Below are 57671 nucleotides of genomic sequence, written 5' to 3' on the forward strand. Positions count from 1 at the left end.
TCGAGTCCTTCAGGTCCGCGACGAAGTAGCCTTCGCGCTCGAACTGGAAACGGTCTTCCGGCTGTGCGTTGCCGAGCGATGGCTCGGCGCGACAACCGGTCAGCACTTGCAGCGAGTCAGGGTTGATATTGTCGAGGAAGCTGGCGCTGTCTTCGGCTTTTTCCGGGTTCGGCGAACGGAACAGGCGATCGTACAGGCGCACTTCGCACTCGACGCTGGCGGCGGCCGGCACCCAGTGGATCACGCCTTTGACCTTGCGCCCTTCCGGGTTCTTGCCGAGGGTGTCCGGGTCGTACGAGCAACGCAGTTCGACGATGTTGCCGTCGGCGTCCTTGATCGCTTCGTCGGCGCGGATCACGTAGCTGCCGCGCAGACGCACTTCACCGGCCGGTTCCAGGCGCTTGTAGCCCTTCGGCGGCTCTTCCATGAAGTCTTCTCGGTCGATGTAGATTTCCCGGGCGAATGGCAGCGCGCGCACGCCCATGTCTTCTTTCGGGTGCCGTGGCAGTTCGAGGTTTTCGACCTGGCCTTCCGGGTAGTTGGTGATGACCACTTTCAGCGGACGCAGCACGCACATGGCACGCGGTGCGCTGTGGTCGAGGTCGTCACGAATGCTGAATTCGAGCATGCCGAAATCGACCACGCCGTCGGAACGGTTGGTGCCGATCATTTCGCAGAAGTTGCGGATCGATTTCGGCGTGTAGCCACGGCGGCGGAAGCCCGACAGCGTGGACATCCGCGGATCGTCCCAGCCATTGACGTGCTTCTCGTCAACCAATTGCTTGAGCTTGCGCTTGCTGGTGATCGTGTAGTTCAGGTTCAGGCGGCTGAATTCGTACTGGCGCGGGTTCGCCGGCACCGGCAGGTTCTCCAGGAACCACTCGTACAGCGGACGATGGCTTTCGAATTCGAGGGTGCAGATCGAATGGGTGATGCCTTCGATGGCATCCGACTGCCCGTGGGTGAAGTCGTAGTTCGGGTAGATGCACCACTTGTCGCCGGTCTGGTGGTGATGCGCGTGGCGGATGCGATACATGATCGGGTCGCGCAGATTCATGTTCGGCGAGGCCATGTCGATCTTCGCCCGCAGCACGCGCGCGCCGTCCGGGAATTCACCGGCCTTCATGCGCGCGAACAGGTCGAGGTTCTCTTCCACGGTGCGGTCACGGAACGGGCTGTTCTTGCCCGGCTCGGTCAGGCTGCCACGGTATTCCTTGGCCTGCTCGGGGGTCAGGTCGTCGACGTAGGCCTTGCCGGCCTTGATCAGCTCGACGGCCCAGTCGTGCAATTGGTCGAAATACTGCGAGGCGTAGCGCACTTCGCCGGACCATTCGAAGCCCAGCCATTTGACGTCGCTTTCGATGGCGTCGATGTATTCCTGATCTTCCTTGGCCGGGTTGGTGTCGTCGAAACGCAGGTGCGTGACGCCGCCGAACTCCTGGGCCAGGCCGAAGTTGACGCAGATCGACTTGGCGTGGCCGATGTGCAGGTAGCCGTTGGGCTCCGGCGGGAAGCGAGTCACGATCTGGGTGTGCTTGCCCGAGTCCAGGTCTGCCTGGATGATCGGCCGCAGGAAGTTGACCGGCACGGCAGGGCCGGACTTGGCATTCGAGGTAGGGTCGACAGTGGGCTTGCTCATAGGATCCTTGACGTACAGGTGCGCGGCCGCAAAGAGGGGCCAGACAAAACAAAGCCGCTATCATAGCCGATGCTGTCAAGGGCCTGACAGAGCAGCTCTTATAAAGGCACGCATTTAATCGCCGGGAAATGAAAAACCGCCTCGAAATTCGCGCCTGTCACGCTAAACTGCGCACCTTGGCCGAAGCAGGCTGAACCGGTTGTGGGGCTCAATGTCCCAGAACCACGAATTCCCTATGAAGAGTAATGACCATGACTCAAGTCAAACTGACCACCAACCATGGCGACATCGTCATCGAACTGAACGCTGAAAAGGCGCCAATCACCGTTGCCAACTTCATCGAGTACGTCAACGCTGGTCACTACACCAACACCGTATTCCACCGCGTCATCGGCAACTTCATGATCCAGGGCGGCGGTTTCGAGCCAGGCATGAAAGAGAAGAAAGACAAGCGTCCAAGCATCCAGAACGAAGCGGACAACGGTCTCTCCAACGACAAATACACCGTCGCCATGGCCCGCACCATGGAGCCGCATTCGGCATCGGCGCAGTTCTTCATCAACGTCGCCGACAACACCTTCCTCAACCACAGCGGCAAGAACGTCCAGGGCTGGGGCTACGCGGTATTCGGTAAAGTGACCGCCGGCACCGACGTTGTCGACAAGATCAAAGGCGTGTCGACCACTTCCAAAGCCGGCCACCAGGACGTACCAGCAGACGACGTGATCATCGAGAAAGCCGAGATCATCGCAGCGTGATATTGCTGATTTCAGACTTGCATCTGGAAGAGGAGCGCCCGGACATTACCCGGGCGTTTCTGGATTTGCTCGCCGGACGCGCCCGCTCGGCGAGTGCGTTGTACATCCTCGGCGACTTCTTCGAGGCGTGGATTGGCGACGACGCCATGACGCCCTTTCAGCGTTCCATCTGCCAAGCCCTGCGCGATTTGAGCGACAGCGGCACGGCCATCTTTCTGATGCACGGCAATCGCGATTTCATGCTCGGCAAGGCCTTCTGCAAACAGGCCGGCTGCACCTTGCTGAAGGATCCGAGTGTCGTGCAGTTCTACGGCGAGCCAGTGCTGCTGATGCACGGCGACAGCCTGTGCACCCGCGACGTTGGCTACATGAAGCTGCGCCGCTACCTGCGCAACCCGATCACCCTGTTCATCCTCCGTCATCTGCCGCTGAGCAGCCGCCACAAACTGGCGCGCAAGCTACGCAGCGAAAGCCGTGCACAGACGCGGATGAAGGCCAATGACATCGTTGATGTCACCCCGGAAGAGATTCCGCGAGTGATGCAGGAATTCGGCGTGAAAACCCTGATCCACGGCCACACCCACCGCCCGGCAATTCACAAGTTGCAGCTTGGTGAACAAGCGGCGAAGCGGATTGTGCTGGGGGATTGGGATCGTCAGGGATGGGCGTTGCAGGTGGATGAGAGTGGGTATGCCTTGGCCCCGTTCGATTTCGCCCCGCCGCTGGCATTGCCGCACGGCTAAAAGCTGCACCCCCTCACCCCAGCCCTCTCCCCCAGGGGGGCGAGGGGGAAAGGGAGCCGATCTTCATGCAATCCAAACCTGAGTTCGACTGCAGTCTGGCAGGTCGATGTCTACCGAACATCCACCGCGGTCAGTCCCCTCTCCCTCCGGGAGAGGGTTAGGGTGAGGGGCTTTTGATCTTGATCTTAGTGCCCCGAAGCTGCCGGCCCGGCCTTGGCGGCAAACGGCGGTTTCGCCAGCCATACAATCAAAATCAACCCCATGAATCCCCAGCCCAGCAACGTGAAGTAATCCACGGTGGAGAGCATGTACGCCTGGCTGGTGAGGATCTGATCCATCTGCGCATACGCCGACTGGCTCGCCCCACCCAACTGATTCAGGGTCTCGCGGGTGGCAGGCTCGAACGTGCTGATGCTCTCGCTCATATACGCATGATGCTGATCGGCCCGGCGAATCCAGATCCAGGTGGTCAGCGAGGCCGCGAAGCTGCCGCCCAGTGTCCGCAGGAAAGTCGCCAGGCCTGCGCCGTCAGCGATCTGGCTCGGCGGCAAGTCCGACATCAGAATGCTCAGGGTCGGCATGAAGAACAGCGCCACGCCGATGCCCATGAACAACTGCACCAGCGCAATGTGCTGGAAGTCGACTTCGTTGGTGAACTCGGCACGCATGAAGCAGCTCAGGCCAATCGCCAGAAACGCAATGCCGGCGAGCAGACGCAGGTCGAACTTGTGCGCGTATTTGCCGACAAACGGCGACAGCAACACCGGCAGAATCCCGATCGGCGCCACGGCAAGCCCCGCCCAGGTCGCGGTGTAGCCCATTTGCGTTTGCAGCCACTGCGGCAGGATCAGGTTGATGCCGAAGAACCCGGCATAACCCAGCACCAGCACCAGCGTGCCGATGCGGAAGTTGCGATGGGCGAACAGGCGCAGGTTGACCACCGGATGGCGGTCGGTCATTTCCCAGATCACGAACACCGCCAGGGCGACCACGGAAATCGCCGCGCCGACGATGATGAAATTCGACTCGAACCAGTCCAGGTCATTGCCCTTGTCGAGGATCACCTGCAACGCGCCGACACCGATGATCAGGGTGATCAGGCCGACGTAATCCATTGGCTGGCGACTGGTCACCACTGGCCGTTTCGCCAGTTGCGAACGCACCACCATCACCGCAAAGATGCCGATCGGCACGTTGATAAAGAAGATCCACGGCCAGCTGTAACTGTCGGTGATCCAGCCGCCAAGAATCGGCCCGGCGATGGGCGCGACCACCGTGACCATCGCCAGCAGCGCCAGGGCCATCCCGCGTTTCGCCGGCGGGTACACCGCGATCAACAGGGTTTGCGTCATCGGATACAACGGCCCGGCGACCAGACCTTGCAGCACACGAAAGCCGATCAGCTCGGGCATCGAAGTCGAGATACCGCAGAGAAACGACGCCAGCACGAACAGCATCGTCGCCCACAGAAACAGCTTCACCTCGCCGAAGCGGCGGCTGAGCCAACCGGTCAGCGGCAGCGCAATCGCGTTGCTCACGGCAAACGAAGTGATGACCCAGGTGCCCTGCTCCGAACTCACCCCGAGGTTGCCGGATATCGTCGGCAGCGCCACGTTGGCGATGGTCGTGTCGAGCACTTGCATGAACGTCGCCAGCGACAGGCCGATGGTGCTGAGCAACAGGCTGGGCGGCGTGAAAGAAGCGTTATTGCTCATTGTGAATCCTATGAAACCTGATGGTCGCTGCGGTCTGATGAACACAGCCGGCCCTGTGGTAGCGGGCCCTTGTGGCGAGGGGATTTATCCCCGCTGGGTCGCGAAGCGGCCCCTCTTTTGGCTCAGGAAAAGCGGGCCTGCTGCGCAGTCCAGCGAGGATAAATCCCCTCGCCACAGATAACCCCTCACCACAGAGCCCGCTTCTGATCCGGTGTGCTCTCAGCGCTGTGCGGTCTTGCCTGCTGCTGCGCTGTTGTCGTGAATCAACTGGGCAATCATCGCGTCCGCTTCGGCCAGTTGGCGCTCGTAGACGTTGGTGCTGAACGTGGCCTTTTGCGGCGGTTGCTGGGCCAGCACCGGGCCGCTCTGGTCGTGCAGATTGACCTCGACATTGGTCGACAGACCGACACGCAGCGGGTGCTTGGCCAGCTCTTCGGCATTGATGTGGATACGCACCGGCACACGCTGGACGATCTTGATCCAGTTACCGGTGGCGTTCTGTGCCGGCAGCAGAGCAAACGCGCTGCCGGTACCGGCGCCGAGGCTGTCGACGGTGCCGCTGTATTTCACATCGCTGCCATAAATATCGGCCTCGATATCCACTGGCTGACCGATGCGCATGTCACGCAGTTGGGTTTCCTTGAAGTTGGCGTCGATCCACAGCTGATCCAGCGGAATCACCGCCATCAGCGCGGTGCCCGGCTGCACGCGCTGACCGAGCTGCACGGTGCGCTTGGCGACGTAACCGGTGACTGGCGCGATCAAGGTGCTGCGGGCATTGGTCAGGTAGGCCTGACGCAGATCGGCAGCCGCCGACATTACGTCCGGATGCGACGAGACCACGGTGTCGTCGACCAGTGCGCTGGTGGTTTTCAGTTGCTGTTTGGCGTTGGCCAGAGCGTTCTGCGCCGAGGTCAGGTCGTCGCGGGCGTGGGACAGTTCTTCCTGGGAAATCGCCCCGCCTTGGGCGAGATTTTTCCGCCGGTTGTAGTTGTCCTGGGCCTTCTGCACTTCGGCCTGCTGCGCATTGACCTGCGCTTTCATGCCGTCGACGTTGCTGTACAAACCGCGCACCTGACGCACGGTGCGCGCCAGTTTCGCCTTGGCACTTTGCAGGCCGACTTCGGCATCATTGGGGTCGAAGTTGACCAGCACCTGGCCTTCCTGGACCAGATCCCCGTCGTCGGCGCCGATGCTGACCACGGTGCCGGTGACCAGCGGCGTGATCTCCACGACGTTGCCGTTGACGTAGGCATCGTCGGTGCTTTCGTTAAAGCGCCCGATGAACTCGTGATAGGCCCAGACGCCGGCAATGGCGAGCAGGACCACCACGGCGAGGGCCAGCAGCATCACCTTGCGTTTGCGCGGGTTGCCGGTGTCCGGGGTGTTGTCTTGAGCTTGGGTGTTTTCGGCAGTGGCCATGACAAATACCTTGAATTATGGGTGCGACGAGGCGGGGCTGGCGTTGGCTGCGTTCAGGTTTTCACCCTGAAAGCCGCCGCCCAGCGCTTGCATCAGTTGAATCGACAGGTCGATTTGCTCGGCATTGAGGGTCGCCAGCTGACGCTGGGCCTGGAGCAATTGCTGCTCGATGCTGAGCACGTCCAGGTAGTTGCCGATGCCGGAACCGTAACGCTGGACGACGGTGTTGTAAGAGTCCTGAGCGATGTCGGTGGCGTGCTGCTGCGCACCGATCTGCCGACCGATATCGCGCAGCTGATTGATCGTATCGCCGACATCGCCGAGGGCTTTCACCAGGCTTTTGTTGTACTGCGCCACCGCCAGATCGTAATCGGCGTCGCGCGCATCGAGGTTGGCGCGCAAGCGTCCGCCATCGAAAATCGGCAGCGACACGGTCGGCGCGATGTTGAAGAAGCGACTGGCCGAGCCGAACATCGCATCACCCAGCAACGACTCGGCGCCGGCCGAAGCCGACAGGTTGAGGTTGGGATAGAAACGGGTTTTCGCCGCATCGATATCCTTGCTCGCCGCCTCGACACGCCAGCGCGCCGCGACCAGATCCGGGCGGCGGCCGAGCAGTTCCGCCGGCAACACCGACGGCACCGCCACGGCGCTGGCTTGGAGAACTTTCGGTCGAGCGATTTCGTTGCCACGATCCGGGCCTTTGCCGAGCAATACCGCCAAGGCGATTTTCGCGCTGTTCAGGCGTTTTTCCGCGTCGATCAGGCTGGCCTGAGAACTGGCTTCCAGACTCTGGGTTTGCTGGAACTGGTACTGGCTGTCGATCCCCGAACTCAAGCGGCGCTGGCTGAGGTCGAGCATTTGCCGGGTGCGCTTGAGGTCTTCGCTGGCGAGGTCGTAAACGATGTGCGCCTGACCGAGATCGCTGTAAGCACGGGCGACGTCAGCGGCGAGGGTCAGTTGCGCGGCCTGACGGTCGACTTCAGCAGCGCGAGCCTCGCCGAGTGCGGCTTCCCAGGCATCGCGCTGACCGCCCCACAAGTCGAAGTTGTAATTGAAGCCGGCGCTGACATTGCGCACCGTCGCATAGGCACCGCCCTGCCCCAGCGGATCCTGATCACGAGCCAGCCGCGAGCGGCTGATGCCGGCGCTGGCGTCGAGGGTCGGATAGCGCTCGGCATCGGCGGCATAGGCGGCGGCACTGGCCTGATGGGCGCGGGCTGCGGCGATCTGCATGTCCGGGCTGTCGTGCAGGGCTTCGCGGATCAGGCCGTCGAGCTGCGGATCGCCGAGGCTGCTCCACCAATCGCTCTTCGGCCACGCCGCTGGCGACAGGGTGACGCCGTCCAGAGACTGCGCTGTCTTCAGGCTCTTCGCGTCGAGGCGTTGGCCTTCAATGTCGAGGCCGCTGTAGTTGGCGCAACCGGCGAGGATCATCGCCGACAACAGCAGCGTCAGACTGCTGCGCAAAGTGTTAGCGCTCATTGTGATCACCTAGACGCTGGATGGTGATCGGGTCACCGGCGGCCAGCAGGATTTTCTTGAGGATGTATTCCAGGGTTTTCAGCTCTTCGCGGGAGATCGCGCCGGCCAGTTCATTCATCGCATCGGCACCGATGTGCGGCAGACGATCAGCCAGTTGCTGGCCCTGCTCGGTCAGCTTCAACTGCACCTGACGGCGGTCGCCTTCGCTGCGCTGACGAAGCAGAAAAGCCTTCTGCTCGAGACGATCGAGCATGCGCGTCATCGACCCGCTGTCCAGCGACAGATGCCGGCACAGCTCGGCCGGGGTGTCGACGCCGAACTGGGCCATGATGATCAACACCTTGAACTGCGCGGCGGTAATGCCGTGGGGCTCCATGTGGGTGTCGATGATCCGGTCCTTGAGCAACGCGGCACGGCCAAGCAACAAGCCAAGGTGGCAATGTTTGAATTCTTCCGGGGTGAAATGCTTCATGGGTCGACCTGATAACTGCCTAGGCAGTGAATGTATGTCGAGATGTTACTGCTTAGGCAGCGAATGTCAACGCAATAGTTAGGGGGCTTGGTAATTTGTTGACAAGTGAACTGGGTTTTATTGCGTGCGCAACCGCATTCGCGAGCAGGCTCGCTCCCACAGGGAACGCATTTGTGCATGGAAAACACATGCATTGTGGGAGCGAGCTTGCTCGCGAAGGCGTCGTCCCATTCACCATCGATGTTGCGGCTGACGGCCTCATCGCGAGCAGGCTCACTCCTACAGGGAACGCATTTGTGCAGGGAAAACACATGCTTTGTGGGAGCGAGCTTGCTCGCGAAGGCGTCGTCTCATTCACCATCGATGGTGCGGCTGATGGCCTTATCGCGAGCAGGCTCACTCCTACAGGGGAATGCATTGCAAGTGGGGAGCGTCTGCGTCTTCTAGGAATCGCCTGATATTCAGGCTTGAGTGCCGTGGCTAACGTACGCCGCTCATCGGCCGACACGAAAAGCCCTCTTCATGAAGCGTTTCCAAAACCATTGCCCGCTCCTGCTCTGTATCGCAGCCACCCTGCTTGCCTGTGCTTCGAGCGCCATGGCTGGCAGCTGCGTGGCAGTCGATTCGAAACTCGACACTCTCAACTTTGGCGCCAGCCTGGCCAGTTCGACTCTGAACATTGCTGCCGACACACCCAATGGCACCGTGGTTTATCAGGACACCGTGCAGTCGCTCGGGCACATCTGGAGCTGCTCGAAGACGTCCATGTTCGGCATTCTGATGAACCCGAAACTGGGCACCGCCAGCGGTACGGAAACTCTTTTTCCGTTAGGCAAAAGCGGGTTGTCCTACCGCGTCTGGTTCACTGCACTGGACCGCTACCAATCAGCGCCGCAGGCCATTGCACCCAACACCAGCTATGGTTTCGGTGCAAATTCGGTGCGCCTGGAAATCGTCAAGACCGGCGCGCTGGCACCGAAAGTCAACATCGATTCAGGGTATCTGGGCAGCCTGCAGGACGATGATCTGATCCTGAAAAAACTCAACCTGATGAACCCCATCGTATTGAATGCCGCCTCCTGCGAAACGCCGTCGGTACCCGTGGCGATGGGCGACGATTATCAACTTCATGAATTTCGCGAAGCCGGCGCCAAGCCGCGCACGGTGCGCTTCGACATCGCCCTGAACCAATGCCAGACCGGCATCAAAAAAGTCACCTATTCGCTCAAGGCCAACACACAGGTGATCGATGCGACCAAGGGCATCGTCGCACTGAATGCCGGCTCCACCGCCAAAGGCATCGGCCTGCAAGTGATGAATGAAGCGGGCCAGCCGATCGCTTTCGACACGACCTACCCGTTCGATGCTTTCAACACCACCGGGCTCAACTTCAAGATCCCGTTGTCAGCCGCTTATTACCGCCTGGGCAATGAAGAACTCAGCGCCGGCAGCGCCAATACCGAAGTGACTTTCATCGTCAATTACTTGTGAAGTCTTTAAGAATCGTCTGATTTTCGTCCTGCCTGGGCACCCCTACTGTGCCGGCATGCGATTGAAGAATTACCTCCACCAGATCAGCCCGGTGCTGTCCACGCCCCATGCTGCGCGACGTTTGTTGCGCATTTTTGCGTGGGTGCTGCTGTTGGGCATTCTCGGCGGTGTGTACAGCTTTCTGCTGTTCACCTTCAACAACGAAATCTCCCAGCGGCGCAGCTACATGAGTAGCGCCATCGCCGAGGCGCACACGTTTTTCACCACCCGCGAAGCGCTGCTGGAAAGCCTGAGTTTGTCGGCGACCCGCCAGACCGCGTTGAACGCGCCGCTGTCCGCAGAAGAGATTCGTCTGTTGCTCGGGCAGACGCCGGGCAAGCAATGGAGTATCTGGCTGACCGAGCGCATGCGCGACTATCTACAAGCGCGCAAATTGAATCTGCTCTACGTCAGCAGCGGCGCCGAAGCACAAGTCTGGCGCCTGTACAACACGACGCCGATGGCTGGCGATTTTCCGCAGGCGATGCTCGAACGCCTGGAAACCCTCAAGCGCGACAACAACGGCGCGCTGAAAGAAATCTGGCTGACGCACAATTCGCAAGGGCACTCGCAACTGTACATCTTCATTCGTCTGGATGAACGCGACCTTGATTCCGGCTGGCTCGGTCTGGAGATGGATGACCGCGAAGTTGCCAATGCGTTGAGCGACCACAGCGCCGGCGAGTTCACCATGTTCAACTCCCAGGGCATGCCGCTCTTCAGCAACAGCCACAAGCCGCCGCGCGGGCAGGATCTGCCGCTGTTGCGCCAGCAAGACTTTTTCGGCTTCGTCGGTGATAGCTGGCTGCCCGAGCAACTGGTGTTGCGCAAACAGCTGAAATCGTCGGACTGGCAACTGACCTACTCCATCGACTTGCTCGCCGTGCTGTGGGCGTTGTGGCCGCAGATGCTTGGCGCGCTGACGTTCTGTCTGGCCAGTATCAGTCTGGTGTGGCTGCTGATCCGACGTCTGGAACAGCGCTTCATCACGCCGACCTTGCAGCGGATTCAGGCTTTGGTCGAAAGCGAGCTGTTCAGCCGCGACGTGATCCAGACCGCGCCGGTGGCGCTCTGCGTATTGCGGCGCAGTGACGCTCGGGTGGTGCTGGAAAACACCCTCGCCCGGCAATGGCTGGGCGAATGCGGCCAGCAATTGGGGCCTGGCTGGATCCGCGCTGCGTTTGCGCAAAACACGCCGTGCCTGACTGACTATTTCGAGACCGCCGACGGTCGCCACCTGTACCTGAGCTGCGCGCCGACCCGCTACAACGGCGAAGACGTGTTGCTTTGCGCATTCAGCGACATCAGCGCGCGCCGGCAGATCGAAGCGGCGCTGGAGCAGGCGCGCCAGTCCGCCGATGCCGCCAACGAAGCGAAGACCCTGTTTCTGGCAACCATGAGCCACGAGATCCGCACACCGCTGTATGGCGTGCTCGGCACCCTCGAATTGCTCGCCCGCACGCAACTCGACACTCAGCAGAAAAGTTACCTGCGAGCGATCGAAGGTTCGTCCGCCACCCTGCTGCAATTGATCTGCGATGTGCTCGATGTATCAAAAATCGAGGCGGGACAACTGGCGCTGGAGCTGAGTGATTTTTCCGTGGTGACGCTGGCGCAGGAAGTCGTTCAGGGATATGCGGCGGCGGCGCAGAGCAAGGGCTTGCAGCTGTATGCCTGCTTTGACTCGCAACTGCCCGAAAGCCTGGTCGGCGATGTCAGTCGTCTACGGCAGATTCTTAATAATCTGTTGAGCAACGCGGTCAAATTCACCGATTCCGGGCGCGTGGTGTTACGGGCGAAAATGCTCTCCCGCGAAGGCGAGCGCGTTTGCGTGCAATGGCAAGTCTCGGACACCGGGCGCGGCATCGCGCACGCGGATCAGGATTTTATCTTCGAACCGTTCTACCAGACCCAAGGCAACAGCCACGTGGTTGCGGGGACCGGGCTGGGCCTGCCGATCTGCCTGCGCCTGACCAATTTGATGAACGGCACCCTGCGCATGGTCAGCGAACCGGGGCTGGGCAGCAGTTTTTCCCTGACGTTGCCGCTGGAGCAGCGTTCGGGCAATGCGCTGCCTGAAGTGAAGGCGAAACTCGCGGCTGAGACCGTTTACGTGGTGTCGCCAGTGCGCGAATTGGCCGAGAGTCTGGCGGGCTGGCTGCGTCGTTGGGGCGCTCTGCCGCACCTCGGCGCGCCAGCCAGCCACGAGCCTGCCGATAGCGGCGTGTTGCTTGAGTTGTACCCCGAGCCGATGGCGCAGCGTAGCGACCTGCACTGGTCTGGTCCGCGAGTGCTGGCCAGCGGCGATGCAGCCTGTGAACCGCAGGGCACCGGCGACGGCTGGATGGCGAACCTGAACGATCTGGCCGCAATCCGCCAAGCCGTGCGTCAGGCGCAGTGCGGCCCCGTCATAGAGCATCAGCAGCACTCGCCAACCGCCGCGCTGGCGCCGTTGCACCTGCACATCCTCGTCGCCGAAGACAATGCGATCAACCAACTGATCCTGCGCGACCAATTGCAGGAACTGGGCTGCACGGTGGCGCTCGCCAGCGATGGTGAAGAAGCCTTGTCGCTGTGGCAGGACGACAGCTTCGATGTCGTGCTGACTGACGTGAACATGCCGCGCCTCAACGGTTATGAGCTGGCCAAGGCTCTGCGCCACGTGGGCTGCGCCACGCCGATCATCGGCGCCACCGCCAACGCCCTGCGCGGCGAAGAGGCGTTGTGCCTGGCCGCCGGGATGAATCACTGCCTGATCAAACCTTTCACGTTGCGAGCCTTGTCGACCGTACTGGCTCCCTACCAACGAGTCGCCGATGAAGTCCTCTAGCCTGCTGATAGTCGAAGATCACCCGTTCCAGCATCTGTACTTGCAGAACCTGTTCAACGAACTGGGTGTGTTCGATCTGGAATTTGCCCGGGACGGCGAAGAAGCCTTGTGCCGTCTGAAGAACCGCGAGTTCGATCTGGTGCTCACCGATCTGCTGATGCCGGGCATGGACGGCGTGCAGTTCATTCAGGGCCTCGCCACGCAGAAATCGCGCCCGGCCCTGGCGATCATGAGCGCCGCCTCGCGGCGCATGCTGATGGGCGCAAGCCTGGTGGCGAGCAACCTGCAAGTGAAAGTCATCGGGCTGATTTCCAAACCGGTCAACAGCGCGGCATTGCGCTGCCTGATCGAACAGTTACGGGCATTGCGTCAGGATGCGCCTGTTGCCATGCATGCCGGTATCGATCGGAAAAGTCTTTTGCGTGCACTGGACAACGCTGAGCTGCAAGCATGGTTTCAACCCAAAAAGGCACTGGACAATGGCCGCATCGTTGCCGCCGAAGCGCTGGTGCGCTGGGTGCATCCCGAACACGGCACATTGTTGCCGGGGCTGTTTCTACCGGCGCTGATCGCCCACGACCTTGAAGAGCATCTGCTCTGGCGCATGCTCGAACAGTCCATCAACGCCCAAGCCATATGGCGCCAGCAAGGCTATGACATTCCGGTGTCGATCAACCTGCCCACGCACTTGCTCAACAGCCACGACCTGCCCGATCGCATCCTCGCGTTTGTCCTGCAACACGACGGGTTGCCAGCGCGGATCTGTTTCGAGCTGATGGAGTGCTCGGTGCCCGATGACATCAGCAATTTCTACGCCGGGGCCTGCCGCTTGCGGATCAAGGGCTTCGGCTTGTCCCAGGATGATTTCGGCAAAGGCTACAGCTCTTACATGAACCTGGTGTCGGCGCCTTTTACCGAACTGAAAATCGACCGCGCACTGGTCCAGGGTTGCAACAGCAGCGCCGAACTGGCGCAAGCGCTGACCAGCATCGTCACGCTGGGTCGACAACTGGGCCTGACGGTAGTGGCCGAAGGCGTGGAAACTGCGCAAGAACTTGCTCTGTTGCGTAAGATCGACTGCACTCAGGTTCAGGGTTTCCTGATTTCCCACGCGGTGTCTTCGGAGCAGTTCCAGCAGTTGCTCAGCCACGACGGCCCGGCAAATGTCTGGTGATCCGCACAACGCAGTGGACGATCACCACTTGCCATCGAGGCCATCCATGTTCACTCGCGCAATCACTTTCACTGACCGGGCGTGTTGATGCCGCATCCCAATGCCTTGCTGGAAAAACTCGCCAGCAGCTCGCTGCGCCTGAACAAGGGTTTGCTGATCCTCGGCGCGCTGGTTTTGCTGTTGCTGGGCATCAGCTATCTCGGCGTGCAGCGCATGGTCGAGGAGCAGCGCGATACGATGCAGTTCCACTTCGCCCGGTTGATGGAGAACATCCGCGAGCAGGAAGCGTTTCTCGGCGATATCTCACGGGCCAGCGATAAGGGTGAATACTTCCCTGAGACCGTCGCGCCGCCGGTGGTGCAAAAGCGTTTGCCCGAGGAAGGACCGAACATCTATGAGGGCCGTGGCCTGCCGTTCTCGCTGCCGTTCAGCGTCAAGATCGATCCCGAGCGAATCGCCCCCAGCCAATACCCCAAAGTGTTTGCGCTCGGCAGCTATCTGGCGGCGTATTACAGCGCTTTCTGGGCAGCCTCGCATTACCAGTCGCCGCAGGTGATCCTGCTCAATGGGCCGGACAATTTCGATATCGCCGTACCCGCTGCCGGTCGCTTGCGCGGCGCCGGGCAGACGCAGATCAGCACCTTCGTCGAGATCATGACCCAGAAGAACCTGCAACGGCGCGCGCAGACTTCGGCGCAAGTGCACTGGTTGCCCTACCCGTTCGCTGCGGACGACAACGTTACCCCGAGCCTGCTCGCTTATGTGCGGATCAACCTGAGCAAACCGACGCTGGCCATCGAAGGCTCGAACTCCTGGGTGGTGCTCGGTTCGCTGCTGAAACTGTCGCAGGTCAACAATATCGAGCGACTGATGGAGTGGTCGATCTATGACGACTTCACCCTGATCACGCCCAGCGGCACGGTGTTGATCGGCGAGCTCAAGCCTGATCAGGTGCTCGGTGAAGGCGCGAACCTGACCCGCGACGGTCTGGTGTTCAAGCTGAGCAGCCCCGGCGAACAGCACTGGACGGCGATCTATGTGATCAGTGTGCAGAGCTTTCTCGATTACGCGCTATGGCCATTGCTGTGCCTGTTGGGCCTGGTTCTGGCACTGCTCGGCTGCGGCCGCGCGCTGAATCGCTGGTACGCGCAACGGGTGATTCTGCCCGCCCGGATTGCCCACGCCAGCATCGCCGAAAGTGAAGCGTTCAGCCGTGCGCTCATCGATACCGCACCCACCGGTCTATGCGTGATCAGCCGTCGTGATCATAAGGTCTTGCTGGAAAACCAGCGCGCCCAGCAATGGCACGACACCGAGGAATTGATCAGCCTGCTCGACCGTCAAGGCGCGAGCGGGCATGGCCACGCCGAGCTCGAGATCGACGGTCGGTATTTGCACGTAGCCTTCATCGCCACCCGCTATCAGGGCCAGGACGCGTGGCTGTGTGCGCTGCACGATGTCACCCGCCATGTCGAAGATGCTGCGGCACTGGAAATCGCCCGTCAGGCCGCCGATTCGGCCAACCAGGCCAAGAGCCGTTTTCTGGCGACCATGAGCCATGAAATCCGCACGCCGTTGTATGGCGTGCTCGGCACCCTGGAACTGCTCGGCCTGACCGATCTCGCGCCGCGTCAGCAGGCCTATCTGGAAACCATCCAGCGCTCGTCGGCCAGCCTGTTCAAACTGATCAGCGACGTGCTGGATGTGTCGAAGATCGAGGCCGGGCAGATGAACCTCGAGCGTCAGCCGTTCTGCCCGCTGGAGCTGACCGAAGATGTGGTGCGCAGCTACGGCGCGTTTGCCCGTGGCAAAGGCTTGCAATTGTATGCCTGCATCGATGCGACGTTGCCGGACCAACTGTTTGGCGATGCGCAGCGCATCCGCCAGATCCTCAATAATCTGCTGAGCAACGCGATCAAGTTCACCGATAACGGCCGTGTGGTCGTACGCGTTCAGGTGCTGCAAAACGCTGATGGCCGCGCCGAGGTGCAGTGGCAGGTCAACGATTCCGGCGTGGGCATTTCCCAGGCGCAGCAAGAGCAATTGTTCGACCCGTTCTATCAAGTCAACGAAGCCGACAGTCATGCCGGTGCGGGTCTCGGTCTGGCCATTTGCAAGTGGCTGTGCGAGTTGATGCATGGCGAGCTGAACGTGGTCAGCGAACCGGGGCTGGGCAGCCGCTTCAATTTGCAACTGAGCCTCGATTGCGCGCCGGGCAGCCTCGCCGATTGCCCATCGTTCGCGGCCGGCAGTGCCGCCGTTTATGTGCGCGCCCCGGTCGCCGAACTGGCGCAGCATCTGCTCGGCTGGCTGAGCCGCTTCGGCCTCGATTGTCGTCTGGTAACCAACGAGCTGCCACCGTCGACGGCGCTGCTGGTGGACCTTGCGCCGCTGGCCAACGCCACGGTTTTCAATGGCCCGCGAATCGCCGCAATACCGGGCGGCCACAACCCGGCGCAAATCAGCGGCAGCGGTTGGCAGGTCGATGCCGACGATGTCCGCGCGATTGGCTGGGCGATTGCGCTGGCCCGACACGACGCCCATCAGCGCCGCGTTCCCTCGCCTCAGGAAAAGACCCGAGCGCTGAATCTGCGCGTGCTGGTGGCCGAGGACAACATGATCAACGCAGCGGTCATCAAGGAACAACTCGAGGCGCTGGGCTGCTCGGTGATCGTCGCCGCCAATGGCGAACAGGCCTTGGCGCAATGGGCACCGGGACGCTTCGATCTGTTGCTGACCGACGTCAACATGCCGGTCATGAACGGCTACCAACTGACCTCAGCGCTGCGCGAAAAGGATGCGACACTGCCGATCATCGGCGTTACCGCCAACGCGTTGCGCGAAGAAGGCGAACGCTGCGCCGCCGTTGGCATGAATGCGTGGATGGTCAAACCGCTGAACCTGGCGACATTGCGCGCGCAATTGCAAAGCCACTGCCAGACCTCCATCGCGCCGCCCACAGACACTGCGCCGACACTGTCGCCGAAGATGCGCGAGCTGTTTGCCTCGACGCTGCGCAGGGACATCCAAAACACCCTCGACGTGCTGGAAGCGGACGATGCCAACAGTGTCGCGCAGCAACTGCACAGCATGGCCGGGGCACTCGGCGCAGTACAGGTCGAAACGCTGGCCAAGGCGTTTGTGGAGCTGGAATGCCGTCTGACCGGCATGGCCATTACCCCGGCGCGGGCCCTTGAAGTTCGCCAACAATTGGCGCGCCTGACTGACCTGCTCGACGCCCTTGAATAATTTCACTCTGGATAAAGCACCCATGGAAACCTTCAACGTTGTCATCGCCGATGATCATCCCATCGTCCTGCTGGGGGTGCGCGAGCTGGTCGAGCGCGACCGGTGCTTCAACGTGGTCGGCGAAGCGGTATGTTCCAATGGTCTGATCGAGCTGCTGAAGGCTCGACCGGTGGACCTGTTGATCACCGACTTCAACATGCCCGGCGACTCGCCCTATGGTGACGGCCTGAAGCTGGTGGAGTACGTGACCCGGCACTTTCCCGAAGTACGGGTGCTGGTTCTGACAATGATTTCCAACCCGTTGATCCTGACCCGCCTGCAAGAACTCGGCGTGCTCGCAGTCATTCAGAAAAGCCAGTTGCACGTCGAAATAGAAGTGGCGCTCAAAGCCATCGCCAAGGGCAAGCGGGTGCGCGGCCATCGAACGGCGCCGACTTCGGTGCTGGACGATGGCGCCGATCTCGATGAACGCTTTTCCCGACTATCGCCCAAGGAACATGAAATTCTGCGCTTGTTTGTTCAAGGCCAGGGCGTTAACGAGATTGCCCGAAGTTTGAACCGAAGTGCGAAGACAATCAGCACGCAGAAAATCTCCGCCATGCGCAAACTGGATGTCAGCAGTGATCAGGAGTTGCTGGCTTATTGCATCGAACGCAACTTGTTCAATTAACTGACCGTTACCTCTCGCAACTTCTCGGCTTCTAGGGATCGTCTGATGTTGCCGCACCCGACCCGGCTTTATCGTGTTGTCTTTACCCCACCAATGGAAAAGCAACATGAAAAAGCTGTCTCGCACGCTTCTCGCCCTGTCGATTTTCGCTGCTGCCAATGTTCTCGCGGCCGATCCGGTTGTGCCTACCAAGGCTGGCAGCGGCACCATCAACTTCACCGGCAATATCAACAACGATGCCTGCTCGATCGAAGGCGCCGGCAAGGACAAAACCATTTCGGTGAACATGGGCGAAGTGTCGATCAAGGACATGGGCACTGCCACCGCGCCGAAAGGCACCGGCACCCTGAGCGTCGAGAACTTCGACATGCAGATCAACTGCAACGCCGGTACCAAAGTGGCGATGATCTTTGAGCCGACCAGAAAGGGTGGCTCGGGCATCGCAACCGGCACCAAAGTGCTGAATCTGATTGAAGGTACGGGTGCTGCCAAAGGTATCGGTATCGCATTGCTGGATGCCAACGGCGCCGTCATCGATCTGACTTCGCCGACCACCGCCCGCATTGAAAACACCCTGCAGGAAAGCAACACCACGCTGAAATTCTCGGCGGCCTACGTGACCACCGTCGATCCGAAACTGGCCGTTGCCGGCCGTGGCGACGCGACCCTGCCGTTCACCCTGCAATACGAATAAACCGCGAGCTTCATCGAGCACTGTGCGGGGCCGGACGGTCCCGCACTTTCTTTCACTCTGCGCGGTAATCGTTCATGTTCATACGTTCTTCCCTGTTCCTTTGCGTCGGCCTTCTGGGCCTGCTCGCCGTCAATCAGGCGATGGCTGGCATTTCCCTGAGCAGTACTCGAATGATATTCGACGGCAAACACAAAGAAGCCGGCATCACCGTGCGCAACAGCGGTGCAGACGTGTTGATTCAGTCCTGGGTCGATACCGACAGCGACGAGGCCTCTGTGCCCTTCGCCGTCACTCCACCGCTGGTGCGTGTCAGCGACGGAGAACAACAGATTCTGCGGGTCATCTACGAAGGCACCGGTATGCCCAAAGACCGCGAGTCCGTGGTGTGGCTGAACGTGCAAGAGATCCCGCAGTCAGCGAAGACCGCGAACACTCTGCAACTGGCGGTGCGCCAACGGATCAAGCTGTTCTTCCGCCCTGCCGGGCTGAAAAACAATGCCTATCAGGCACCGGCCGAATTGACCTGGCGACTGAACGAGCGCGCCGGCAAAACGATATTGGAACTGAAAAACCCAGGGCTTTATCACGTCTCGATTGCCGACATCACCGTGCAATCCGGCAATATCAGCGAGCATCCATTCGACTCTATGATGATCGCCCCCGGTGAACAAAAAGAGTTCGCTCTCAAACATCTTCAAGCGGCCAGCTCCCCGCGCCTGTCATTCAGCAGCATCAACGACTATGGCGCCCGCGACCGTTATGCCGCGCAACTTTCCAGCAGCGCCGAAGTGCGCGCAAGCCCGGATAAAGAATCGCCATAACTCGCGTGCCGCTTTTTACCAGCCGCACTTTCACTGTATTTCTCTTCGCTCCGTTAGTTCGTATCGGAGGTGATATAGGGTTCCTGCATGTTTTTACTCAAGCGCGATGGCCTGGCGCCGTTTTCGGTTGCTCTGGTATTCAGTACAACTTGCCTGGCCGACGCCGAAGAACAATTCAATACCTCGTTTCTGCAAGGCGCGACGTCCGCCATCGACCTGCAATCGCTGCTGGCCGGCAGCCGCGTTCTGCCCGGCACTTATCGGGTCGATCTGTATGGCAACGATATGCTGGTGGGCCGGCGCGATATCGACTTTCGCCGTCTCCCCGACAGTCACAAGGTCGAAGCCTGTCTGACCCTGGACATGCTCAAGCAACTGGGCGTGGATATTGGCAAGTTGCAAGCCAGCGGCAAGCTCGACGTCGCCGATGCGGATGCCTGCCTCGACCTGCCCGCGCTGATCGACCACGCCAGCGTGCGCTATGACGTGCCGCGCCTGCGCTTGCTGGTCAGCGTGCCGCAGAGCGCCATGGAGCGCGGTCGCCGTGGTTATGTCGATCCGGCACTGTGGGACGAAGGCGTACCCGCAGCGTTCATCAATTATCAAGTGAGCAGCAACCGCAACAGCACCGACGCCGAGACCACGTTTGCCAATAACGTCGGCCTGCGCAACGGCATCAATCTCGGCGGCTGGCGCTTGCGCAACGAGTCCAACTTCAACAGCAGCACCGGCCGGCCCAGCACATTCAAGAGCAACCGCAGTTATCTGCAACATGACGTCACCGCGTTGAAGGGCCAGTTCAGTGCCGGCGACATTTTCTCCGACGCCGACCTTTTCGACAGCGTGCGCTATCGCGGCCTGAAACTGGCCTCCGACGATGGCATGCGCGCCGACAGCGAGCGCGGTTATGCGCCGGTGATTCGTGGCATTGCGCAATCGAGTGCCACCGTGGAGATTCGCCAGAACAACTACATTCTGTACACGGCCAACGTGCCGCCCGGGCCGTTCGAGATCAGCGATATCTACCCCAGCGGCTCCAATGGCGATCTGGAAATCACCGTGATCGAAGCCGATGGCCGCCGCCGGGTGACCGTGCAGGCATTCTCCAGCCTGCCGATCATGGTGCGCGAAGGGCAACTGAAATACAGCGTCTCGGCGGGCCGATACAACAGCAACAGCGATGACCAGCAGACGCCAGAATTTCTCACCAGCACGGTGGCTTATGGCGTCAGCAGTAATCTGTCGGCGATCGTGGGCACCCAGGCCACCGAGAATTTCCAGGCACTGTCGATCGGCGCCGGGCGCAATACGGCGATCGGGGCAATCTCGCTCGACCTGACCCACTCCAACAGCCGCACCTTTGGCCGCACCGTCAAGGGCAACAGCCTGCGAGCGTTGTACGCCAAGACCTTCACTGGGACTGACACCAACTTCACCCTCGCTGCCTATCGCTATTCGACCGAGGGCTATCGCACCTTGAGCGAACACGTCGAGGAGCTGAGCCGCGAAGGCGAGCAGCGCACCGGTAACTCAAAAACCCGCACCGATTTGACCGTCAACCAGAGCCTGGGGCGCAATCAGCAGTTCGGCAGCATCTACCTTAACGCCAGTGATCAGCGTTATTGGGGGCGCGGCGGTTCGCAGAGCCTGTCAGCCGGCTACAGCAACTATTGGGGTGATGTCAGCTACAACCTCAGCGCCACTTACACCAAGGATGTCGGCGACTACGGCCCGGCGAACAACGACACACTGTTTAACCTCTCAGTGTCGTTTCCGCTGGGCTCCAAGCCCCGCGCGCCGCGAGCGTTCGTTTCGGCCAGCACGCAGAAAGATGACAGCAGCACCCAGCTCGGCATCAATGGCTATCTGTCCGAAGACAGCGACACCTATTACTCGGTACAGGGCGGCAACAGTCGCACTGGCGGCAATACGGGTTCGGCCAACCTCAGCACGCGAACCTCAATGGTGGACATCAGTGCCGGTTACAGCCAGGGCCGTGGCTACAATTCACAGAATCTCAACGTCGCCGGTTCGATTGTCGGCCACGCTGGCGGGATCAACCTCGGGCAAACCGTTGGTGAGACCTTTGCATTGGCCCAGGTCGAGGGCGTCGAAGGGGTGAAAATCGCCAGCTTCTCCGGGGCGAAAACCGCTGGCAATGGTTATGCGGTGGTGTCCAACGCGCAACCGTATCGGGTCAACTGGATCAGCCTCGACACCCGCGATCTGGGCGGCGACTTCGAAATTGAAAACGCCACCCAGCAAGTGGTGCCGCGCCGTGGTGCGGTGGTGCTGGCGCGCTACGCGAGCAAGACCGGGCGTCGGGTGCAGTTTTCGCTGTTCGACGCGCAGCACCAGCCGATTCCGTTCGGCGCCGAACTGGAAGACCCCGCTGGCAAGCAACTGGCAATCTCCGACCCGAGCGGCAAGGCCCTGGCCCTGGTCGAGGACGACGCCGGCACTTTGACCATCAAGTGGCAAGGCCAGCGCTGTGAAGCGCCGTATGCACTGCCCGAGCGTGACAAGGCGTTGAACTACGAACGCGCCTCACTCGTGTGCCGCCCGGATCCCTTGTAGGAGCGAGCCTGCTCGCGATGAGGCCCTTCAGTCAAAGATGTATTGGATGACCCTCCGCATTCGCGAGCAGGCTCGCTCCCACATGGAAATTCTGTCAGGCCAGAATCTTCGCCACGACCAAGGGCCAATGTGTGAGCGAGCTTGCTCGCGAAGGGTGCTACTCGATTGAAATGAGCAGGTGCGCTCTAGAAATCCCGCTTGTAGAAGATATCCAGCGAGCTCGCCACGCCACTCGCCGCTTCGACATACACCTTCTTGCTCAGCTTGTAGCGCAGGGCGATGGTGCTGGCCGGTTCGAATACGCCGACGCCGTAGCGCAGGCTGAGTTTCTCTGAGATGTTGCCGCTGGCGACGACGCTGGTGTCGTTGCCGCTGCCCTGGGTGTCGAGCTGGAAATCTTCGATGCCCAGATCCTTGGCCAGCCCACTGGTGACTCCGGCGCTGCCCATCAGGCCCAGGCCCAGCGCGGCTTGCGCGAGCATGTTGTTATCTTCGCCGCTGGTGCTCAGCGGACGGCCCAGCACCAGGTACGACAGCGCCTGTTCCTGACTCATCGCCGGTTCGGAGAAGATCTGCGTGGTCGGTTGTTCGGCGCTGCCGCTCAGGCGAATACCGGCGATGACGTCGTCGGTCTGGCGGATCGCTTCGATGTCCAGATACGGCTGGTCGATGGGACCGGCGAACAACAGACGCGCGCGACGCACCGTCAGGCGCTGGCCGTAGGCGCGATAGCGGCCGTCGTTGAGCCACAGTTCGCCACGGGTGTCCATGTTGTCGCCGATGTGCACCTGACCTTGCAGATTCGCGGTCAGGCCGAAACCGGCAAAGCTCAGCTTGTCCTGGCCGACGATCACGTCGATGTCCATTTTCATCGCGATCGGTGGTTTGCCCTCCTCGGTCTGCGCACCAACGATGATCGTGTCGTCGGAGACTTTCACGGTTGATGGCGGCAGCTCGCGCACGGTGATTTCGCCTTTCGGCACCAGCACCTTGCCGGCAACTTTCAGCTCATCGCCGGCCATGGAAATCTTCAGGTCCGGGGCCATTTCCAGTTTGGCGTAGGGTTCGACGCTGACCGGCAATTGCGTGCCCTTGAGCGCCAGATCGACCACCAGTGCCTGACCCCAGGCGACGTTGCCGTTGAGACTGCCTTTGCCAGTCTTGCCGCTGTCCCAGCCACCGTCCAGGCGCACCGATTCGCCGGCGATCGCCGCCGTCAGTTGCAGATTCTGCAGCTCCATCGGCAGTTCGGCGCCGGACACTTCGCCATCGCTGAGCTGCACAGTGCCGTTGACCAATGGCGCGAGCAGGCCACCGGAAAGAGTGCCGCTGCCGTTGAGCCGGCCAGTGAGCTTTTCCACCATCGGCACGAACGGTCGCGCCACCGACAGATCGAGGCCGGAAAGGCGGAACGAACCGCTCAGCGGTTTGTTTTTCGGTAGCGGATTGAGCTGCGCCTGGACCAGCAATTCGCCGAGTTTGCCGCCGACAAAATTGAGCTCGGTGTCGACGCGCTTGGGCGTGAGTTTGCTGCTGAGTTTGAGGGTCTGGTAGGGGAAATCCAGCCAGCGATCCTTGTCGCGCACGCGCAGGGTGCCGCCGCTGGCATCGACACTGACCACGCCGTTCGGGCCGCTCGCCGGCAAGTCCAGTTGCAGGTCGGCGTTGAGCCGGCCCTGCCAGGCGAAGTCCTTGGGCAACCACTGCGCAAGGCTTTCAATCGGGAATTGCTTGAGGTGATAACGCAGCTTCGGCTCGGGCATCAGGCGCTGGTCTTCGCCACACAGGCTGGCGTTGCCGGACAGCCAGCAATGCGCGCCGAAATTGATCTGGCCGTCCGCCAGGCGTTCCAGTCTGGCCGGGCTTTGCAGCTTCCAGTCCTGGCCACCGGCCTGAATGTCGCCACTGGCCAGGCGTCCGCGCCAGTTGCCCTTGTCGAGATTGCCGTCCAGACCCAGCGCCAGTTTCAGCTTCGGTCCGCTCAGGTCGAGGTTGAGTTTCTGACTTTTGATATCGCCCTGAGCACTGGCGGTCAGGGTGCCGAGCGAAGTATCGCCGGTCTGAATGCCGCTGCCTTTGAGATTGATCTTCGCCCGCTGCGCGCTGTCGAGCGTGGCGTCGAGGTTGAGGCTTTGCAGACGGTTGTCCTGAAAGGCCAGTTGCGAGCCCTGCAGATCGAGCTTGCCCTGCGGCGCCTTCAGCGTGCCGGCGACGTTGACCTGACCGTTGACCTGCCCGCGCAATTGCGGCCACAGCTGGGCCAGACGCGGCAGCTTGATGTCGATCTGCCCGCCGAGTTTGTCCTGCAGGCTGCCCTTGCCGTTGATGCTGTTATCGCCGAGGCGGATCTGCAGGGCATTGAGGTTCCACCGCTCGCCAGCGCCATCAGCCTTGGCCTGCAGAATCGCCGGTTGGCCGCGCAGTTTGCCTTTGAGGTCGAGGTCGGCGCTGAGGCTGAGCTGGTCATTTTTCATCTCGCCTTTGCTCCTCAACGGCCCGGCCAGCGTGCCCGGCAGTTCGGCGACCCAGTACGCCGGGTTGAGCGCCGACAGATCCAGCGCGGTATCCCAGGCGATGCCGTCGGCGAAGCGCACATTGACGTGCCCTTCGGCCTTGCCCTGCCCGGCCTGCATGACCAGTTGCGGCAAAGCGATCTGTTCCAGACTGCCGCTGAACGGACTGCTCAGGGTGAACGCCCCTGCCGGGCCATCCAGCGCGGCGTCGAAATTACCGAGGTACTGGCCGTCGGTGTAGGACACTTCGCCGGTAAAGGTGCGCAACGTCACTTGCGGCTCGTCGATTTCCGGATAGAGCCGGTGCCACGGGAAGTCTTGCCAGTTGATATTGGCCTGAGCGCTGAGGCCCTTGCTCCAGTCGACGTTGCCGGTGAGTTTGAGGCTTTGCTTGTCGTTGGCATTGAGGTCGAGCCCGGCAATCTGCGCGCCGTTGGCGTCGACCTTGCCTTTGAGCAGCAGCGCCACTGGCGATTTTTCGGCGGGCAGCGTGGCGTTGCCGAGCAGTTGATAACCGTTTTTCAGGTCGCCTTCGCCCGTGAGCACAAGCTGATTGAATTGCAGCGTGTCCGGCAGATCGGCGCTGGGCTTGAACGCGTCGCTGGTGATGCGCACCCTGGCCGGCAGGTTTTCCGCCAGCGCTTGCAGTTCACCGTTCAACTGGCCGTCGAGGTAGCCACGGCTGTCGGCGTGCAGGTTGAGGGTTTTCAGCAGATCGCCTTCAACTTTCAGCGCCAGGGTCCACGGCTCGCTGCCGGGCGCGGGCAAGGTCAGATCACCTTGAGTTTTCAGCGGCCAGTTGCCGCTCGGTTGCAGCAGGCCGGACAGGTTCAGGCTGAGTTCGTCGCGCTGCAATTTCACGCTGTCGATCTGCAGGCCCTGAGCGGTCCAGTGCGCCGCCAGTTGCAAGCCCTTGAGCTGTTCGCTGCCGTTGAACAACAGGCTGCCGACCTCAACATCGCCCAGTTCGATGGCCACAGGCAATTGCAGGTCCGGCAGTTTGATCGGACCGCTGTCGGTGGTTGCTTCGCTCGGCGGGAATTGCAGGATCACCTGCTCGGCCTTGAGCTGATCGATGCACAAGGTCATGCGCGTCAGGCACAGCGGCGACCAGGCGAAGATCGCCTTGTTCAGCTCGACACGGCTGGTGTCCTGCTGCCACACCAGGTGATCGGCGCTCCACTGCCCAGCGAGGCGACCATGGAAATTCTCCACGCTCAGGCCCGGCACCAGGCCCAACGCCCAACGACTGCCGGCCTGCGTGCCAAGCAGTGCGGCGAGGCTCAAGACGATCAACAAGACCAGCGCCAACAAAGTCAGCGCTGTTATTTTCAAACCACGCTTCACAGCTCAGGCCCCATGGAAAAGTGCAAGCGAAAGCCGCCGTCATCGTCCAGCGCCCGAGCGAGGTCGAGGCGGATCGGCCCGACCGGCGAGACCCAGCGCACACCCACACCGACCCCGGTCTTGAGGTCGGGCAGTTCGAGTTTGTTGAAAGAGTTGCCTTGGTCGACGAAGGTCGCCACACGCCATTTCTCGGCAATCGAATATTGATATTCGACACTGCCGGCAATCATGTAGCGGCCACCGATGCGGTCGCCGTCAGAATTTTTCGGCGACAGGCTCTGATAGTCGTAACCGCGCACGCTCTGATCGCCACCGGCAAAAAAGCGCAGCGACGGCGGAATCGAGTTGTAGCCATTGGTGGCGCTGCCGCCGACCTGCACGCGGCCGAGCAAGCGGTGCTTGTCGAACACCGTGGTCAGGCCTTTGACCAGCGCGGTGCCATATAAAAGGTTGTTGTCCGAACCGAGGCCTTCCTTGGCCACTTTGCTTTCGAAGCTCAGGCGATAGCCATTACGCGGGTCGATGCGGTTGTCGCTTTTAAGGTAGGAATAACTGATGCCGGGCATGAGCAACGTGCTCAGGCCCGAGTCGTCGCCGAGTTCGTATTCTTCACGTTGCCATTTCAGCGAGATCACCCGCTGCCAGCCGCTGGGCAACTTGCTGTGCCATTCCGGGCCGAAGGTCAGCAGCTTGCTGAGGGTGTCGGAGCCTTCGATGTCTTCGAACTGATAGCCGCCGGCCCAGCGCAGTTTGTCGGTCAGTGGCGGGTCGAGCGGGATGTCATAGAACAGCCCGACGTTCTGTCGGGGCGCCGAGAGTTCAGCTTCCCAGCCGTAACTGTCGCCCTGCGGGTTGACCCAGTGACGCGTCCAGTTGGCCTTGATCCGCGGGCCGACGTCGGTCGAATAACCGAGGCCCAGGCCCATCGTGCGCGGCTTGCGCGTGTCGAGTTTGACGGCGACCGGAATCACATCGTTCTGCGCTGCCGTCGGTGCGGCATCGACGCGCACGCCTTCGAAATAGCCGCTCGATTGCAGGTCGCGATTGAGTTCGGCGATCAGTTCCGAATCGTAAGGCTCGCCTGCCTTGAACGGTACCATGCGTTGCAGCAGGTCTTCGTCGAACGGCGTGTCGCCCTCGAAACTGACTTTTCCCAGCGCATAGCGCGGGCCGCTGTCGTAGATCAATTCGATGTCAGCCACGCCCGCGCGGGGATCGACCATGAGTTTCTGGCTGGTGAAATGACCGCTGAAGTAACCGAAGCGCGAGGCCTGGTTCTGGATCACCCGTTTGGCGTCTTCGTACCGGCCATGGTTGAGCACGGCGCCGGACTTGAGCAGGTCGCTTTTCGGTACGCGAAAGGATTTCAGCGAGGCCGCCGGGCCGTCGACGCGCACGGTGACGTTGCGCAGGCGAATCGGCTCGCCGGGATCGATGTTCAGCACCAGACGCGGTTTTTCCCCGCCCTTGACGTCACTGTCGATCTGCGGCTGGTAGTAGCCCAGCGCCTGGGCCGCTTTGCGCGCCTGCTCTTCGGCACCGCGACTGAAGCGCAGCAAGGCTTCTTCGTCGCGATCGCCGAGGCTGCCGATATAGCCTTCTATATTGGCTTTGAGTTCATCGTTGGACGGCTTGATCCGTACATCCAATTCACTTTGCGCCAGCGCCGCGCAGCTGGATAACAGCATCAGCACGCCGCTGGTAAATCTTCGTGGAAACTTCATAGGCGCGGATGCTATCACGGGCTCGGGAGCCTGATAGAACAGGTAATTTGTGAAGAAGTTCGATCGTTATCCCGTTGCTGTTTGTAACACCTGCGGATTGGCGTGGAAAAATACGTGTTCGCGCACCGGCCCGACGGCAACCTCGCCGATCTCCTGATAACCCTGCCTTTTATAGAATTCCAGGTAGCGCGGGTTGCCGGTGTCGAGCACCACCCCTTGCGAGGTTTCATCGACCGCGCACCAGTTGTGCACGGCGGTGAGCAACTGTTCGCCGTAGTGCTTGCCCTGAAACTGCGGATGCACACCGAGCAACGGCAGCATGTGCACCGAGTCACCCGGCACGCACGCGGCGACGGCATCGTGGTATTCCAGATAACGCCGGGTGCAGCGAAAACCGGTGCTGAGCACCATGCGCAGGCGCCACGCCCAGCTCTCGGTAACGCCCAGGCGCCGTTGCGGCGGTGCGATCAGGGCGATGCCGATCAAGCGATCGTTGACCAACAGGCCGATTGCCGGCAGGTCCTGGAGGAAATGCTGTTTGACCAACTCGCGCACCGTGGCGCGCACGCGTTGTTCGTAGCCGGGTCGCTCGGCTTCGAACAGATAGCCGAAGGTCGGCTCGTGGCGATAGGCCTGATACAGCAACGAGCGGGCTTCGCGTGAATAGCCGCGGTCGAGCATGTGGATGTCGGCAACGGCGGACTGGGTTTCAGGCATTGCAGTGATTCTCCCCGGAGGCGCGCTCGGAGACTGGCGCGCTTGTTGGTACGAACCTTGGGCGGATGTGGTGGTTCCCCTGACAGGTTAGACCAGCCTCGGATCTTCATCGACTGGGGCGGGCCTCATCGCTGGCAAGCCAGCTCCCACAGTGTCTGCGTCGTTCACAACATTTACATACACCACAGAAACCTGTGGGAGCTGGCTTGCCAGCGATGGGGTCGGGACAAGCGCTACAAATCCCACAGGCCAAAATGATTTGTCCCACACTGGCCCATCTCCCCCATGTCAGCTAGCATCGCCCTTTTGCCAGGACTGCCGACCATGAAGATTGTTTCCTTCAACATCAACGGACTGCGTGCCCGTCCGCATCAGCTGGCAGCGCTGATCGAAAAACATCAGCCCGACGTGATCGGCCTGCAGGAAACCAAGGTCCACGACGACCAGTTCCCCCACGAAGACATCCGCGCTCTCGGCTACCACGTGCACTTCCATGGCCAGAAGGGCCATTACGGTGTCGCCCTGCTCTCGCGCAACGAACCGATCGCCATTCATAAAGGCTTTGCCACTGACGAAGAAGATGCGCAGCGGCGCTTTATCTGGGGCACTTTTGCCGATGCCAACGGCGTGCCGGTGACGATCATGAACGGCTATTTCCCACAAGGTGAAAGCCGCGACCACCCAACCAAATTCCCTGCCAAGGAGCGTTTCTACAGCGACCTGCAAGCGCTGCTGGAAAGCCAGTTCCACAATGAACAGCCACTGGTGGTGATGGGTGATGTGAACATATCCCCGGAAGACTGCGACATCGGCATCGGCCCGGACAACATGAAGCGCTGGCTGAAAACCGGCAAATGCAGCTTCCTGCCGGAGGAGCGCGAGTGGATGGCGCGCCTGAAGAACTGGGGCCTGACCGACAGCTATCGGCACCTCAACCCCGACGTGAGCGACATGTTCAGCTGGTTCGACTATCGCAGCCGTGGTTTCGAAGATGAACCGAAGCGTGGTCTGCGCATCGATGTGATTCTGGCGTCCCATGGCCTGCTGCCACGGGTCAAGGATGCCGGCGTGGACTACGAACTGCGCGGCATGGAAAAGCCATCGGACCATGCGCCGATCTGGCTTGAGCTAAGCTGATCCAGCCTGAGCGAATTTTCATTGTGGGAGCGAGCCTGCTCGCGAATGCGGTGGATCAGCGACGAATTTTTCGCCTGACACGCCGCCTTCGCGAGCAGGCTCGCTCCCACAGGCAGTCCCCTGTCATATTTCGGTCACGCGCCTGACTTAATCTCCCCGGCAATCCCCTTGGCTTGATTCGGTGCCGGAATGACCCTGCGTGTTCTCTGCGTTTTCCTGTTGAGTGGCTGGCTGTCGGTGTCCGCCGCCGCTCTGCCGATCCCCGAAAACGGCCCGGCATTACGCATTCAGGGCTCCAACACCATCGGCGCCGAACTCGGCCCGGCGCTGGTCGAAGGCCTGTTGCAGGAACAAGGCCTGCTGAAAATCCACCGCGAAACCCCGGACACCGCCAACGAACAACGCATCGTCGGCCAGACCGCACAAGGGCAACGCGTGATCATCGAAGTCGCCGCTCACGGTTCCAGCACCGGTTTCGCTGCGTTGAAAAACGCCAGCGCCGATCTGGCCGCCTCTTCCCGTGAGATCAAGGACAGCGAACTGCTTGCCCTGCAAGCCCTCGGCGATCTGAAAAGCCCGGCGGCCGAGCAAGTCATTGCCATCGACGGCCTGGCGATCATCCTCAACCCGGCCAACCCGCTTGAGCAGTTGAACACCGAGCAACTGGCGCGGATTTTTGCCGGCGAAGTGAAAACCTGGGAAGAGCTCGGTAGCCGTGGCGGCGCCATCCATTTGTATGCGCGGGATGATCAGTCCGGGACGTACGACACGTTCAAGGAACTGGTCCTGAGCCGGCGTGGGAAAAGTCTCAGCAGCGCGGCGAAGCGTTTCGAATCCAGCGAGCAGTTGTCCGACGCGGTCAGCGCCGATCCGCAAGGTATCGGCTTCATCGGCTTGCCTTACGTGCGTCAGGCCAAAGCCGTGGCGATTGCCGATGGCGCCTCGCAAGCGATGTTGCCGCTGAACAGCCTGATCGCCACCGAAGATTATCCGCTGTCGCGGCGCTTGTTCTTTTATCTGCCGCCGGACAGCCGCAATCCTTGGGCGCAGGCGTTGGCAACGTTCGCGCAAAGTCCACAGGGACAGGCGATCGTCGCGACTAGCGGTTTTATCAGCCAGACCGTACAAGCCATGAGCGTGACGCCGAATGCGCTGATGCCCGAGGGTTACCAATCCCTCAGCCGGCATGCTCAGCGTCTGACAGTGAATTTTCGTTTTGCCGAGGGCAGCGCCAGTCTGGACAACAAGGCGCGGCAGGATCTGGCGCGGGTGCTCGACTATATAAAGCGCAATGGCAAGACCGAGCGGGCGGTGACGCTGGTGGGGTTTGGTGATTTGAAGGATGACCCGGCGCGGGCTGATCTGCTGTCGAAGCTACGGGCGATGGCGGTGCGGCGCGAGCTGGTCAAAAACGGTGTGGTCATGCGCGAAGTCCGCGGCTTTGGTGCGCTGATGCCGGTGGCGACCAACAGCGCGGATGAAGGGCGGATCAAGAATCGGCGGGTTGAGGTTTGGGTGTATTGATCCTGACGTCGATGTGCTGAATGTGCAGGCCCTTTCGCGAGCAGGCTCGCTCCCACATTGGATCTGTGGCGTGCACAAATCTTGTGGGAGCGAGCCTGCTCGCGAATGAGGCAACTCGGTATTACTGACCGCTACGCATCATCTCCTTCGGCACATACTTGCCGATCTCGAACTTGCCAATCGCCGCGCGGTGCACTTCGTCCGGGCCGTCGGCCAGGCGCAGGGTGCGCTGCATCGCATACATATAGGCCAGCGGGAAATCGTTCGACACCCCTGCCCCGCCATGCATCTGGATCGCCCGGTCGATCACCCGCAAGGCCACATTTGGCGCGACGACTTTGATCTGCGCAATCTCGCTTTTCGCCACTTTATTGCCGACGGTGTCCATCATGTACGCCGCTTTCAACGTCAGCAGACGCGCCATGTCGATCTCCATGCGCGAGTCGGCGATCTTGTCGATGTTGCCACCCAGACGCGCCAGCGGTTTGCCGAATGCGGTGCGACTCACCGAGCGTTTGCACATCAGTTCCAGCGCACGTTCTGCCATGCCGATCGAACGCATGCAGTGGTGAATCCGCCCTGGGCCAAGGCGACCCTGAGCGATTTCGAAGCCGCGTCCTTCACCGAGCAGGACGTTTTCGTACGGCACCCTAACGTTATCGAACAGCACTTCGGCGTGACCGTGCGGTGCATCGTCGTAACCGAACACCGGCAGCGGCCGGACGATCTTCACCCCGGGGGTGTCGACGGGCACTAGAATCATCGAGTGCTGGGCGTGACGCGGCGCGTCGGGGTTGCTCAGGCCCATGAAGATCAGAATCTTGCAGCGCGGATCGCAGGCGCCGGAGGTCCACCACTTCTTACCGTTGATCACCCATTGATCGCCATCACGCACGGCACGGGCGGCCATGTTGGTCGCGTCGGAAGACGCCACGTCAGGCTCGGTCATGGCGAACGCCGAACGGATCTCGCCGCGCAGCAGCGGCTCGAGCCAGCGCTGTTTCTGTTCTTCATTGGCGTAGCGCACCAACACTTCCATGTTGCCGGTGTCCGGCGCCGAGCAGTTGAACGGCTCGGGCCCCAGCAGGGAACGGCCCATGATTTCCGCCAATGGCGCATATTCGAGGTTGCTCAGGCCGGCGCCCAGCTCGGACTCAGGCAGAAACAAATTCCACAGCCCTTCAGCCTTGGCCTTGGTCTTGAGCTCTTCCATGATCGCGGTCGGCTGCCAGCGATCGCCCTCGGCGACCTGGCGTTCGAACACCGCTTCGGCCGGGTAAACGTAAGTGTCCATGAACGCAGTCACGCGCTCACGCAGTTCCTGAACCTTGGGCGAATAAGCGAAATCCATGGGTAGTTACCTTCTCGGGCAGAGGTTGTTCAAGTCATGCAATCGATGCTAGAACAGCGCTGATCATTTACCTAGCCTATTCTCGGCGTGTATAAACATTCATCACCAATATATGATCCGCTGATCGTCAGCCCAAAACACTTGCACTTAATAACAAGAGAAGCCGCGTTATGAATCTGAGCAAGGTCGACCTGAACCTTTTCATCGTCTTCGACGCGATCTACACCGAAGCCAACCTGACCCGCGCCGGGCAGATTGTCGGGATCACCCAGCCGGCGGTGTCCAACGCGCTGGCGCGGTTGCGCGAAACCTTCAACGACCCGCTCTTCGTGCGTACCGCTCAGGGCATGGTGCCGACGCCGATGGCGCAGAACATCATCGGCCCGGTGCGCAACGCCCTGTCGCTGCTGCGCGTATCGGTGCAGGAAAGTCGCATCTTCAACCCGGCGCAGGCGGTCAAGACCTACCGCATCAGCATGACCGACCTGACGGAAGCAATCATTCTGCCGCCACTGTTCCAGCGCCTGCGCCGCCTCGCGCCAACGGTGATCATCGAAAGCTTTCTGTCCAAGCGCCGGGAAACCACCAAGGAACTCGCGGCCGGGCGTCTGGATTTCGCCGTGGATGCGCCGCTCAATACCGACCCGCAGGTGCGCCACGTCAAGCTGATGGACGACCGTTACGTCTGCGCCATGCGCAAGGGCCATCCAATGGCGAGCAAGGAAAAACTCAGCCTCGATGACTACCTGTCGCTGACCCACATCCATATTTCCAGCCGCCGCAGCGGGCTGGGCTATGTCGATCTGGCGCTGGGCAAAATGGGCATCCAGCGCAAGATCGCCCTGCGCTCGCAGCACTATCTGATGGCTTCGCAAGTGATGCAGCAGACCGACATGGTCATGACCGTGCCGGAACGCTTCGCCCGCCGCCATGATTTGCAGTCATTCAATTTGCCGGTGAATGATGTGCCCTCGGTGGAAACGCATTTGTACTGGCACGAAAGCACCGACCAGGACCCGGCCAACCGCTGGATGCGCGAGCAGATGATCGAGTTGTGCCAGCAGGTGACGGCGCAGGAGAAGAAGCTGGAGAAGGTGTAGGGCTTTTATACCGCGTTATCGTTCTTCGCGAGCAGGCTCGCTCCCACAATGAATTGCGTTTCATCTGAAGGAACGCGGTCGAATGTGGGAGCGAGCCTGCTCGCGAAGAGGCCGGCAAACGCAGCGAGGATCTTGAGCCTTGACGTAAACGTAAACCACCGATTAGCTTAGCGCCATGCCCCTTTTCCGAGCGCTTTCATGAGCAGTCAGACCTACAGCATTTCCGACCTCGCCCGCGAGCTGGACATCACCACCCGGGCGATCCGCTTTTATGAAGAGCAAGGCCTGCTCAGCCCCGAGCGTCGTGGCCAGGAACGTATCTATTCGCCGCGCGACAAGGTCACCCTGAAGCTGATCCTGCGCGGCAAGCGCATCGGTTTTTCCCTGGCCGAATGCCGCGAGCTGATCGAACTCTACGACCCGTCCGGCGGTAACACCAAACAGCTCAACAGCATGCTGGCGAAAATCAGCGAACGCCGCGAACAGCTCGAACAGCAGCTGCTGGATATCGAACAGATGAAGCTCGAGCTGGATACTGCTGAAGAGCGCTGCGTGCAGGCGCTGGAGCAGACGCTCAAGAGCCAGCAGGCGGTCTAGCCAACACTGGCGCCCCTGTGGGAGCGAGCCTGCTCGCGAATGCATTCTGTCATCCAGCATTAACGGTGACTGATCCACCGCTTTCGCGAGCAGGCTCGCTCCCACAGGGTTCTTCGTGAACTCAAAAAACAGGCAGGTCCCACCCATGTCCCTCCCCTCCCAAGTACGCCTGATCGAAGTCGGCCCGCGCGATGGCCTGCAGAACGAAGCCCAACCGATCAGCGTCGCCGACAAGGTGCAACTGGTCGATGCCCTGAGCGCCGCAGGGCTTGGCTACATCGAAGTCGGCAGTTTCGTCTCGCCCAAGTGGGTGCCGCAAATGGCCGGATCCGCCGAAGTGTTCGCGCAGATCCAGCGCAAACCCGGCGTGACCTACGGCGCGCTGGCGCCGAACCTGCGCGGCTTTGAAGACGCGCTCTGCGCCGGGGTCACGGAAGTCGCAGTGTTCGCTGCGGCTTCCGAGGCGTTCTCGCAGCGCAATATCAATTGCTCGATCAGCGAAAGCCTGGCGCGGTTTGCGCCGATCATGGAGGCGGCGAAACAACACGGCGTTACCGTGCGCGGTTACGTTTCCTGTGTGTTGGGCTGCCCGTATGAAGGCACGGTCGCGCCGGAACAAGTGGCGATGGTCGCGCGTGAACTGTACGCGATGGGCTGCTACGAAGTGTCGCTGGGCGACACCATCGGCACCGGCACGGCGGGCGCGACCCGACGCCTGTTCGAGGTGGTCTCGGCGCAGGTGCCACGGGACAGACTCGCCGGGCATTTTCACGACACCTACGGCCAGGCCATGGCCAATATCTATGCCAGCCTGCTCGAAGGCATTGCGGTGTTCGACAGCTCTATCGCCGGCCTCGGCGGCTGCCCGTACGCCAAAGGCGCGAGCGGTAACGTTGCCACCGAAGATGTGGTGTACCTGCTCAACGGCCTGGGCATCGAGACCGGTATCGACCTGGACGCCTTGATTGCCGCGGGCCAGCAGATCAGCGCAGTGCTCGGCCGCCCGAGCGGTTCGCGGGTGGCCAAGGCGCGCAGCGCGCAGTGAGGTGTTACCGCTGCGTCAGCGATGTGGGCAAAAGCGAGTAACACGGAAACAAATTGTCTGGCTTTGCCTGGAGCCGAAAAAGCCTGAAAACCTTAAGTAGCTGATTTATAAAGGCTTTTAAAAGTTGGCACGACACCTGCTATCTCTATCGCATAACAAGAATAAAAAGCCGCAAACCAATAAAAACAAGACGAAACGACTCTGACATAACAAGAACAACACGGCAGAGACGCAGCTAACAGATTTTTTTGGAGAAGGTGTGCTTTTCAGGGTGCTCTCAGGAGTGACCCGCAACCGGGCAGAGAACAATAAAACTACCTTCAGGTAGCTCCCGAATCGGTTGGATCGTTAAACGAGAAAGCGGATCAGCGCTCAAAAAAATACGTTTGCTCTTGACCCCGGATGGGGGTCGCCAGAAAGCTGTACAGGGCCACGGTTGCCAAAAACAACAACAGACCGACCCTCAATAATAAAAAGAGCACGCAACGACAAATTAAAGGGGAGCTTCGGCTCCCCTTTGTGCTTTCTGTGATTCGTCTCTCTATCACTGCATCCCTGTGGGAGCGAGCCTGCTCGCGAAAACGGTGTGCCAGACACATTTGCGCTGAATGACACACCGCATTCGCGAGCAGGCTCGCTCCCACAGAAGGTTTTTGATTATCCCTCGATTGTTTTCAGCTCCTCGATACTGATCTCACGCATCCTGAATTTCTGGATCTTGCCCGTCACCGTCATCGGAAACGCGTCGACGAATTTGAAGTAACGCGGTGTCTTGAAATGGGCGATGCGTTCCTTGCACCAGGTTTGCAGCTCCAGCTCCGAGGCGCTGTGGCCGGGGTGGAATTTGATCCAGGCAACGATTTCTTCACCGTAGCGCGAGCACGGAATGCCGATCACCTGCACGTCGGCCACCGCCGGATGGGTGAAGAAGAACTCCTCCAGCTCACGGGGGTAAACGTTCTCGCCGCCACGAATGATCATGTCCTTGTTACGCCCGGCGATGTTGACGTAACCCTCCTCGTTCATGCTCGCCAGGTCGCCGGTGTGCATCCACCCCGCCTCATCGATGGCTTCGGCAGTAGCCTGCGGGTTGTTCCAGTAGCCGAGCATCACGCTGTAGCCGCGCGTGCATAATTCGCCGATGGTCCCGCGCGGCACGAGGTTGCCGGCGGTGTCGATGATCTTGCTTTCCAGTTGTGGCTGGGTGCGCCCGACCGTGGTGACGCGCAATTCCAGCTCATCAGCAGGCCCGGTCTGCAGCGACACCGGGCTGGTTTCGGTCATGCCATAGGCGATCTGCACTTCGCTCATGTGCATTTCGTTGATCACCCGGCGCATGACCTCGATCGGGCAGGTGGCGCCGGCCATGATCCCGGTGCGCAGGCTCGACAGGTCGAAAGTCTGCCGCTGCGGCTGATCGAGCATGGCGATGAACATGGTCGGCACACCGTACAGCGCCGTGGCTTTTTCTTCGGCCACCGCTTGCAGGGTCAGCGCCGGATCGAAAGCGTCATTGGGGTAAATCATCGTGCTGCCATGGGTGACGCAACCCAGGTTGCCCATGACCATGCCGAAGCAGTGATACAGCGGCACCGGAATCACCAGACGATCGGCAGCCGTCAGGCCGAGGCTTTCGCCGACCATGTAGCCGTTGTTGAGAATGTTGTAGTGACTGAGGGTCGCGCCCTTGGGGAAACCGGTGGTGCCGGAGGTGTACTGGATGTTCACCGGTTGATCGAAATGCAGGCTGGCACTGCGTTCACGCAATTGGTCGGGCGAGACGCTGACCGCCAGATCGCTGAGCTGCGACCACGGCAGAAAACCGGGCGGCGGATTGGCATCGAGGCTGATCACGCCGCGCAGCTCCGGCAGGCGTTCGCTGCGCAGCTGACCGATGGCGTGCTCAGCCAATTCTGGCGCCAGGCTCTGGAGCATTTCGTGGTAATTCGAGGTCTTGAACGCTCCGGCACAGACCAGCCACTGGCAGCCGGATTGCTTGAGCACGTACTCGAGTTCGGAGCTGCGGTAGGCCGGATTGATGTTGACCAGGATCACGCCGATCTTCGCCGTGGCGAACTGGGTAATGCACCACTGCGCGCAATTCGGCGCCCAGATGCCGAGGCGATCGCCGGTCTGCAAGCCCAGCGCGAGCAAGGCTCTGGCCTGCTCATCCACCGCCTCGGCCAGTTGCCGCCACGAATACCGCAGCCGTTGATGGCGCACCACCAACGCCTCGCCGTCCGGGTGTTGCGCGACAGTCTGATCGAAGCGCTGACCAATGGTCATCGCCAGCAGGGCTTTGTCCTGAGAGCCACGGGTGTAGCTGCGCTGCGGGTTTGCACTGGGTTGATCCATGACGACCCCTATTGTCTTTATTAGTGGGTTTTCCCGGTTTTGAATCCCTGTGGGAGCGAGCCTGCTCGCGAATACGCTGCGTCATTCACCCTTGAGGGCGACTGGCACAGCGCTTTCGCGAGCAGGCTCGCTCCCACCAGAAACAAACCGATATCTGATCCTGAACTGCCCTTACTCTCGCCCAAGTTGACGCTTACGTAAAGCCGATTGACAGTCGATCTCTGGAAGCTTTACGTTAACGTAAAGCTGAGCGCCGATTCGTCGTGCGCTCCACCCGATAAAAAAGCCAAAAGGTGCCACATGAGCTATCCATCCCTGAATTTCGCCCTCGGTGAAACCATCGACATGCTGCGCGATCAGGTGCAGTCCTTCGTCGCCGATCAGATCGCCCCGCGTGCCGCGCAGATCGATCACGACAACCTGTTCCCCGCCGACATGTGGCGCAAATTCGGTGACATGGGCCTGCTCGGCATCACCGTGCCGGAAGAGTACGGCGGCGCGGGTCTGGGTTACCTGGCGCACGTGGTGGCGATGGAAGAAATCAGCCGTGGCTCGGCGTCAGTGGCGTTGTCCTATGGCGCGCACTCCAACCTTTGCGTCAACCAGATCAACCGCAACGGCAATCACGAACAGAAAACCAAATACCTGCCAAAACTGATCAGCGGCGAACACGTCGGCGCCCTGGCGATGAGCGAGCCCAACGCCGGTTCCGACGTGGTTTCGATGAAACTGCGCGCCGATAAACGCGGCGACCGCTTCGTCCTCAACGGCAGCAAAACCTGGATCACCAACGGTCCGGACGCCAACACCTACGTGATCTACGCCAAGACCGACCTGGAAAAAGGCCCCCACGGCATCACCGCGTTCATCGTCGAGCGTGACTGGAAAGGCTTCAGCCGCAGCAACAAGTTCGACAAGCTCGGCATGCGCGGCTCCAACACCTGCGAGCTGTTTTTCGATGACGTCGAAGTACCCGAAGAGAACATCCTCGGCGTGCTCAACGGTGGCGTGAAAGTGCTGATGAGCGGCCTCGATTACGAACGCGTGGTGCTCTCGGGCGGCCCGACCGGGATCATGCAGTCGTGCATGGACCTGATCGTGCCGTACATCCACGACCGCAAGCAGTTCGGCCAGAGCATCGGCGAATTCCAACTGATCCAGGGCAAAGTCGCCGACATGTACACCCAGCTCAACGCCAGTCGCGCCTACCTCTACGCGGTGGCCCAGGCTTGCGAGCGCGGCGAAACCACGCGCAAGGACGCGGCCGGGGTGATCCTCTATACCGCCGAACGCGCCACGCAAATGGCCCTCGACGCGATCCAGATTCTCGGCGGCAACGGCTACATCAACGAATTCCCCGCCGGCCGCCTGCTGCGCGACGCCAAGCTCTACGAAATCGGCGCCGGCACCAGCGAGATCCGCCGCATGCTGATCGGCCGCGAACTGTTCAACGAGACGAAATGAATTTCGTCAGCTGCAAGCCGCAAGCTACAAGCTGCAAGAGATCCACGCTCTTGCCCCGACTTGCAGCTTGCCGCTTGTAGCTAGAAGCTGCTTACGGAGTAAGCCCCATGATTCTGCACACTCAGCTCAACCCGCGCTCGGCGGAGTTCGCTGCCAACTGCGCGGCGATGCTCAAACAGGTCGACGCGCTGCACACCCTCCTCGCCCAAGTGGCGCAGGGTGGCGGTGTCAAAGCGCAGGAACGCCACACCTCGCGGGGTAAATTACTGCCGCGCGAGCGCATCAATCGCTTGCTCGATCCGGGCTCGCCGTTTCTCGAAATCAGCCAACTCGCCGCCCATGCGGTTTACGGCGAAGACGTCCCGGCTGCCGGTGTGATCGCCGGGATCGGTCGCGTCGAAGGCGTGGAGTGCATGATCGTCGCCAACGATGCGACGGTGAAAGGTGGCTCGTATTACCCGCTCACCGTGAAAAAACACCTGCGCGCGCAGACCATCGCCCAGCAGAATCGCCTGCCGTGTATTTATCTGGTGGACTCGGGCGGCGCCAACTTGCCGCGTCAGGACGAAGTGTTTCCGGATCGCGAGCACTTCGGACGGATCTTTTTCAACCAGGCCAACATGAGCGCCATGGGCATCCCGCAGATCGCTGTGGTCATGGGCTCGTGCACCGCCGGCGGCGCGTACGTGCCGGCAATGGCGGACGAGGCGATCATGGTGCGCAACCAGGCGACGATTTTTCTCGCCGGCCCGCCGCTGGTGAAAGCCGCGACCGGCGAAGTGGTCAGCGCCGAAGACCTCGGCGGCGCCGATGTGCACTGCAAGACCTCCGGCGTGGCCGACCATTACGCCGAGAACGACGAACACGCCCTCGCCCTCGCCCGCCGCAGCGTTGCCAACCTCAACTGGCGCAAACTCGGCGAGGTGCAGCAGCGCACGCCGATTGCGCCGCTGTACGCCAGCGACGAGCTGTACGGCGTGGTTCCGGCCGACGCCAAGCAGCCTTTCGATGTGCGCGAAGTGATCGCGCGGCTGGTCGACGGTTCGGTGTTCGATGAATTCAAAGCGCTGTTCGGCACCACACTGGTCTGCGGTTTCGCTCATCTGCATGGCTACCCGATCGCGATTCTGGCGAACAACGGCATCCTCTTCGCCGAAGCCGCGCAGAAAGGCGCGCACTTCATCGAACTGGCCTGCCAGCGCGGCATCCCGCTGCTGTTTCTGCAGAACATCACCGGTTTCATGGTCGGCCAGAAATACGAGGCCGGCGGCATCGCCAAACACGGCGCCAAACTGGTGACCGCGGTGGCCTGCGCCAAGGTGCCGAAATTCACCGTGATCATCGGCGGCAGCTTCGGTGCCGGCAACTACGGCATGTGCGGTCGCGCTTACGATCCGCGTTTTTTGTGGATGTGGCCGAATGCGCGGATTGGCGTGATGGGCGCCGAACAGGCCGCAGGCGTCCTGGTGCAGGTCAAGCGCGAACAGGCCGAACGCAGCGGTCAGGCGTTCAGCGCCGAGCAGGAGACCGAGATCAAGCAGCCGATTCTCGACCAGTACGAAGAACAGGGTCACCCCTACTACTCCAGCGCGCGGCTGTGGGACGACGGCGTCATCGATCCGGCTCAGACCCGCGACGTACTGGCCCTGGCCTTGTCCGCGTCGCTGAACGCGCCAATCGAACCGAGCCGCTTCGGCGTGTTCCGGATGTGATGGGGAGAATCTGATGAACGACTTCAATACCCTCGAACTGCAAACCGATCCACGCGGTTTTGCGACGCTGTGGCTCAACCGCGCCGAGAAAAACAACGCGTTCAACGCCGAGATGATCCGCGAACTGATCCTCGCCCTCGACAAGGTCGCCAGCGATTCGAGCCTGCGTTTCCTGCTACTACGCGGGCATGGCAAGCATTTCAGTGCCGGCGCCGACCTGGCGTGGATGCAGCAATCAGCGGAACTCGATTACCACACCAACCTCGATGACGCCCGCGAGCTGGCCGAGCTGATGTACAACCTCGCCAAACTGAAAATCCCCACGCTGGCCGTGGTTCAGGGCGCGGCGTTTGGTGGCGCGCTGGGCTTGATCAGTTGCTGTGACATGGCGATCGGCGCCGATGACGCGCAGTTCTGCCTGTCGGAAGTGCGCATCGGCCTGGCGCCGGCGGTGATCAGTCCGTTCGTAGTGCAGGCGATCGGTGAGCGTGCGGCACGGCGTTATGCGCTGACTGCCGAGCGCTTCAGCGGGCAGCGGGCGCGGGAGATCGGCTTGCTCGCCGAAAGCTATCCTGCGGCGGAACTGGAGCAACAGGTCGAACAGTGGATCGACAACCTGTTGCTCAACAGCCCCGCCGCCATGCGCGCCAGCAAGGACTTGCTGCGCGAAGTCGGCAACGGCGCGCTGACCCCGGCCCTGCGCCGCTACACCGAAAATGCCATCGCGCGGATTCGCGTCAGCCCTGAAGGCCAGGAAGGCTTGCGTGCCTTCCTGCAAAAACGCCCACCGAACTGGCAAGCCGCATCCACCAAGGAGTCGCGTTGATGAGCGCACCTGTGATTACCACCCTGCTGGTGGCCAACCGCGGCGAAATCGCCTGCCGCGTGATGCGCACCGCCAAGGCTCTGGGCCTGACCACCGTCGCCGTGCACAGCGCCACCGACCGCGATGCGCGGCACAGCCGTGAAGCCGATATCCGCGTGGATCTGGGCGGCAGCAAGGCTGCCGAGAGTTATCTGCAAATCGATAAATTGATCGCCGCCGCCAAGGCCAGCGGTGCCCAGGCGATTCATCCCGGCTACGGCTTTCTATCGGAAAACGCCGGATTCGCCCGCGCCATCGAAGCCGCCGGGCTGATCTTCCTCGGCCCGCCCGCCTCGGCCATCGATGCGATGGGCAGCAAATCCGCCGCTAAGGCGCTGATGGAAAAGGCCGGCGTGCCACTGGTGCCGGGCTATCACGGCGAAGCGCAGGACCTCGACACCTTCCGCGAAGCCTGCGAACGCATCGGTTATCCGGTGCTGCTCAAGGCCACTGCGGGTGGTGGCGGCAAAGGCATGAAAGTGGTCGAGGATGTCAGCCAACTCGCTGAAGCCCTCGCCTCGGCGCAGCGCGAAGCGCAATCGTCGTTTGGCGACTCTCGGATGCTGGTGGAAAAGTATTTGCTCAAGCCACGTCATGTGGAGATTCAGGTGTTCGCCGATCAGCACGGCAACTGCCTGTATCTCAACGAGCGCGATTGCTCGATCCAGCGTCGGCACCAGAAAGTCGTCGAAGAGGCCCCGGCGCCGGGTCTGACGCCCGAGTTGCGCCGGGCAATGGGCGAAGCGGCTGTGCGTTCGGCGCAGGCGATCGGTTATGTCGGCGCCGGCACCGTGGAGTTTTTGCTGGATGCGCGCGGCGAGTTTTTCTTCATGGAGATGAACACGCGGCTGCAAGTCGAGCACCCTGTGACCGAAGCAATCACCGGGCTGGATCTGGTCGCCTGGCAGATTCGCGTCGCCCGTGGGGAAGCGCTGCCGATCACCCAGGCGCAGGTACCGCTCAATGGTCACGCGATCGAAGTGCGCTTGTATGCCGAGGATCCGGCGAATGATTTCCTGCCGGCCACCGGGCGTCTGGATCTGTACCGCGAATCGGCACAGGGACCGGGGCGGCGGGTAGACAGCGGCGTTGAGGAAGGTGACGCGATCTCGCCGTTCTACGACCCGATGCTCGGCAAACTGATTGCCTGGGGTGAAGATCGCGAACAGGCGCGCTTGCGTCTGTTGAGCATGCTCGACGAGTTTGCGATCGGCGGGCTGAAGACCAACATCAATTTCCTGCGGCGGATCATCGCGCATCCGGCGTTTGCGGCGGCAGAGCTGGATACCGGTTTTATTCCGCGCTATCAGGAGCAATTGCTGCCAGCACCAGGCACGTTGAGCGATGAGTTCTGGCAGGCGGCGGCGCAGGCGTTTGCGCAGAGTTTGCCCAAGCGTGCGCGGGCGGATGATCCCGCCTCCCCCTGGTCTTGCAGCAGTGGTTTGCGCGCGGGCTTGCCGGCGGAAATCACCTTGCACTTGAGCTGCGAGGGACAGGATCGCGCGTTGACCTTGAGAACCGCGGCCCATGCAAAACTGCAGGGCGAAGCGCTAATCGTCGAGCATGACGGCGTGCGCCGCACATTGCGGGCGATTCGTCAGGGTGGCGCGTTGTATCTGGAATGGGACGGCGAGTTGCGGCGCATCGAAGCGTTCGATCCGATCAGTGCCGTTGAAGCCAGCCACAGCCATCAGGGCGGTCTGACCGCGCCAATGAACGGCAGCATCGTGCGCGTGCTGGTCGAAACGGGACAATCGGTTGAGGCCGGGGCGCAACTGGTGGTGCTGGAAGCCATGAAGATGGAACACAGCATCCGCGCGCCGCACGCCGGTGTGATCAAAGCGCTGTATTGCCAGGAAGGCGATATGGTCAGCGAAGGCAGCGCTCTGGTTGAACTGGAAGAGGGATGAAATAAAAGGGTCGATCCTGGCCTTGCGCGAGGATCGATCCGTTCAGTAACGCGCCGTCGCCTGAACCACCACGCCGATAATCCGGCATTCATCGGTTAGCAGGGTTTTCGGCCAAGTTGGATTGAGCGGCACCAGGTAGCGCTGGCCGGCCTGCTCGTCGAGTTTGCGGAAAATCGCTTCTTCGCTGTCCGGCCACTGGGCGATCACCAGTTTGCCAGGCACTGCCTCCAGCTCTGGGTCGACCAGAATCAGCATGCCCTCGGCAACGCTCTGGCCGCTCGGCGCGGTCATCGAATCCCCCGTCACCGTCAGCCAGAACGCCGCACCGCCGCGAGCGTGGTAATCCGTCAATTCGAAGCGCTGCTTCGCTGATGCTCCGGGATAGCTCGCCGCAGCGTCACGCACTTCGCACGGCGCACGCCAATCGCAGACCGGATAACGGAAGTACGGGTTGTACTTCTGCGCCAGCGGCATTTCGTCTTCCGGCGTCGGCTGCGGTTCGCGGATCACCAGAACGACTTCAAGGAAGTCCATTCCCAGCGCCTTGAGCACGCGGTTCATTTCGGTAACACCGGGTTCGCGACGCTTGTTCAGCCAATGACCGATCCCGCCCTGGGACATGCCGACGCGCTCTCCGAGCTCTGTTTGAGTGACTTTGAGTTCACTCATCTTGGCCTTGACCAACTCAATCCATTTATCCATGTGCCGCACCTTACGCGGACGTCTTCGACCGGCAAAACACATATTGTAGTATTTAAATTCTCGTCACAAATACAGGCGGTACTATCCTAAGGAAACGGACTTTCAATCGAACATGGAGTGACGTTTCATGATGAACATCAGCAGCAAAGACCTGCCCGATCTGCAAATCGACACCAGCTTCACCTCCCCTCAAGGCAATGCCGCCGCACAGCGCGCGCTGGACTACTACTTGAAACCGGCTGTTTCAGAACCCGAGACGGACGAACGTTTTTTCAACGTCAAAGGCCATCTCAGCGGCGAGGAAGCGCTGGTGCATGCCTCGGATCTGTTGCGATGTGCAGCCGCCACCGCGTTCAAGGCCGCAGAAAACCTGCAAGGCACCAGTCGCGATCTGGCCTTTTCGGTGGTGCACATGGTGGATATGGCGCGGGCGATGGTCGACCATTCGATCGACAACGACGAAGTCACGGCGGACAAGGTACGGGCGGACAGGAAAGAATTTTCCCATCGCGCAGATAAAAACATTTGACTTGCAAATGATAATGATTATTATTGCAAGCAGCTGATCGCGAGATCAGTCGATGGACCAGAGACCTTAGGTCGGTCTTCTGGACTATCTCCTCATCAGGCTAATCACGGTTTTTGACCCGGCTTTTTGCCGGGTCTTTTTTTGCCCGTTTTTCGGGCTTGTGTCTTCAGGCTAATGAAGTCTTTAGGTGCTGCAAATTCGATGGCGCGGATAATATCAAAAGAATATTGATTGGCAAGCCGAGCCCGGCCACATTGGGCAAAACTAATGGCAATCAGCACTTGAGAATCAATCGCATAGCCTCTAAGCTGCTGGCGCGTCACGGAAGACGCCCCCCGCTACACCCGCAATTCCCCTCGGTTTCAGCCCTGCCTGCGTGTAAAGTACCGGTCATAAAAATCCTGCTCTGGAAGCGATTATGACCGTGGCCAAATCTTCGTTCGACATCAGCGCCAATTTCGACAGCGGCAATATCCAAGTCATCGACATCAGCAACCCGCTCAATCCGGTTCTGGCCATCCGCCCGGACACCCGCAGCGCTCATTTTCAGTGGTTCCACTTCAAGGCCAGCGGCCTGCATGTGCATCAGGAACACTGGTTTCGTCTGGTCAACGCCAGCCAGTCCTCCTATAACAAGGCCTGGACCGGCTATCAGGCAGTCGCCTCCTACGACCACGTCAACTGGTTCCGCATCCCCACCAGCTTCGAAGGCGACAGCCTGCGCTTCTGCCTCGAAGCCGAACAGACCCACGCCTGGTTCGCCTACTTCGAGCCCTACAGCCGCGGCCGCCACGACTGGTTGATCGAGCAGGCGCTGAGCAAGGCTGGCACCGAATTGCTGGCGACCGGCAAAAGTGTCGAGGGCCGCGACATTCAGCTGCTGCGCAAAGGCACCGGTGCCGAAGGCCAGCGCAAGATCTGGATCATTGCCCAGCAGCATCCGGGCGAGCACATGGCGGAATGGTTCATGGAAGGCGTGATTGAGCGTCTGGAGCGCCAGGACGATCCGGTATTGAACAAACTGCTGGCCAGCGCCGATCTGTATCTGGTGCCGAACATGAACCCGGACGGCGCCTTCCATGGCCATCTGCGCACCAATGCCATGGGTCAGGACTTGAACCGAGCCTGGCAGAACGCCAGCCAGGACATCAGTCCGGAAGTGCTTTTCGTCCAGCAGCAGATGGAAAAATATGGCGTCGATGCGTTTATCGACGTGCACGGCGACGAGGAAATCCCCCACGTCTTTACCGCCGGCTGTGAAGGCAATCCTGGCTTCACACCGCGCATCGAAAAGCTTGAAGAGCATTTCCGCAGCCATCTGAAGCACACCACCAAAGACTTCCAGACCACCTACGGCTACACCCGCGACGAACCGGGACAGGCCAACATGACCTTGGCCTGCAACAGCGTCGGGCAGAAATACGATTGCCTGTCGCTGACCCTGGAGATGCCCTTCAAGGACCACGACGACCACCCGGACAAGATCACCGGCTGGTCGGGCAAACGTTCCAAGCAATTGGGCAAGGATGTGCTGACCACCCTCGCCGACATGGTCGACACCCTGCGCTGATCCCCTCCTCTGTAACGACAAAAGATCGCAGCCGACCTGCGATCTTTTGCGTTACAGGGTCAGCCGCGATCACGCCCGCGCAACATGCTGTCGAGCACTTCGTCACGGCGTACCCAGCCATGGAACAGCGCCGCCGCCAGATGCAGCAGCACCGTCAGAAACAGCAGATACGCCAGATAGCCATGGGACTTGCGCAGCACCGCAAACAGTTGCGCGTCGGCCGGCACAATCGACGGCAGATGCAGCGACGCCGTGAGCATCACCGGCTCGCCCGAGGCACTGATCATCGCCCAGCCGAGCAACGGCAACACCAGCATCAACGCATACAACAAGAGGTGGGAAGCCTTGGCTGCCAGCACCTGCCAGCCCGGCAGATCATCCGGCAGCGGCGGTTGGCGGGTGGTGAAGCGCACCAGCAGGCGCACGATCACCAGCGCCAGAATCGCGATGCCCAGCGGCTTGTGCAAATGAATCAGCCATTCATGGCGAGACGACACCGAAGTGACCATGCCCGCGCCGATAAACAGCATGGCGATGATCATCAGCGCCATCAGCCAGTGCAGCAGGCGCGCCAGCAAAACGAAATGCGTCGGTTGCTTGCTCATGGACGAGCCTCCTGTCTGGCGGCGGGCAACTGGCTGACTTCGCTGGTGCGACGCAGGTAGGAATCGGCGTAGCCGGCAGAACGCGCGGCCAGCAGTGGATCTGCCGAGCCTTGAATCCCGGCCGGCAGCACCAGCGGGTCGTAGTTGATGTCGCGGCATTCACCGCTGAGCTGCGGCTGGGTTTTCTCCAGCACCAAAGTCCCGGCGTTCAGCACTTTGCGATTTGCGGGCCAGGTCTTGCTGGCATCGTTGACCGGGTCGTCGGCGTTGGCCAGGGTGATATTCAACTGGAAGCGCAAGGGTGCGGCGGCCAGGCGTTGCACTAGATCCTTCTCGAGAAAATCGGCGCCTTCAGGGGCTGTGGCACCTGCCGCGTCCTGCGCCAACGGGGTCATGCTCCAGCGTACGGCCTGTTTCTTGCCGTTGCCATCGACCAGATAGAACGCATTGATGCTGTTATAGGTTTCGGTCGCGTAACTGGCCGAAGGCTTGGCGGTCTTCACCCACGTCAGAAACGGCACGGCTTCCGGGTGTGCGGCAAAAAATGCCGGCACCTTCGTCGGGTCTGGCTTGCCAGTGGCTGGATCCGGCGACTGCGCCTGCTGCAATTGGTAAAACGCTTCAGGCGTGCCCACCGGAAACACCGGCATGCTGTTCATGCCGGTGCGCCATTGCTGACCGTTCGCCTGGGTGAAGCGCAGCGCCAGACTGCGGATCGGTACGGCGCTGTCCGGCGCATAGGGATTGCCGGCCGGCAAGGCGAAACGCCCCACCACCGGTGTCTGCGGCAGGTTGAACACCTGTGCCGTGGAGAACGCGCGCGCCTCGCCGCTGCTTTCGAAATGGCCGATCACGCACACGCCCTTGGCGTGATTGCGACGAAAGCCGGGATGCACGCCGTTGTTCTTTTCCAGCACATCGACCAACGCTTTTGGCGTCAATCGTTGTGGGTCAAGGTTGCCATGCACGTAGGCAAACGCCCCGGCCACGGCGGCGACAATCACGGCAATGCCGCCCAGACGTAAAACCAGGCTCGCGGCGCTCAGTGGCTGGCGCGGCGGCCTGCCGAGCGGTGCAGCGTTGGGGGACGAGCGATCAACCATGAATATCTCCAGGCCATCGGCCACAAGTGGAAAGAGTCAGCAAGACGCACCCCGTCCGGGTTTATTCCACGGCGCGGTATTTATTTTTGCGCACGGGGAATAACCTGCGCTGACGGGCGTCTTCCTAGTCCACAGCGTAGCGACCAGCAGAAATTCATGAGCGAATTCGACGAACAGTTGAGAGAAATCATTCCCAGATTGCGCCGCTTCGCCCTGTCGTTGACGCGCAACAGCAGCAGCGCCGACGATCTGGTCCAGGCCAGCCTAGAGCGGGCGCTGTCGGCGTGGGGCGAGAAACGCGCTGAGGGCGACTTGCGCGCCTGGCTGTTTGCGATCCTCTATCGGCAGTTTCTCGATGCGCACCGTCGCTCGCGGCGCTATGCGCGCATGCTGGAATTTTTCACCGGTCGCGACGATGCCGAGCCGTCGGTGGAACGCACCGTGATTGCCCAGTCGACCCTGCAAGCCTTCGAACGCCTGCCCACCGAACAGCGCGCTTTGCTGCTGATGGTCTCGGTGGAAGGCCTGTCCTATAAAGAGGTCGCCGAGATCCTCGGCGCCCCGATCGGCACCGTGATGTCGCGCCTGTCCCGCGCCCGCCAGGCCTTGCGCCAACTCAGCGACGGCGAAATCAGCAGCCCTTCCTTGCGGATACTCAAATGATCAGCCTGCCTCCCAGCGAACGTGATTTGCACGCCTACGTCGACCACCAGCTCAGCGTCGCCGACCGGCGCGTGCTCGAGACCTGGCTGGCCAGCCACCCTGAAGAAGCGGCGCAGGTGCGCGCCTGGCAACGCGACGCCCAGCAGTTGCGCGCAGCGCTGAGTGGCGCGTTGCAGCAACCGGCCAATCCGGCGCTCGACCCGATGATGATTCGCCAGCGCCGCCGCCAGCAGTCCCGTCGCCACCTGGCCAGCGCGGCGGTGTTGCTCGTTGCCGTGAGCATCGGCGGTTTCAGTGGCTGGCAGGCGCGGGAAATGACCCTGGCGCGCCCTGCGCCATTGCCGATGACTGACGCGTTGCAAGCCTATCGCCTGATCGCCCAGCAAGGCGTACTGCCCGCCGATTACAAGGTCGACAGCGACGGCGACATGCAGCGTTGGCTCGACCGCTACTTCAGCGGTGCCGGGCGCTTGCCGGACTTGAAAGCTGCCGGATTCGAGCCGGTCAGCGGGCGCTTGCTCAGCACCGATGAAGGCGCGGCGGCGATGGTGATGTATGAGGATGGCAGCGGTCACAAGGTCAGTTTCTACCTGCGTCCACCGGGGCCGAAAAACACCCTGCTGCCGCGTGGCTCGCGCAGCGATGGCGATCTGCAGGCCGATTACTGGTCAGGGCCGGGCTACAACTATGCGGTGGTCAGCCCGACCGACTCGCCGGCGGCAGAGTTGCTCAAGCAATCGCCACCGTTCTGATGGTGATATTTCATGGAGCCGACGCCCGGGCTCTGGTTACACTGGGGCCACCGCGCTCGCTGTGGAGCCGGTCTGAGAAACCAGGAGCCTGTCCCGCGTGCCCGCCCGAACGCCGAAACGATCACGACTGAGCCAACGCTGGCCGTTGCTGCGCCGCCTGTTCGGCAAAGGCCTGCCCGCCAGCGCCGGGCTCGATGCTCATGCCGCGACCATCCGCGATTATTTCCGTGACAAGGCCAAAAGCCAGGGCTACACCCTCAGCCGCAGTCAGCAGCAAGTCATCGACTGCATGGCGCAGCAAGCCAGCGTGCTGCTCGGCGACAGCGGCCACACCCCGCCGAGTCTGTACCTGTACGGCGCCGTCGGGCGCGGCAAGAGCTGGTTGCTCGACGGTTTTTTCCAGGCGCTGCCGATCACGCGCAAACGCCGCCTGCATTTCCATCAGTTCTTCGCTCGGTTGCACGACGGCATGTTCCGTCATCGCCAGGAGGAAGACGCGCTGGAAATCACCTTGGATGAGTTGCTGGAAGATTGCCAGGTGCTGTGTTTCGACGAATTCCATGTGCACGACATCGGCGACGCGATGCTGATCACGCGGCTGTTCAAGGCCCTGTTCAAACGGCAGATCATGCTGCTGGTGACCTCCAACTATGCACCCGAGGGCCTGCTGCCCAATCCGCTGTACCACGCGCGCTTCAAACCGGTGATCGAGCTGATCAACACGCGCATGCGAGTGATGGAAGTCGGTGGCGCCCACGACTACCGCGCACTCAACCGCCAACACACGCATCAAGTGTTTACCCAAGGACATTACGTATGGCCGGCGACGGCAGCTCAACGTCAGACACTGGACCTGCCACCAGCCGACGCGCCTGCCCTTGCCCTCGAAGTTGGCAAGCGCCAGCTTCAGGCCCGTTTTTGCCAAGGCCGGCGAGTCGCGTTCACCTTCAACGACCTGTGCGAACAGCCAACGGCAGTGATGGATTATCTGCAACTGTGCCAGCGTTTCGACCAGTGGATCATCGATGACCTGCCGCAGCTCGGCGAATGTCCGATCGCCGTGCAGCAGCGCTTCATCAATCTGATTGACGTGCTCTACGATCAGGACAAATACCTGACCCTGCTCGGCCAACTGCCGCTGGGCCAGAGCCTGGAAGGTCACGCCATCGACCTGGCGCGCACGCGCAGCCGGTTGGGGCAATTGCAGGAAATTCACGCTCCCAACTGACTCCCTACCCTGTGAGAGCGAGCCCTGTGGGAGCGAGCCTGCTCGCTCCCACCAGGTCCCGGGACAACTCAAAATCCGTTCAGCATCCGCTTTACCGCTATCATGTCGCCCATTCCAGCGCCCCCCGCGTCGCTCCACCGATCAATAGCGAAACCAGACATGCACACCCTTGCTCAACTACGCGCCGGCGAGCTGTCCGGCATCACCCGCCTCGACCTGTCCTGCGGGCTGACCGAATTCCCCAACGAAATTTTCCAACTGGCCGAGACGCTGGAAGTGCTCAACCTCAGCGGCAACGCGCTGAGCAGCCTGCCGGAGAACCTGCATCGCCTGACCCGCCTGCGCGTGCTGTTCTGCTCCGACAACCAGTTCAGCGAACTGCCGGCCTGCCTCGGCCAGTGCACCGCGCTGACCATGGTCGGCTTCAAGGCCAACCGCATCGTCAATGTGCCCGCTGCCGCCCTGCCGCCGCAGCTGCGCTGGTTGATCCTCACCGATAACCGCATCGAAAGCCTGCCCAGCGAACTCGGTGAACGCCCCGCTCTGCAGAAGCTCATGCTCACCGGCAATCGGCTGCAAACGCTGCCAGACTCCCTGCGCCACTGCCATCGGCTGGAATTGCTGCGCATCGCTGCCAACCAACTCAGCGAACTGCCGCAGTGGTTGCTGACCTTGCCGAGCCTGACCTGGCTGGCCTACGCCGGCAATCCGCTGGAGACCGAAGCCGATGCCGCTGCCCTTGAGGCCACGCCGCTGATCGACTGGTCGGCGCTGCGCCTGGAGCAGCAACTGGGCGAAGGCGCTTCCGGGGTGATTTCCAAGGCAGTCTGGCAGCGCGACGACGGCACGGCGCAGGCGGTTGCGGTGAAGCTCTACAAAGGCGAGATGACCAGCGACGGCTCGCCGTTGCATGAGATGAACGCCTGCATCACTGCCGGTTTGCACCCCAACCTGATCCGCGTCGAGGGCCGCATCGGCGGCCACCCCGATCAGCAGCAGGGGCTGGTGATGCAATTGATTGATCCGAGCTTCGGCAATCTCGCCGGTTTGCCCAGCCTGGACTCGTGCTCGCGGGATGTTTACGCCGAAGATTGCCGGTTCTCCGCCGACGTTGCCCTGCGCGTCGCCAAAGGCATCGCCTCAGCGGCCGAGCACCTGCACCGCCAAGGCATCACCCACGGCGATCTGTATGGCCACAACATTCTGTTGAACGATCAGGGCGATTGTCTGCTGGGGGATTTCGGCGCGGCGTCGTTTCATGCCACCGGCGATGATGTGCAGACGCGCGCATTGCAGCGCCTGGAAGTCCGTGCGTTCGGTGTGTTGTTGGGGGAATTGCTGGAGCGTGTCGATGCAGGATTGAGTACGGAGCGGCGCGCGCAACTGCAGGCGCTGGAGCGACGTTGCTGTCAGGCGGATGTGCTGGGGCGGCCTGGGTTTAGCGAAGTAATCGAGGTGCTGGAGAATCTTTGACCGCTGCGCAGTCATTCGCGAGCAGGCTCGCTCCCACAATGGAATGCATTGCAAATGTGGGAGCGAGCCTGCTCGCGAAGAGGTCATTACTGGCGCGACAGATCAGCCAGCCAGACCAACAAACATGTCCTGCACGTCATCATGGTTGTCGAGGCCTTCGAGGAACGCTTCGACTTCAGCCATCTGCTCGTCGCTCAAGCCGCTGACCGGGTTCTTCGGCTGGTAGCCGAGTTTCGCCGAGAGCACGGTGAAGCCTTGTTCCGGCAGTGCCTTCTGCACGGCGTCGAGGTCGGTCGGGTCGGTGAGGAACAGCGTCGCGCCCTCTTCACCCGGCTCGAAATCCTGGGCACCGGCTTCGATCGCAGCCATTTCCGGATCGGCATCCGGGCTGTCCGGCGCGGCTTCGATCATGCCGACGTGGTTGAACATCCACGCCACCGAACCGGAAGCGCCCAACTGGCCCTTGCGGAATGCCACGCGGATTTCCGCAACGGTGCGGTTGATGTTGTCGGTGACGCATTCAACGATCAGCGGTACCTGATGCGGGGCGAAGCCTTCGTAGGTCACGCGATGGTATTGCACGGTTTCACCCAGCAGACCGGCGCCTTTCTTGATCGCGCGATCGAGGGTTTCTTTTGGCATCGAGGCTTTCTTCGCCTGCTCGACCACCAGACGCAGGTGTGCGTTGGTGGCGGTATCGGCACCGTTGCGTGCAGCAATGGTGATTTCCTTCACCAGTTTGCCGAAGATCTTCCCTTTGGCGTTGGCTGCCGCTTCTTTGTGTTTAACCTTCCACTGTGCGCCCATTACTCACTCTCTTGATCTGTGGCGCCGAGACATCTATTGGCCGACGCGTGGCGGCAAGTTTATACGGCCTAAAGTCGGCAATCGACCAAAAAAACAGCCGACGGAATCGACATCTTCACCAAAGCATGTAGGGGGATTCTGAAAAGCGCCTTTGACATGACCATTCAGGCCGACGGTTTCGTACCCTTGAAACCCCGTATCGCCTGACAGGGCCTGCTCGAATGCTCAATGACAAGGAAAGTCCATTCACCCTTACGCTGACCGACAGCGGATTGCGCCTGCCGGTGGTGCGTTTTCGCGGCGAGGAAGCGCTGAACCAGCCTTACCGTTTCGACATCGAACTGCTCGGCCTCGCCCCGGCCATCGTCCCGGGATCCTTTCTGCACCGGCCGGCCTTTCTGCGGCTCAGTGAGCAGCACGGGTTCCACGGCGTCATTTCCAGCGCCAGCTGCGAACATCGCGGGACCCATCGGGTCGGCTATCGACTGATTCTGGTGCCGCATCTGCAACAACTGGCGCAAACGCACAAGCGCCGCGTGTTCACTCACCTGAGTACGCCGCAGATCATCCAGCAACTGCTCGAAGAACATGCCCTGCCAGCGCACAGCTACCGCATTGAAATGAGCGTCGGTCACTACCCGCCGCGGGCGTTTTGCATTCAGTACGAAGAAAGCGATCTGGCACTGCTGCAGCGGCTATGCGAAGAAGAAGGCATCCACTATCACTTCGAACACGGGCCGGACGGACACGTCGTGGTGTTCGCCGACGACAGCCTGAGCCTGCCCCAGCAACCGATCGAAATTCCCTTCAATGTCGATGAGCAACCCCCATCGCCCTGCGTCAGCGCACTCTATCAACAACATCGCGCGGCGCCCGTGCCGATGCTGCATGCGGTGCGCAATCGTGGCCGACCAACCGGCAACGCCGAAGCCGCCAACGAGGTCTCGACCGAGTTGCCGATGCCCGCGCGATCGCCGGAACGTCTGTACGCCGAACAGCGCAGCCGGCGCCATCTGCAACGCCAGCGCTGCCAGTTGCGTTCCATTCACGGGCGCAGTGATTGCAGCGATTTGCTCAGTGGCCGACTGCTGCTTGTGGCCGACCACCCGATCCATCATTTCAACGAACAATGGCTGATATGCGCCGTGCGCCACCACGGGCAGCACCCTTCGATCCTTGATCCGGCGCCAAGCGTTCAGCGTTATCACAACGACTTCACTGCACAGCCCTGGTCGACCGACTTCCGTCCGCCACTCAAACAAGCTCGCCCGAATATTGCCGGTTATCACTTGGCGAAAGTCGCGGGTGCGCCTGGGCAACCTGCGCAAGTGGACGAAAACGGCTGCCTCGCTGTAAGCCTGTGGCCGTCTGCGGATAAATCCGCCAGCGACGCCCTGTGGCTGCCGATCGCCATGAGCCGGTTCAGCGGCCCCGTCGCGGTCGATCAATTACCGCGTGCCGGCAGTGAAGTGTGGGTGAGTTTCCTCGACAGTGATCCGGACCGACCGATCCTGTGCCTCAGCCACGCACGCCAGCCGCCGGAGCGCGAATCAGAACCCGCGCGCGACAGCCTGTTGCTCGACTGGCTGAGCCACCGCGCCGAGCATTGATTGGCGCCTCAGCCTTTGTCCGCCTTGCCCGCCGCCGCCGCGAACTTGGCCAGGCGCACGTCCAGATGCCGAGGCCGGCGCCCGTGATCCTCGGCGCGCTCCTTGCGGCGGATGGCGTTGCGCACCATCAGCGAGCCGAGGTAGCGAATCGGTTCCGGCGGGAAATAACCCAGCGGCCCGTTGACCAGCGGCGAACGAGTCCACGGGTTATCCAGGCCCTGCACCAGCGCGGCGAGAATCTGCCCGCCCATGTGACACGGGCCGACGCCGCTGCCGGAATAACCGAAGCCGTAAAACACGTTGCCCGCCGAGCTCATCTGGCCGAAGAATGGCAAACCGGTCACCGAACGATCCGATGGGCCGTTCCACGTCGCGTCGATTTTGACCTCGGCGAAGGCCGGGAAAAAATCCGCGAGACTGCGCTTGAGCAATCCGGCATAAGGCGACGGCTGATCGAACACCGGCAGCATCCGCCCGCCATAGGCGAAGGTGTTGCCGCCCTTGCCGAGCATGATCCGGCCGTCCGGGGTGTTGTGGTAGTAATGCACGAAAATCCGCGAATCGAGGACGCTGACGCCGCTGGTCAAACCGATTTGCTGCAGCAGGTCCGGGCGCGGTTCGGTGATCAGCATGTCACTGGAAACAATCGCCACACTGCGCTCGAACTGAGGAAACGCGCGGGCCATCCACGCATTCATCGCCAGTACCACCCGGTCGGCGATGACCTTGCCGCCGGGCGTGTGAATACGTGCCGGGCGGCCCTTTTCCAGCCCGGTCATCGCCGTGCCTTCATGGATTTTCACGCCCAATTGCAGCGCCACCCGGCGCAGACCGCGCACCAGTTTGCCCGGTTGCACGCTGGCAGCCGCCGGGGAAAACCAGCCCTCCAGGTGTTTTGCTGAACCAGCCATGCGCTGCACATCGGCAAGCGGGCGCTGGCTGAACGAGTTGATGCCGTTACGCTCCAGCGCCGCGATCACCGCATCAGTTGCGCCGACCTGGGCGCGATTGGTCGCGGTGTACAGCGTGCCGTCGAGGCGGTAGTCGGCATCGACGCCGTACTGCTCGCAGAACTCGCCGATCGCATGGATGCTGCGCTCCGATTCCCTGACCAGACGCACCGCTTCTTCGACGCCGAACAAGCGCTCCAGGGTGAAATACTTGGCCGACCATGACAGTGCGCAACCACCGTTACGGCCACTGGCGCCGGCACCGCAGATGTCTGCTTCGATCAGCAGCACCTCCAGCTCCGGGTTTTGCTGCTTGAGCATGATCGCCGTCCACAATCCGGTGTAGCCGCCGCCAACGATGCACACATCCGTGCGCACCTCGCCTTGCAGCGGTGGACACTGCTCGGATGGATCGGCCTGTAAGGCTTGCTCGAGCCAGAACGGTCGCATGGGAAATCTCCAGTCAGAAAGCCACGACGCAGCGTGCCGCGCACCGCGCAGCAGGCCACGGGGCGAAGGGTTTCAGGAACGCAGCGGTTCGACGCTCAGCGGGCAGTTGGGGATCGCCGCGCGCGGCTCCATCACGCCGACCGGCCGACTGTTCCAGTGCGGAATCAGCACCAGCGCCGAGAACAGCGCGCATCCGGCGAAGACGATAAACACCGTCACCGAGTCGAAGTAGCCCGGCAGCAAACCGCCGAGCACCGCGCCAACGGAGCCGCAGCCGTTGACGAAACCGGCGGCGGTGGCACCGGCCTTGGCCTTGCCGAAATCGATGGCCGCCGCACCGCTGATCATCGAGTCCGGGCCATACAACGTCAGGCCCATGACGAACAGCAACGCGACGACCAGCAACACGCTGCCGGTGTTCAGCGCGGCCATGAACAACGCCAGCGTCACGGTCAGCGCCAGCAGACTCAGCACGCAGGCCGGCATGCGTCGGGCGCCGAAAAGTTTGTCCGAGGCCAGGCCGATCATGATCGGCCCGAGCAATCCGGCCAGTTCAAACGCGGTGGGAATGATCGCCGCGCCGACCTTGCCGACACTGGGCATCTGCTCGAAAACAATCACCGGGCCCCACAACAGAATCGCGTAGCGCGCCGGTTTCAGCAGGAAATACGCCAGGCCCAGCACCAGCACCGTGCGGTTGCGCAGGATTTCCTTCAGTGGCTCCCAGACGCTGAGTTTGCTGTTGGCTGCGGTTTCTTCGGCGCTCAGTTCCGGCTCGGGCTCCACCGCCGGCAAGCCGACGTCTTCCGGTTTGTTGCGCTGGAAGATAAAGAACAGCACGGCGACCACCGCGACCACCGCCGCGCTGGAAATGAATGCCGCGTGCCAGGTGCCGACCAGCGTGTAGGCCCACCAGCCGGCGAACGGCGAGGCGACCAGACCACCAAACGCGTAACAGGAACTCCACAAACCGAGCACGCGCCCGCGCTGCTCTGACGGGAAGAAGCTGCCAAGGTTCTTACACAGCCCGGACCAGCCAGTGGACTGCGCCAAACCTTGAATCAACATGCACGTGGCGAAGATCGGCAATGTAGCGAAACTGCCCATCACCAGCGCCGCAGCGGCGGATATCAGCAAACCGCCAAGCACCACCACTCGCGGACCGAAGCGATCGGCGAGCATGCCCCAGGTGAACTGTCCGAGGGCATACGCCGCCAGATAGATCGCGTCGAGGTTGGCCATGGCCATTTTGTCGAGGGTGAAATCAGGGTCTTCGGCGATGCCCAGTTTGGCTACCGAAAAGGCTTTGCGGGTGAAGTAGAACGCGGCGTACGCGAGCCAGGTAATAGCGAAGATCTGCACGCGCCAACGCGCCAGGGTGCCGATGTGCTTGTTCATGGTGGTTCTGACCTCAGGGTGTGAGTGTGCCGGCAGAATCGTTAAGAAAAACGCCTGTGTTTTTTATTGTTGAGCACTGCGTTACCGCCCCTTCCCTTCGGCGATAACGGTCAGATGAGTCTGCTGTTGCACGCACAGGCTCATGGGCCGGCGCTGCTGTTCGACCGAGCAGCCAGCGATGGCGTGAGCCGATCAAAGCAATTACTGTTTAATAAATAAAATCGATTTATCGTATTTCACACATAAGCCGAGCTTGTTACTGGAGTCACCATGTCCGTCTCTCACGCCCAACTCAAAGCGTTCCACGCGGTGGCCGTCCATGGCAGCTTCACCCGCGCCGCCGAGCGGCTTTATCTGACGCAACCGGCGATTTCCGACCAGGTGCGCAAACTCGAAGAACGCTTCGGCGTGCTGCTGTTTCACCGCAATAAACGTTCCGTACGCCTGACCGACCTTGGCGAGCGCCTGCTGGCGATCACCCAGCGCCTGTTCGTGATCGAAGCCGAAGCGCAGGAATTGCTGCAGGAATCCCAGGCCCTGCAGACCGGCAGCCTGATTCTCGCAGTGGATGCGCCGATCCACGTGTTGCCGCAGATCGCGCGGTTCTGCGAGCGCTACCCGGGGATCAGCGTGAAAATCGAAACCGGCAATACCGATGAATCGCTGTTTCGCCTGTTCAACTATCAGGCCG

44 protein-coding genes (2 of these 44 running past the window's edge) are annotated in these 57671 nt (G+C 61.2%); 27 read left to right on the forward strand and 17 right to left on the reverse strand.

All coding sequences use genetic code 11. The features are described from left to right. Positions 1-1639, reverse strand: partial view of a glutamine--tRNA ligase/YqeY domain fusion protein gene (locus HU724_RS18155; protein ID WP_186566387.1) — the 5' portion only. Its footprint begins 59 nt before the window's first position; 1639 of the gene's 1698 nt are visible here — the first part of the coding sequence; its start codon is at positions 1637-1639; its stop codon lies off the left edge, out of view. Between the two features lie 251 nt (positions 1640-1890). On the opposite strand from HU724_RS18155, the gene HU724_RS18160 reads away from it, so the two are divergent. Together HU724_RS18160 and lpxH are read left to right on the forward strand one after the other, a co-directional pair. Then, positions 1891-2397 (forward strand): peptidylprolyl isomerase, encoded by a 507-nt coding sequence (locus HU724_RS18160; RefSeq protein WP_076567676.1) that lies wholly within the window; start codon positions 1891-1893, stop codon positions 2395-2397. Continuing rightward, positions 2394-3140, forward strand: coding sequence for a UDP-2,3-diacylglucosamine diphosphatase (lpxH, locus tag HU724_RS18165; protein WP_095182078.1), 747 nt, complete (start codon positions 2394-2396; stop codon positions 3138-3140). Before HU724_RS18160 ends, lpxH begins: the two co-directional genes overlap by 4 nt. 185 nt (positions 3141-3325) lie before the next feature. Here lpxH and HU724_RS18170 read toward each other — a convergent pair whose 3' ends face one another. The 4 genes from HU724_RS18170 to HU724_RS18185 form a co-directional block, all read right to left on the reverse strand. Further along, entirely contained in the window at positions 3326-4855 is a 1530-nt protein-coding gene (locus HU724_RS18170; RefSeq protein ID WP_024013426.1) for a DHA2 family efflux MFS transporter permease subunit, read from the reverse strand. 219 nt (positions 4856-5074) lie between these two features. Next, positions 5075-6277: an HlyD family secretion protein gene (locus HU724_RS18175; protein ID WP_186566385.1), complete on the reverse strand. Its 1203-nt coding sequence runs from the start codon at positions 6275-6277 to the stop codon at positions 5075-5077. Between the two features lie 15 nt (positions 6278-6292). Continuing rightward, positions 6293-7762 carry an efflux transporter outer membrane subunit gene (locus HU724_RS18180; protein ID WP_186566383.1) on the reverse strand — a complete coding sequence of 490 codons (1470 nt, stop codon included), beginning with the start codon at positions 7760-7762 and terminating at the stop codon, positions 6293-6295. Beyond that, a complete protein-coding gene (locus tag HU724_RS18185; protein ID WP_016775300.1) occupies positions 7752-8234 on the reverse strand; it encodes a MarR family winged helix-turn-helix transcriptional regulator in 483 nt (160 codons plus the stop codon). The genes HU724_RS18180 and HU724_RS18185 overlap by 11 nt, the downstream gene beginning before the upstream one ends. A 522-nt stretch (positions 8235-8756) precedes the next feature. On the opposite strand from HU724_RS18185, the gene HU724_RS18190 reads away from it, so the two are divergent. From HU724_RS18190 to HU724_RS18225, 8 genes are all read left to right on the forward strand, one after another. After that, entirely contained in the window at positions 8757-9725 is a 969-nt protein-coding gene (locus tag HU724_RS18190; RefSeq protein ID WP_186566381.1) for a fimbrial protein, read from the forward strand. Positions 9726-9780: 55 nt separating this feature from the next. Further along, positions 9781-12594 (forward strand): ATP-binding protein, encoded by a 2814-nt coding sequence (locus tag HU724_RS18195; RefSeq protein ID WP_186566379.1) that lies wholly within the window; start codon positions 9781-9783, stop codon positions 12592-12594. After that, positions 12581-13768 carry a response regulator cyclic di-GMP phosphodiesterase PvrR gene (gene pvrR / locus HU724_RS18200; RefSeq protein ID WP_186566377.1) on the forward strand — a complete coding sequence of 396 codons (1188 nt, stop codon included), beginning with the start codon at positions 12581-12583 and terminating at the stop codon, positions 13766-13768. The genes HU724_RS18195 and pvrR overlap by 14 nt, the downstream gene beginning before the upstream one ends. A gap of 87 nt (positions 13769-13855) precedes the next feature. Then, positions 13856-17017, forward strand: a complete 3162-nt coding sequence (locus HU724_RS18205) for a hybrid sensor histidine kinase/response regulator (RefSeq protein ID WP_186566375.1) — start codon at positions 13856-13858, stop codon at positions 17015-17017. Positions 17018-17039: 22 nt separating this feature from the next. Beyond that, positions 17040-17687 carry a response regulator gene (locus tag HU724_RS18210; protein ID WP_186566373.1) on the forward strand — a complete coding sequence of 216 codons (648 nt, stop codon included), beginning with the start codon at positions 17040-17042 and terminating at the stop codon, positions 17685-17687. 106 nt (positions 17688-17793) lie between these two features. After that, on the forward strand, positions 17794-18381 hold the full coding sequence (locus HU724_RS18215; protein ID WP_186566371.1) for a fimbrial protein: 588 nt from the start codon (positions 17794-17796) through the stop codon (positions 18379-18381). Positions 18382-18455: 74 nt separating this feature from the next. After that, a complete protein-coding gene (locus HU724_RS18220) occupies positions 18456-19202 on the forward strand; it encodes a fimbrial biogenesis chaperone (protein ID WP_186566369.1) in 747 nt (248 codons plus the stop codon). 87 nt (positions 19203-19289) lie between these two features. Beyond that, positions 19290-21779: a fimbria/pilus outer membrane usher protein gene (locus HU724_RS18225; RefSeq protein ID WP_186566367.1), complete on the forward strand. Its 2490-nt coding sequence runs from the start codon at positions 19290-19292 to the stop codon at positions 21777-21779. A gap of 185 nt (positions 21780-21964) precedes the next feature. Here HU724_RS18225 and HU724_RS18230 read toward each other — a convergent pair whose 3' ends face one another. From HU724_RS18230 to HU724_RS18240, 3 genes are all read right to left on the reverse strand, one after another. Beyond that, positions 21965-25639, reverse strand: a complete 3675-nt coding sequence (locus HU724_RS18230; RefSeq protein WP_186566364.1) for a translocation/assembly module TamB domain-containing protein — start codon at positions 25637-25639, stop codon at positions 21965-21967. Next, a complete protein-coding gene (locus HU724_RS18235) occupies positions 25636-27363 on the reverse strand; it encodes an autotransporter assembly complex protein TamA (RefSeq protein ID WP_186566362.1) in 1728 nt (575 codons plus the stop codon). Before HU724_RS18235 ends, HU724_RS18230 begins: the two co-directional genes overlap by 4 nt. Before the next feature lie 66 nt (positions 27364-27429). Then, positions 27430-28080 (reverse strand): GNAT family N-acetyltransferase, encoded by a 651-nt coding sequence (locus HU724_RS18240; RefSeq protein WP_016775303.1) that lies wholly within the window; start codon positions 28078-28080, stop codon positions 27430-27432. A gap of 324 nt (positions 28081-28404) precedes the next feature. Between HU724_RS18240 and xthA the strand changes: the two genes are divergently transcribed. After that, complete coding sequence (xthA, locus tag HU724_RS18245; RefSeq protein ID WP_071172918.1) at positions 28405-29217, forward strand: exodeoxyribonuclease III; 813 nt, start codon at positions 28405-28407, stop codon at positions 29215-29217. A 189-nt stretch (positions 29218-29406) separates the two neighbouring features. Beyond that, positions 29407-30741, forward strand: coding sequence for a substrate-binding domain-containing protein (locus tag HU724_RS18250; RefSeq protein WP_186566360.1), 1335 nt, complete (start codon positions 29407-29409; stop codon positions 30739-30741). A 121-nt stretch (positions 30742-30862) separates the two neighbouring features. Here HU724_RS18250 and HU724_RS18255 read toward each other — a convergent pair whose 3' ends face one another. Then, a complete protein-coding gene (locus tag HU724_RS18255; protein WP_186566358.1) occupies positions 30863-32092 on the reverse strand; it encodes an acyl-CoA dehydrogenase in 1230 nt (409 codons plus the stop codon). Positions 32093-32262: 170 nt separating this feature from the next. On the opposite strand from HU724_RS18255, the gene HU724_RS18260 reads away from it, so the two are divergent. The 3 genes from HU724_RS18260 (at position 32263) to HU724_RS18270 (ending at position 34834) form a co-directional block, all read left to right on the forward strand. Then, complete coding sequence (locus tag HU724_RS18260; protein WP_136493755.1) at positions 32263-33192, forward strand: LysR family transcriptional regulator; 930 nt, start codon at positions 32263-32265, stop codon at positions 33190-33192. A gap of 198 nt (positions 33193-33390) precedes the next feature. Continuing rightward, the gene (locus HU724_RS18265; protein WP_039763349.1) at positions 33391-33789 is read left to right on the forward strand and encodes a MerR family transcriptional regulator; all 399 of its coding nucleotides are present in this window, start codon (positions 33391-33393) and stop codon (positions 33787-33789) included. Between the two features lie 145 nt (positions 33790-33934). Continuing rightward, a complete protein-coding gene (locus tag HU724_RS18270; protein WP_186566356.1) occupies positions 33935-34834 on the forward strand; it encodes a hydroxymethylglutaryl-CoA lyase in 900 nt (299 codons plus the stop codon). A 657-nt stretch (positions 34835-35491) separates the two neighbouring features. Here HU724_RS18270 and HU724_RS18275 read toward each other — a convergent pair. Continuing rightward, entirely contained in the window at positions 35492-37189 is a 1698-nt protein-coding gene (locus tag HU724_RS18275) for an AMP-binding protein (RefSeq protein ID WP_186566354.1), read from the reverse strand. 300 nt (positions 37190-37489) lie between these two features. On the opposite strand from HU724_RS18275, the gene HU724_RS18280 reads away from it, so the two are divergent. The 4 genes from HU724_RS18280 (at position 37490) to HU724_RS18295 (ending at position 43140) form a co-directional block, all read left to right on the forward strand. Beyond that, a complete protein-coding gene (locus HU724_RS18280) occupies positions 37490-38653 on the forward strand; it encodes an isovaleryl-CoA dehydrogenase (protein ID WP_024013438.1) in 1164 nt (387 codons plus the stop codon). Positions 38654-38760: 107 nt separating this feature from the next. Continuing rightward, a complete protein-coding gene (locus HU724_RS18285) occupies positions 38761-40365 on the forward strand; it encodes a carboxyl transferase domain-containing protein (RefSeq protein WP_186566352.1) in 1605 nt (534 codons plus the stop codon). Between the two features lie 13 nt (positions 40366-40378). Then, positions 40379-41191, forward strand: coding sequence for a gamma-carboxygeranoyl-CoA hydratase (locus tag HU724_RS18290; protein ID WP_186566350.1), 813 nt, complete (start codon positions 40379-40381; stop codon positions 41189-41191). Next, on the forward strand, positions 41191-43140 hold the full coding sequence (locus HU724_RS18295; protein WP_186566348.1) for an acetyl/propionyl/methylcrotonyl-CoA carboxylase subunit alpha: 1950 nt from the start codon (positions 41191-41193) through the stop codon (positions 43138-43140). The genes HU724_RS18290 and HU724_RS18295 overlap by 1 nt, the downstream gene beginning before the upstream one ends. Positions 43141-43182: 42 nt before the next feature. On the opposite strand, the gene HU724_RS18300 is transcribed toward HU724_RS18295, so the two are convergent. Further along, positions 43183-43842 carry a LexA family protein gene (locus HU724_RS18300; protein ID WP_133336852.1) on the reverse strand — a complete coding sequence of 220 codons (660 nt, stop codon included), beginning with the start codon at positions 43840-43842 and terminating at the stop codon, positions 43183-43185. Between the two features lie 130 nt (positions 43843-43972). Here HU724_RS18300 and HU724_RS18305 point away from each other — a divergent pair, with 130 nt between their 5' ends. After that, a complete protein-coding gene (locus tag HU724_RS18305; protein WP_038862224.1) occupies positions 43973-44371 on the forward strand; it encodes a DUF6124 family protein in 399 nt (132 codons plus the stop codon). Between the two features lie 104 nt (positions 44372-44475). Here the strand turns inward: HU724_RS18305 and HU724_RS18310 are convergent, their stop codons facing one another. Beyond that, positions 44476-44694: a hypothetical protein gene (locus HU724_RS18310; RefSeq protein ID WP_125927390.1), complete on the reverse strand. Its 219-nt coding sequence runs from the start codon at positions 44692-44694 to the stop codon at positions 44476-44478. A gap of 95 nt (positions 44695-44789) precedes the next feature. Here HU724_RS18310 and HU724_RS18315 point away from each other — a divergent pair, with 95 nt between their 5' ends. Then, positions 44790-45941: a M14 family metallopeptidase gene (locus tag HU724_RS18315; protein ID WP_073471325.1), complete on the forward strand. Its 1152-nt coding sequence runs from the start codon at positions 44790-44792 to the stop codon at positions 45939-45941. Between the two features lie 59 nt (positions 45942-46000). Here the strand turns inward: HU724_RS18315 and HU724_RS18320 are convergent, their stop codons facing one another. Both HU724_RS18320 and HU724_RS18325 read right to left on the reverse strand, forming a co-directional pair. Beyond that, complete coding sequence (locus HU724_RS18320) at positions 46001-46546, reverse strand: cytochrome b (protein ID WP_160768781.1); 546 nt, start codon at positions 46544-46546, stop codon at positions 46001-46003. Continuing rightward, entirely contained in the window at positions 46543-47649 is a 1107-nt protein-coding gene (locus HU724_RS18325) for a catalase family peroxidase (protein WP_186566346.1), read from the reverse strand. Before HU724_RS18325 ends, HU724_RS18320 begins: the two co-directional genes overlap by 4 nt. A gap of 156 nt (positions 47650-47805) precedes the next feature. Here HU724_RS18325 and HU724_RS18330 point away from each other — a divergent pair, with 156 nt between their 5' ends. The 4 genes from HU724_RS18330 to HU724_RS18345 all read left to right on the forward strand — a co-directional run bounded on the left by HU724_RS18330 (position 47806) and on the right by HU724_RS18345 (position 51765). After that, positions 47806-48312 (forward strand): RNA polymerase sigma factor, encoded by a 507-nt coding sequence (locus HU724_RS18330; protein WP_122603079.1) that lies wholly within the window; start codon positions 47806-47808, stop codon positions 48310-48312. Then, positions 48309-49064, forward strand: a complete 756-nt coding sequence (locus tag HU724_RS18335) for an anti-sigma factor family protein (protein WP_186566344.1) — start codon at positions 48309-48311, stop codon at positions 49062-49064. The genes HU724_RS18330 and HU724_RS18335 overlap by 4 nt, the downstream gene beginning before the upstream one ends. Before the next feature lie 97 nt (positions 49065-49161). Beyond that, on the forward strand, positions 49162-50292 hold the full coding sequence (gene zapE, locus HU724_RS18340) for a cell division protein ZapE (RefSeq protein ID WP_186566342.1): 1131 nt from the start codon (positions 49162-49164) through the stop codon (positions 50290-50292). 159 nt (positions 50293-50451) lie between these two features. Further along, the gene (locus HU724_RS18345) at positions 50452-51765 is read left to right on the forward strand and encodes a protein kinase (RefSeq protein WP_186566340.1); all 1314 of its coding nucleotides are present in this window, start codon (positions 50452-50454) and stop codon (positions 51763-51765) included. A gap of 102 nt (positions 51766-51867) precedes the next feature. On the opposite strand, the gene HU724_RS18350 is transcribed toward HU724_RS18345, so the two are convergent. Next, positions 51868-52572: a YebC/PmpR family DNA-binding transcriptional regulator gene (locus HU724_RS18350; RefSeq protein WP_016775324.1), complete on the reverse strand. Its 705-nt coding sequence runs from the start codon at positions 52570-52572 to the stop codon at positions 51868-51870. 221 nt (positions 52573-52793) lie between these two features. Here HU724_RS18350 and HU724_RS18355 point away from each other — a divergent pair, with 221 nt between their 5' ends. Further along, the gene (locus HU724_RS18355) at positions 52794-54182 is read left to right on the forward strand and encodes a type VI secretion system Vgr family protein (protein WP_186566338.1); all 1389 of its coding nucleotides are present in this window, start codon (positions 52794-52796) and stop codon (positions 54180-54182) included. An 8-nt stretch (positions 54183-54190) separates the two neighbouring features. Here HU724_RS18355 and HU724_RS18360 read toward each other — a convergent pair whose 3' ends face one another. Next, positions 54191-55582, reverse strand: coding sequence for an FAD-dependent oxidoreductase (locus tag HU724_RS18360; protein ID WP_186566336.1), 1392 nt, complete (start codon positions 55580-55582; stop codon positions 54191-54193). Positions 55583-55654: 72 nt separating this feature from the next. Then, entirely contained in the window at positions 55655-56980 is a 1326-nt protein-coding gene (locus HU724_RS18365; RefSeq protein ID WP_186566334.1) for an MFS transporter, read from the reverse strand. Between the two features lie 270 nt (positions 56981-57250). On the opposite strand from HU724_RS18365, the gene HU724_RS18370 reads away from it, so the two are divergent. Continuing rightward, on the forward strand, positions 57251-57671 hold the start of the coding sequence (locus tag HU724_RS18370; RefSeq protein ID WP_186566332.1) for a LysR family transcriptional regulator. 452 nt of this gene lie beyond the right edge of the window; the window shows 421 of its 873 coding nt (coding positions 1-421); its start codon is at positions 57251-57253; the stop codon falls past the right edge of the window.

The organism is Pseudomonas iranensis (genome assembly GCF_014268585.2).
Taxonomy (GTDB): Bacteria; Pseudomonadota; Gammaproteobacteria; order Pseudomonadales; family Pseudomonadaceae; genus Aquipseudomonas; species Aquipseudomonas iranensis.

Excerpts from the sequence above, each read along its gene's own strand:
- HU724_RS18325 (WP_186566346.1), bottom strand. The coding sequence starts at position 47,649 with ATGGTTGATCGCTCGTCCCCCAACGCTGCACCGCTCGGCAGGCCGCCG.
- HU724_RS18210 (WP_186566373.1), top strand. The coding sequence starts at position 17,040 with ATGGAAACCTTCAACGTTGTCATCGCCGATGATCATCCCATCGTCCTG.
- HU724_RS18220 (WP_186566369.1), top strand. The coding sequence starts at position 18,456 with ATGTTCATACGTTCTTCCCTGTTCCTTTGCGTCGGCCTTCTGGGCCTG.
- HU724_RS18260 (WP_136493755.1), top strand. The coding sequence starts at position 32,263 with ATGAATCTGAGCAAGGTCGACCTGAACCTTTTCATCGTCTTCGACGCG.
- HU724_RS18335 (WP_186566344.1), top strand. The coding sequence starts at position 48,309 with ATGATCAGCCTGCCTCCCAGCGAACGTGATTTGCACGCCTACGTCGAC.
- HU724_RS18205 (WP_186566375.1), top strand. The coding sequence starts at position 13,856 with ATGCCGCATCCCAATGCCTTGCTGGAAAAACTCGCCAGCAGCTCGCTG.
- HU724_RS18215 (WP_186566371.1), top strand. The coding sequence starts at position 17,794 with ATGAAAAAGCTGTCTCGCACGCTTCTCGCCCTGTCGATTTTCGCTGCT.
- HU724_RS18315 (WP_073471325.1), top strand. The coding sequence starts at position 44,790 with ATGACCGTGGCCAAATCTTCGTTCGACATCAGCGCCAATTTCGACAGC.
- HU724_RS18295 (WP_186566348.1), top strand. The coding sequence starts at position 41,191 with ATGAGCGCACCTGTGATTACCACCCTGCTGGTGGCCAACCGCGGCGAA.
- HU724_RS18160 (WP_076567676.1), top strand. The coding sequence starts at position 1,891 with ATGACTCAAGTCAAACTGACCACCAACCATGGCGACATCGTCATCGAA.
- HU724_RS18235 (WP_186566362.1), bottom strand. The coding sequence starts at position 27,363 with ATGAAGTTTCCACGAAGATTTACCAGCGGCGTGCTGATGCTGTTATCC.
- HU724_RS18180 (WP_186566383.1), bottom strand. The coding sequence starts at position 7,762 with ATGAGCGCTAACACTTTGCGCAGCAGTCTGACGCTGCTGTTGTCGGCG.
- HU724_RS18195 (WP_186566379.1), top strand. The coding sequence starts at position 9,781 with ATGCGATTGAAGAATTACCTCCACCAGATCAGCCCGGTGCTGTCCACG.
- HU724_RS18330 (WP_122603079.1), top strand. The coding sequence starts at position 47,806 with ATGAGCGAATTCGACGAACAGTTGAGAGAAATCATTCCCAGATTGCGC.
- HU724_RS18350 (WP_016775324.1), bottom strand. The coding sequence starts at position 52,572 with ATGGGCGCACAGTGGAAGGTTAAACACAAAGAAGCGGCAGCCAACGCC.
- xthA (WP_071172918.1), top strand. The coding sequence starts at position 28,405 with ATGAAGATTGTTTCCTTCAACATCAACGGACTGCGTGCCCGTCCGCAT.
- HU724_RS18175 (WP_186566385.1), bottom strand. The coding sequence starts at position 6,277 with ATGGCCACTGCCGAAAACACCCAAGCTCAAGACAACACCCCGGACACC.
- HU724_RS18255 (WP_186566358.1), bottom strand. The coding sequence starts at position 32,092 with ATGGATTTCGCTTATTCGCCCAAGGTTCAGGAACTGCGTGAGCGCGTG.
- HU724_RS18305 (WP_038862224.1), top strand. The coding sequence starts at position 43,973 with ATGAACATCAGCAGCAAAGACCTGCCCGATCTGCAAATCGACACCAGC.
- HU724_RS18190 (WP_186566381.1), top strand. The coding sequence starts at position 8,757 with ATGAAGCGTTTCCAAAACCATTGCCCGCTCCTGCTCTGTATCGCAGCC.
- HU724_RS18270 (WP_186566356.1), top strand. The coding sequence starts at position 33,935 with ATGTCCCTCCCCTCCCAAGTACGCCTGATCGAAGTCGGCCCGCGCGAT.
- HU724_RS18290 (WP_186566350.1), top strand. The coding sequence starts at position 40,379 with ATGAACGACTTCAATACCCTCGAACTGCAAACCGATCCACGCGGTTTT.
- HU724_RS18185 (WP_016775300.1), bottom strand. The coding sequence starts at position 8,234 with ATGAAGCATTTCACCCCGGAAGAATTCAAACATTGCCACCTTGGCTTG.
- HU724_RS18320 (WP_160768781.1), bottom strand. The coding sequence starts at position 46,546 with ATGAGCAAGCAACCGACGCATTTCGTTTTGCTGGCGCGCCTGCTGCAC.
- HU724_RS18300 (WP_133336852.1), bottom strand. The coding sequence starts at position 43,842 with ATGGATAAATGGATTGAGTTGGTCAAGGCCAAGATGAGTGAACTCAAA.
- HU724_RS18250 (WP_186566360.1), top strand. The coding sequence starts at position 29,407 with ATGACCCTGCGTGTTCTCTGCGTTTTCCTGTTGAGTGGCTGGCTGTCG.
- HU724_RS18365 (WP_186566334.1), bottom strand. The coding sequence starts at position 56,980 with ATGAACAAGCACATCGGCACCCTGGCGCGTTGGCGCGTGCAGATCTTC.
- HU724_RS18355 (WP_186566338.1), top strand. The coding sequence starts at position 52,794 with ATGCTCAATGACAAGGAAAGTCCATTCACCCTTACGCTGACCGACAGC.
- HU724_RS18285 (WP_186566352.1), top strand. The coding sequence starts at position 38,761 with ATGATTCTGCACACTCAGCTCAACCCGCGCTCGGCGGAGTTCGCTGCC.
- HU724_RS18265 (WP_039763349.1), top strand. The coding sequence starts at position 33,391 with ATGAGCAGTCAGACCTACAGCATTTCCGACCTCGCCCGCGAGCTGGAC.
- HU724_RS18275 (WP_186566354.1), bottom strand. The coding sequence starts at position 37,189 with ATGGATCAACCCAGTGCAAACCCGCAGCGCAGCTACACCCGTGGCTCT.
- pvrR (WP_186566377.1), top strand. The coding sequence starts at position 12,581 with ATGAAGTCCTCTAGCCTGCTGATAGTCGAAGATCACCCGTTCCAGCAT.
- HU724_RS18240 (WP_016775303.1), bottom strand. The coding sequence starts at position 28,080 with ATGCCTGAAACCCAGTCCGCCGTTGCCGACATCCACATGCTCGACCGC.
- HU724_RS18345 (WP_186566340.1), top strand. The coding sequence starts at position 50,452 with ATGCACACCCTTGCTCAACTACGCGCCGGCGAGCTGTCCGGCATCACC.
- HU724_RS18170 (WP_024013426.1), bottom strand. The coding sequence starts at position 4,855 with ATGAGCAATAACGCTTCTTTCACGCCGCCCAGCCTGTTGCTCAGCACC.
- HU724_RS18360 (WP_186566336.1), bottom strand. The coding sequence starts at position 55,582 with ATGCGACCGTTCTGGCTCGAGCAAGCCTTACAGGCCGATCCATCCGAG.
- HU724_RS18225 (WP_186566367.1), top strand. The coding sequence starts at position 19,290 with ATGTTTTTACTCAAGCGCGATGGCCTGGCGCCGTTTTCGGTTGCTCTG.
- HU724_RS18280 (WP_024013438.1), top strand. The coding sequence starts at position 37,490 with ATGAGCTATCCATCCCTGAATTTCGCCCTCGGTGAAACCATCGACATG.